We start from the raw sequence: 51,489 nt of genomic DNA on the forward strand, positions 1-51,489 counted from the left end.
ATTGGCTCTGATATTCAGTGACGCTGGGTATATAGGGTTATTTGCCGTAGTGGCGGTTATGGGGTTTCTTGCAGGAGCCATTTCCTGGCTTGTTCAGGTATCCAATGGCGGGAAAGCCACCCCTCTCATCTGGACGGTACCAATTTTCTTCGGGATAATTCTCTATTTTGGCCTGTTTGTGCCCAAGGGGAATATCACCGTTTATGACCCAACGCTCAATAGATTTCAGACTATTGGTGGAATCCCTGATGCGGTTGTCTTTACTGCTGGTGTACTGAACAAGATCGAAAGAGGGCTGGTTGAGATTATCGATACGGCCTCCGCTCCCGATTCAGAATACTCCAGAGGTGCCGGCGGCATAGGTTTCAAAACCCTGGAGTCGGTGAGAAACTCATACATTAAAGATAACCACCTCAGAACAAGTCTGATCCGCTACACCAAGGATTGTGTGACTTTTGAACTGATGCGGCCTGGAACAACCTTATCCCTTGATACTCTCCGTAATGACACCACTGATTTCTTGACTGAACTTGTCAAGGCTGTACATCCATCAATCTATACGGTTTATTATGATTCGACGGAACCGGCCGGTGTGACGAAAACCTGTACCGAAGCATGGAACCTTCTCCTGCCGATTTTTCAAAATCCCACTAATTATGCGGAAGCGCTCAGGAAGACCTGCGGCAAGGCGGCTTTTGATTCCAACAATGCTCTTGAATATGCTACCTGTACAGACCTCATAACCAGCACCTTGAGATTCACCACGGGAAATACTGTCGTACCGGAAAAGCTCATCCAACAACGACAAATCTCGGAAATTCTGTATACTTTCTACTATCAGGATGATGTGGAAACTGCCATGCTCATAGAGGCAAACCGGAAGATCACCTCGCAAGGTATTGGTGTTGGTATTGCCATGAACGAATGGATCCCGATTATCAAGGCGATCATGACTGCCATTGCCATTGGCATGATTCCGTTCCTGGCTTTATTTCTGCCGACCCCAGTCGTCGGCAAGGCCCTTTCAGCCATGTTCGGTTTTTTCTGTTTTCTGACCATCTGGGGCATAACAGATGCAGTGGTTCATACTGCGGCTATGGATTACGCACAATACGCCTTTGAAGAGATGCGCCAGTCGTCTTTAGGCGTTTACTCGATGGCTGCCTTTCCTTCATTATCTGAAAAGATGCTGAGCATGTTCGGCATTATCCGCTCGTCGGGGATCATGCTGGCAAGTCTCTTCACCATGATGCTGATTAAATTCGGTGGCCATGCCCTGGCAATGATGGCCGGCAGCTTGAGTGGTTCGGTAAGCAGTGCAGGTGGAGCAGCCGGAGCCTTGATGACGCCGGAAGGTGCCTCAGCAGCCATGAGTCAGCAGCTGAAAGCATCAGGAAATTTGGCAGGTATGCCGCAGCATAGGTTTGCCAACATGGCTTCGGCGGAGGCTTTCAATAGTGTCCATAGTCCGGTTGGTGGGTACAACTCCTCTATGAACGCCAGGAACGCTTTGGCAAAATCAGGGCAAATTCCACAAGGGACTTCGGATGCCGACTATGCAGAGATGAAGCATAGCTTTAACCAACAGGCAGGAACAGCAGCCGGTCAAGCATCGGTTTCTCTTGGCCCAGACGGACAAGCGACCCAGGGCAAAACGAATGCTGTCATGCCAAGTGGTTCTACAATGGCAGGGACAACCTTCGGGGCTGGTGGACCAGGTGTACAGAATCTCAACGGCGCATGGGGCAAAGGGAGTTTTGAGTCGGACGTTCATGGCGGCACCAATCTCACCTCTGCCAGTGTCAATGGGATGTCTCCCATGGCTCTTGCAGAACAGAATGCACATATCAATACCGAAAAGGCAGCTCATGCCCTTGGTACCAATGAGAGTTGGGACAAGATGAGGAGCCAGCTGCAAACTGATGGTCTTACCAGTGCCGAATCCCGTGCCTATGGTGATAAACTGAGTAATTCCGTAGCCTCTGGTTGGGACAGAGCTATGCAGGATAAATCCGGTTTCGTCCGTGGCCTGAGCAAAGAGCAACAGGAAAGCCTCTCTGGTGCTGCAGGCGCAAGTATAGCAGTGCAGGCATTTGGATTAGGGTTTAAAGGAGGGACAGAATATAAAATGACAGGAATCGGAAAGGATGGCACACAACTGTCTTTTATGATTGATGAGAGTACTGCGAAAAAATTCAATAGAACTCAAAGCCAAATCCATGAAAGAGCTATCGCCGAAACCTTTGGTGATAGCAAAGGGCTTCAATTTGCCACAAATTTAGCAAATAAGATTGGTGCGACCGAGGCAGCTTCATATATGCAAGAGGCCAGCAATATGACCCGTACCACGGAAACTACTGGGGCCGATGCTACAACCGCCTTTGTTGGTTGGTATGCAAATGATCGCTACGGTTCGAGTAGCCCTGAAAATATCGACAAAGCAGGTGCCGCCCTGAATCACATGGTTACAGGCGGAGCAGCCGGCATGCATCAATTACACCGCCATCAACAAAGATTTCTCAATAGTGGCAATTATACTTGGGGTGACGGCGCAGCTCAGGCGGATAGTGCCATCGATTCTAACAGAGCTGAGGTCGGCGGAGGAATGGCAAATGTCCAGGAGCAGGTCATGCCAGGCGCAGATTCAGCGATTGGCCGGACTGAAAATATTACTCCAGATGATTTTGGCGGCCATCCTGCTGATCACCATGCTTCTTTAGGCTCACCAGAAGTAAGAGGGCAAAAAACTCGCGAAGATGCGGATGCTATGAGAGACCAACATGAAAACAGAACACACAAATTTAATGATGAAACGGAAAAAGTAGTGGAGCCATTTATAGGAAATCGAATAGCAAGATCAATTCACAATGCAGATCAAAAAATCAAGATGCAACTGGCCGAAAGAAAAGCGGCAGGAAAACCACCTCTGGAAGGTGATTAATGACTAAAAATAACAGTCCGCTGCGAGTGGGAAGATGTCGTGGACCTTAAAAAAACAATGCAACATCTTTTGTTTATTTCATTGCTCAAGGCTGCGGCGTAATTCTGCTTTTTCACTGTCTGAGAGTTTGTTCCAAAATTCATCTCTCTCTCTGAATGATAGATCAACGAATGCTTGGGCTGCTGTAGGGGCAGGTTTTTTTATACTGCTTTTCACAGTATTTTGATTTTCTCCAGATAAAAAATTAATCGTCACATAAATAACGAAAAACACCACAACTGCTTTGAAAAAATAGGACATCCCGGTCAAAGCTGAGTTATACCTCCTCCTTTGAAACTCAACATAATTGGGTGCTTCGAACCAATTTTCTTCTGGCGGAAATATATCCTTGGTAATCGGCTCGACCAGTTTGTCAATCATATTAAAAAGACCCATGACTTATTCTCCTTACTTTGCTGAAAACAGACAAAGGAACCGACACCATTACAGCCAGGACAGAAAATCACCAATAAAATACTACAACTCCTTCTATGGTGAAATAAGTATGACAAAAAAAAGTATTTGTCAATACTGCTGAAATTCCATTGAAATAACCCAAAAACAGGCAAATAGATTCATCAAGATCATTATGGACTTGAACAGCATGCAACAAGAAAAAGCGGCCACTTCTGACGGGTTTTTTTGAAGTCGATTCTCAATGGCTGCTAATTTTCATTGAAAATTCAGCTCTTCCCTGCTCAAACCACGTTCGGTCGTTGGTCTCCGATGGTCGAAACACAATATAATGGGAGGAATTGCAGTTTCTGGTCAGATACTTTATTGCTTGTTCCGCTATAAAGTACCAATCCTTGCGGGCAATTCTGATATTTTTCAAGCATAAGATGCAGGCTTCGCAAACTCCCACTTGGTCCTGATTTAACCTCTATCGGGTATATCTTTCCTTGCCGAACAACGAGAAAATCTACTTCTGCACTACTGCCACGACTCTCCCGCGCCCAATAAAATAACTCTGAACTATGCCAGGCCAGGAGTTCCTGGGCAACAAATTGTTCCGCAAGTTTTCCACGGTACATCACCAGAAGGTTTTCCTGCTGCAATTCCAGTTCAACCGGCACCTGGCAGAGTCTCTGCATAAGACCTATGTCGAGCATGGATGCCTTGAATTTTTTGGGATTGGCTGTTGCGCCTAAAGGCAAACCACTTGGATCACAAGCCGGAATTTTATGAATGACCTTCGCCTTGGCCAGCAGATCAAACGCTTTGCGATTCATCTGGCTTGAATACCCTTCATTCAATCGAGTATATTTTAATTGCTCTCCAATGCTTTTGGCCACGCCCAAAAAAACTGCGTCTAGACAGATCGTATTGATATGGGGGGTGTATTTGGAAAAATCATCGCGATACGAGTCCAGAATTTCTGACTGGACTTGAAAGGTTTCAACCATGGAACCAGAGTCACGATAGGTCTTGACACACTCAGGCATGCCGCCGACAAAGAAATAGTTCCGCAATTCCTTGAGAATGATTTCCTGGATAGACCCGGCAACGTCATCCGGCTGATTGAGAGTATGTTCAGCCATCTGTTCTTTGCCCGTTGCCAGAAGATATTCGTAAAATGTCATCGGATGCATATGCAGATACTGGACGCGACCGACAGGAATGGATATTTGGCCGAAGGCAAACTCCAGCAATGAACCGGCGGCTATAACATGGAGTTCCGGCATCTCTTCATAAAAGTAGCGTAACGCCATTAATGCACGCGGACAAGCCTGAATCTCATCAAAGAAAAGAAGCGTCTGGCCGGCTATGATTCGACCAGTTGTCAACTCCAGATGGTTCAATATAAATCGAGGCTCAAGATTATCAGCGAAAAGAGGGTGAAGATCGCGACGTTTTTCCAGATCTATTTTGACAAAGCTCTTAAATTGTTTTGCCAGAACATTCTCAACAAGCCATGTTTTCCCAACCTGGCGCGCCCCACGAATGATAAGAGGCTTACGACGCGGCGAATCTTTCCAGCCTGCAATCTGTTTTTCAGCCAATCGTTGCATGCAATATTCTCTCTTATTTCAGATGTGTGAGTACAGAGTGTACAGCAAGCCACAACCGTATACTAATTCTGCGAATAATAAAAAGTCAATGGTAATTCGAATTTTTAAAAGTAATAAGTCAAGGTTTTTTTATTGTTGCTAGGTAACCACTATCAATTGTTCTGATTGCCAACACACCAAAATCATTGATGTTGGAAAGTCTCATTCAATGGGACTCCGTGACAGCACATTGCATTTAGCAATTGGTTCGTAACATCTACGCCTATGGGAGGTAGACTCCTTAATGGAGTTAGGATCTAGCGATGATCAAGAGGCGCAATCCGTTGACGCGAAGCGGATGGAAAAACGCATATCCTAAAAGGAAAGGTGATTTTCAAGATCTTATTGATTGGGCCGATTTGAGAAGTTGCTCAATCTCATTTGGTGAAAACTTATTATCAATAATAAAATGAATGAGATTCATAGCTTCAGGTTGGTCATGCAGGAAATCAACGATCTCCGGGTCGGTAGAGGACGACAATCGGAACAGAATATCTGGGTCAGCGGCTAACAATTTAGCAAGTACCTTAATAATTTCAGGGCGTGGCGGGCGTTCTTTGCCTCTCTCGATTCGGCTAAGGTAGGCTGGGGATATCCCAACCTTAACCGCAGTTTCGCGTAGCCCTAGATCTTGTGCGACTCTTAGTTCGCGTATAGTTTCACCAAAATTCTTCATCAACTTTATATAACTCACTGTTTAGTGTTACGCAACACAAAATTTACTTGGTAATATTTGCTGAAGTTTGGTATTTTCTAACGTCGCATTGCTCAGTGTTTGGAGAATTCCTTTTATTCAGGTGCTAAAACCTTTGGCGGACAACTGCCCATAAAGGAGAGGCGGCATGCAAAATGATGAAGTCTTAAAAATTAGAAATGTAGCTGCCTTGCTCAAAGTCGGTGAAAAAACGATCTACACAATGGCTCAGTCCGGTGAACTGCCTGCTTTCAAGGTGAGAGGGCAATGGCGATTCTCCCGCAAAGATATTGATATGTGGATCGAACAGCAGAAACACGCAACCAAGAATGTCAGCGAGTAAAGCCAGAGATGAGCTTTACCTCGGTGAATGGAGTTTTTTATGAGCAAACAAAAGGATTCTCCGGCCGAGAACACCATTCCGGCGGGATACACTCTCGATTACGTCTCCGGAAATCAAGTTAAGGAAACAAAGAAAGAGCTGGTTCGGCAACGGATTGTCCGTGCCCTGATCCACGAATATGGCTTTTCGCCCGAAGACATGGTGAACGATTTCGCAATTGGCGGGCGTAAGAAGGTGGATGTCGCAATCTTCCACCACGGTAAGGACCACACCCTCGAGAATCTTGGCCGGGCAGTACTCTGCCGCCCTGAACCAAATGTCGGCAAACACGCCGCACGTATCCGGGATTTCGAGCAGGCCTCCGACGACCTGGATGATTTGGAGAGTATCATGCGCGAGGTCGAGGCAATCCAGTATGGCCTCTGGACCAACGGTTTGGAATTCTTCTTCCTTGAAAAAGAGCAGAAGCGCTTTGAGACCAAGTGCAACCCTATCGGCGACTGGCCCATGGCCGAAGAATCCGTCGGCACCAAGGAGGTCATCTCCGACGCCCATACTCGTGTTGCTGACCAAGAGATGCTGAAGATCACCTTTCGCCGCTGCCACAACTACATCCATGGCAACGAGGGGATGCCCAAGGATGCTGCTTTCTGGCAATTCCTGTATCTTATCTTCTGTAAGATGCATGATGAAAACCTCCGGGCCAAGCAGCGCCAAGCCTGGAAATGCCGATTTTGGGCTGGCCCCAAGGAACAGTTTGAAATCGAGGGTCGCAAGGCGATCCGTAAACGCATTGAGGAACTCTTCGCCGAGGTCAAAAAACAGTTCAAGAACATCTTCCGGGGTAACGAAGAAATTTCGCTTTCGGACAGAGCTCTGGCCTTTATCGTTTCCGAACTGGCAAAGTATGACTTTACCCGTACGGATGTCGACGCCAAGGGAGTGGCTTACCAAGAATTGGTCGGCGTCAACCTGCGGGGCGACCGGGGCCAGTATTTTACACCGCGGGGCGTGGTGAAGTTGGTCGTAGAAATGCTTGCGCCCAAGGAAAATGAAACGCTCCTGGATCCAGCATGCGGGACCGGGGGCTTCCTCGTCGCCACCCTTGGTTACATGCTTAAGAAGTTCCGGGAAGAACAAGACACGCAGCCCGGGAACGAGAACACCAGCGAATTTCTGACCGTCCACGAGCGTCTGAAAGAATATGCGGCGACCAACACTTTCGGTGCTGATTTCGATCCGTTTCTTATTCGTGCCTCCCAGATGAACATGGTCCTTGCCGGTGATGGCCGCGGCCACATTTACAACATCAACTCCCTTGAATTCCCTCTTGGCCATCTCGACGATCTGCAAATAGCTAAAAAAGAAATTCCGCTGGGCTCAGTCGATATCATCGCAACCAATCCGCCGTTTGGTTCGGACATCCCGATCACCGATAAGCATATTCTCGAACAATACGAGCTGGCGCATGACTGGGAGCATGATGACGAGGGGGGATTTCGCAACAATGGACGATTGAAAGGCAGTGTATCCCCAGAAATTCTTTTTGTTGAACGCTGCATAAAATGGATCAAGCCTGGAACTGGACGTTTGGGTATTGTATTGCCAGACGGCCTACTGGGTAATCCCGCAGCCGAATACATCCGTTGGTGGATAATGCGAGAAACACAGGTGCTTGCCTCCATTGATTTACCGGTGGAAGCCTTTATTGCCGAGGCCAACGTCAACATCCTTACCAGCTTGCTCTTCCTGCGTCGCAAGAGCGATGAAGAAAAGAAGCGTGATGCCTTGGGTGGCATTGAGGAATACTCGGTTTTCATGGCCGTGGCCGACAAGGTTGGTATTGACCGCCGTGGCAACAAACTCTATAAGCGCACCCCGGACGGTGAGGAAATTGTCGAGCCGCGAACCTCCGTTGAACGTATCCGCATCGGTGGACATTTCGTGGAACGGACCCTGACCCGCAGCGAAAAAATCGAGGACAACGATCTGCCGGTCATCGCTGAGAAATACCGCGCATTTCTCAAGGAGCAGAACGGATGAGCGTACCGGTTTTGTATCACGAAGGAAGGTTTCCTCCCAAAGAACTTAATTGGGCGCGGCTCGTGCCGCTGATTGGACCGGCCAACGCGGCAGTGGCAAGGTATGATGGGATATTGGCCGCCATTCCCAATGTGAATGTGTTGTTAAGCCCGTTGACCACCCAAGAGGCCGTATTGTCATCACGTATTGAAGGTACCCAGGCCACCATGGGCGAGGTGCTGGAATACGAGGCCAAGGGTGAAACGGACGAACCTGCATCAGCGAAAGAGGCCGATATATGGGAGATACTCAATTATCGAAAGGCGATGCGGTATGCCACTGAACATCTGCAAACATTGCCTTTATGCCAACGCATCATTCTTGAGTGCCACAGAATTTTATTAAACAGCGTGCGTGGTCATGGCAAGGCTCCCGGTCAATACCGCAAAATTCCCAACTGGATTGGCCCAACGGGCTGTCCCATTGAAAAGGCCCGGTATGTTCCCCTCAGTGCAGATAAACTACCAGAGGCCATGTCTCACTGGGAGAAGTACCTTCATGAGGAAGCGCCGGATCGACTGGTGCAGTTAGCCTTGATTCATGCCGAATTCGAAGCGCTGCATCCTTTTCTGGATGGTAATGGGCGATTGGGCCGTATGTTGATTCCGCTCTACCTGAACCAGGCCGGGCTTATCAAACAACCGGTCTTCTATATCAGTGCCTACCTGGAAAGCCACCGGGATGAATACTATGAAAGACTTCTGGCTATCTCACGTGATGATGACTGGGACGGATGGTGTGCTTTTTTCCTGAATGTGATCCGCATCCAGGCGGAAGAGAATCTTGACAAGGCCCAGAAAATATTGGGACTTTATAATGATATGAAGCCGCATTTCACTGAATTGACACATTCCCAATATGCCATTCATGCTCTGGATTGGATATTTGAGAGACCCATTTTTAAAAGCTCGGATTTTGTTCGTTCCGCGAATATACCCAAACCCACCGCCCAACGAATACTGGCCGTTCTTAAAAATGAAGGCGTCCTCCAGGAACTCCAGTCCGGAAGCGGCAGACGCGCTGCCATCTTGACTTTTTCCAGACTTCTGAACATCGCCGAGGGATACCATGCGTTTTGATTATCATCAATGCACCACAAACTCTATTGTGTCTCGCAAAATAGAAAATATGACACACAATGCTGTTTGTGTCGATTCGGTGAGACACAATTTCTCAAGGAGCAAAACTGATGATTACTCGAATTGAAGCGATGCGATACCGATGTTTTGAGAATATCGGTGTTGATATCCCTAAATTTGGAATATTGGTTGGGGCAAATGGAGCCGGGAAGACGACCTTATTGGATATTCCACGACTCGTCGGTGATTGTCTCCTGCAAAGGGATATTACCCAGGTTTTTACGCAAAGGCAACACGGTCGTCCGGCTCGATGCTCTACACTCAAGGAACTTATTTTCTGCAACCAAGGCAATGAGTTTATTCTGACTTTGGAGACTGCTCTGCCGGAGCAGGTTGTTATAAACTTGCAAGATCGGCTTCCCAGCGTAAGGAAAAATACACCTGAAAACCAATGGCTGAAATACGCCAGGTACGAAATCCGTCTGGAAATTTTCAATGAGCGACAGTTGCAGGTGAAAAACGAATACCTGTTTTTGTTTTCAGAAAAGACTACTCCCGACCATGCTACCGGGCGCCTGCACGGCGAGGTCAACCCGCATCGGGACTGGCGCTTCGTCGTCAAGCGCGAGTATGGTGGCGAGGCGGAATTTCGCGTAGAAACCCAGAAGGGAGCAAAGTCACGATCATCTAAAATCGAAGCCTCCATGTTGGCACTGCCGCGGGTGCAGTTTGAGGCCAAAGAAGATTTCCCGGCAGCCACATGGCTCTATGATGTATTGACTCTGGGTTATCTCTTTTATCAGCCGGACCTCGAAGCATTGCAAGCAGCATCTCCCCCCGGATTGCCGGATACATTGATGGCGGATGCGGCCAACTTGCCACATTTGGCGCTGGCGCTTCAGCAGGATGAGTTTCGCTTTGGTCTGTGGCAGGATCATGTAAAAACAGCCTTGCCGCAGATTGAGGAAATTGCGGTAAAAGAGCGGGAAGAAGATCTCCACGCCTATTTTTCTATAACATATCAGGGAGGGTACACGGTAACCAGTTCCGGCCTTTCCGAAGGGACCCTAAAAATTCTGGCGTTAACAATCCTTCCTTATCTCAACAACCTTCCCGGCATCGTCTTTCTTGAAGAGCCGGAAAACGGCATTCATCCACGGGCGATTGAGGCGGTATTGCAGTCACTGTCTTCCGCCTATGACTCACAGCTTTTTTGCAGTTCCCATTCCCCGGTGGTGCTCGCTAATTCTGAACTCGACCAGATTCTTTGCGCGCGCCTCGAAGTAGGCGGCGCGGCAACGATCATTGCCGGCAACAGGCATCCCCAACTGAAAGATTGGAAAGGCCATGTTGACCTCGGGGCTCTCTTCGCCACGGGGGTGCTGGGATGAGAGACTGCATTTTCTTGCTCGCCGACAAAAATATGCAGGCGGCTTTCGAAGGCTTCCTCACACGGCCAGGGTTTTATCAGAGCATACGTTGCGGACAGTTTGATTTCGATCCCCGTCAAGATATCCGAGTTGCGGCCGGTGACAATGACCCAGGCCTCTTTACTCGTGGACACGAGTTGTTGAGCCCATTTCAATCTTCCCATCATCGGGCAATAGTCGTGCTGGATGCTGCCTGGGATGGCTCACCGGGGGCGAATGCGATAAAAGACCGCCTCACGGCACGGATCACCTCCACCGGCTGGCAAGAGGGAACCTTTCAGGTCATCGTCATCGACCCGGAACTGGAAAATTGGATTTGGCAGAAGAATGACCATGTAGCATGCGGACTTGGATACACCAATGTCGAGGCCTTGATGGCTGAGGCCGAAATGCAGCGAGCCTGGCCGAATGACGCTGCTAAACCAACACAACCCAAAGAGGCACTTGAGGCGATACTGCGTAGAAAGCGTATCCCGCGTTCCTCGGCGATCTATAAAAACATCACCTCGCAGGTTTCCATTAGGCATTGTCAGGATGGTGCATTCCAGGAATTATTGACGACACTGCAAACATGGTTTTCGCCGGAGGATGTGCAATGAGCATCGGTCATATTCATAACGAACTGTCGCTGGTGACAGAGAAATACAAGGAATTTCGTGCAACCGGCGAGGTGACATTTTGAGCAGAAAATTTCAATGTAAAGCGGTTCCAAGCACCTGGTTAGAAAAAAACGGTCGGAGACTAGACTGCGGTTCATATATGTCAGGAGGAATAGAAATACGAGAATTGCTTAGAAAGCTATCGGTGAGAAAAGACCGTCTTCAAGACTTAACTGAAGGGGGCATTTCTGGAATTATTAACGCAGGACGAATTACCCGCCTCTGGGTTAATGATTCTGAATTTGGTTTTCCTTTCTTGTCTAGCACGGACATTACTCAAACTGATCTAAGCAATCTCAGTTATATCGCCAAGTCAGTTGCGCGAAAAAACAGTCAACTCCTTATCAAGGATCGTTGGATCCTAATTACTCGCTCTGGAACTATTGGTCGTATGGCCTATGCTCGGGAGGACATGAACGGGATGGCTTGTACAGAAGATGTTTTGAGGGTCATTCCAGACGAGAATGCAGCTAAATCAGGCTATATCTATGCATACCTCAGTTCAAAATTCGGTCTGCCAATAGTTGTCTCCGGTACTTATGGATCAATTATCACTCATCTGGAACCGCGCCACATTGCCGACCTCCCGGTGCCTCGTCTTGGCGTGGTGGAAGATCAGGCACATGACCTGGCACAAGGGGCTGCAAGTAATCGTGTTTTGGCAACGAAGTTAATAGATGAAGCAATAAATGAAGTTTATTCAGCTCTTGGCATGATGGTTCAAGCGGAAGGAAAACAATCAAATACACCATCTTTAACCACCCAAACGTCCTCGTTGTTATTGAAAAGAATGGACGCATACTACTACAGCAACGAAAATTCTGAGGCTCGTCAGGCCTTTAATCGCGCTGGAGATTTGTTCGGGAATGAAAACTTAGGCGACATAGCTGACGTCTGGATTCCAAATATATTTAAGCGCCTTTACGCAGAAGATCCAAATTATGGATGTCCGTATTTCACGGGGAAAGAGATTTATGAACTGTTTCCATCAACGCACTTATTCTTAAAGCGTGAGGTAGCTCAGAACTACCGCTTAATATTGTCTGCGGGGATGATACTTGTTCAGGATTCTGGGCAAATTTCAGGCTTAATTGGTAGACCTGTTCAGGTAGGGAAGCATCTCGAAGGGGCTGCCTGTACTAACAACATGGTTCGAATCCAAACTCCTGATATATTGGATAACGGATATCTATTTGCGCTACTGTCGACTCACTACGGTATTCGTTTATTGAAACGAGAAGCCTCTGGATCGAGCATTCCCCATCTCGATGAGGGGAGGATAAAGCGACTCGCTATTCCATGGCCTGCCCAAAGTATTCGCTTGTCAATTGGCACTAAAGTAATTAAGGCTCTTCACCTTCGCGATGAAGCGGTTGATATGGAAAACAAAGCCCGTGCCCTCGTCGAACACGCCATTGAAGAGGGAGGCCGCTAATGGCGAAGGTCATACCCATCGGCCAACCCGTGAACGATTCGGAACGTCAGGCCATAGGTTTCCTTCGGGATCATCTTCCCGAGGGCTGGTTGATCTTCCATAACTTCGAGTTGCGTCAGGGTGAGGAAGTATTCGAGATCGATATCGCCCTCCTCGCGCCGCACGCGGTGTATCTGGTGGATGTGAAGGGCACACGTGGCAATATCGATGTGTATGGCTCCAAGTGGTATCCCGAGGGGCGGCAGCCGTTCCACTCCCCACTGGCCAAGCTGCGCAGCCACGCCAAGGCCATGGCCACCATCATCCGCGAGAGCAACACCGGCCTGATCGAGTTGCGCAAAGCCCATGTCCATGCCACGGTGCTGCTCACTGCCGACAATGCCACCATCATTGACCAAGCGGGCATTGACGGACCAGACGTGACTGATTTCAAACACTGCCTGAAATATTTCCGCGACCAAGGCCGCATCCCCGCCAACCGTCTTAATAACATCTCCCGCTTCCACACCCAGATCGCAAAAGCCATCACCGGCAATGCCAAGCCTAAGAGTGCGGCCTTGGTATTCCGAGACTGGCAGGTGGAAGAAAAGCTGGGCGGTACTGACCGCTATACCGAATACCGTGCCAAACACAATCTCTTGGGCAAGAGCGGTGGCCTGGCCCGTCTGCGGGTGTATCAGGCCGATCCTTATCAAGATGAAGCGGTTCGCAAGGAAGAGTTTAAAAAAATCAGCAACGCCTACCGTGCCGTGGCACACATGCCGGCCCACGCCAATGTACTGGCGGTGAAGGACCTTTTCGTCAATGACGACGAAGATAAGGTGGTGTTAGTCACTGAGGACCTACCCGGTCAGGCCCTGCGGTTGCACATCAACAAGGTATCTCTGGCACTCACCTTTGATCAAAAGCTGCAGGTGATGCGGGACGTGCTTTCGGCCCTGGATCATGCCCACCGTCACGAGGTGATACATCGTAACCTGACCCCGGACGCCATCTTGGTGACCAAGGGCGGCCAGGCGCGTGTTACCGGTTTCGACTTTGCCCGGGTGGGCAAGAACCGCAGCAAAGAAAGTACCATCGCCGGACAAATCTTGGAGGATATCGATACAACCTATCGGGCTCCAGAGCTGGTAAAGTCAGAAAAGGAATCAATTCCGCAAGAAGCGAGTATTGCTTCAGATTTGTATTCGCTTGGCCTCATTCTTTACGAGCTGCTGACCGGTGAACGGGCCTTTGAAAACGTCGATCAGATGATAGAGGCCGACGGCAGGTTTCCGATGAAACCATCGGAGCACAAGCCGGATTTACCCAGGGGAATCGATGAATGGTTGCAAAAATTTTGCGAGTTCGATCCGGAAGATCGCCACATCAGCGCGGCCATAGCCCGCAAGGCCCTGGACAACGTTATACTGCCTGAAGCTAAGAATGGGTCCGCTCCGGATGTCAGTGGCCAGGCCGATGTATTGCCACAGCCTCCCGACAACCTGACCGACCTGCCACAGGACTTCATTCTGGCGGATCGTTTCCGCATCCAGAAGAAGCTGGGCAGTGGCGGGTTCGCGGTTACCTATAAAGTTTTTGATGCATTTGATGATAGAACATATGTGCTCAAGCTGGTTGTCAGAGACCGCAGAAGTACCTTTGATCGCTTCATCAGGGAGTATAAATTACTCAAGAACACACCCAAGCATCCCAACGTTGTCGATACTGTCTATGCATATCGATTAGCCGATATAAAGCAAACGCCGTTCATCGTCTTTGAATACGTTGATGGGCTCGATGTTTCGGATCTCATCGATAATGAAGCTCTTTCTTTGGAAGATTCGGTTTGTATCGTCCGCGAGACAGCCGAGGGGCTTGTTCATCTGCATACGCACGGAGTTTACCATCAAGACGTAAAGCCTTCCAACCTGCTCTGGACCGACAAGGGTGTTCGCATAATCGACTTTAACGTCGCGGTCACTGAGCACGATGATGTTCAGGGTAGTGGTGGTACACGCCGTTATCTACCGCCGGATTACGATTATTCAAGCGAGCCGGATGCTTCGGATCGGATGGATCGTGACCTCTATGCCCTGGGTATTTCCTTTTACGAATGCCTCACCGGCAAATACCCGTTTGACGAGCCGACGCCGCCCATCAAAACCCAGCCAAAGGACCCCAAGCAATTCAAAGGATGTGCCGAACTGAGCACCTCGTTAGTCAACGTGCTGGTGAAGATGATTGCCCCTGAGCGTAAGGATCGCTTTGCCTCGGTGGCGGAATTCCTGAAAGCCCTGGCCGAGGTGAAGCGTTTCCGCTCGGTGCTTACTACCGGTGAAATTGGAACCGGTCCCAAGGTAGTGGCCAAGCTGGGCTTCGAGCCGACCAAACCGAATACCAATCCTTTTGTGACACACCTGTTGACCCTTTACAGCCAGAGCCAGGTGTCGAATGCGGGGACCCGTGGTCTGGACGAGATTGGTAAAGCCACCTATGTGCCGACTTATCTGGACAAGAGGCTCCAACCTGCTTTGTTCAAAGGCGAGTTCCGCCTGGTGATCATCAGCGGCAACGCCGGTGACGGCAAGACGGCTTTCATCCAGCAGTTCGAGGCCTTTGCCGAGACCAAGGGCGCACAGATGCAGCGCAGTGCAAATGGTGCCGTCTTTCAACTCAAGGACCACACATACCAGAGCAACTATGACGGCAGCCAGGATGAAGGCGACGAGGGTAACGACGCTGTGTTGCAGAAGTTCTTCGGCCCCTTCGCGGGTAAAGACACCTCTGCCTTTCCTGCGAACCAGACCCGCCTGATTGCCATTAACGAGGGCCGTTTGGTCGATTTCTTCCTGGAGCACGAGGAAGAGTTCCCACTACTTTCAAAACAGATTCAGCAAGGGCTGGCGGGCAGCGCCCCCGAGAATGGCGTAGTGGTGATTAATCTCAATCTGCGCTCGGTGGTTGCTCCACCAGAGGAAGACCAGACCTCGATTTTGGAGAGTTTGATTCCCCTCATGTGCCAACAGGTATACTGGCAGGCCTGCGAGAAATGCGACCTTAAAGGCAAGTGCTACGCCTACCACAACGCCAGGACTTTCCAGGATCCTGTTGCCGGACCGAAGGTGATAGAGCGCCTGAAGTTGCTTTACACCATTACCCATCTGCGGGGGCGGTTGCATATCACCATGCGCGATCTGCGCTCGGCCCTGGCTTTCATGCTGGTCGGGACCCGCGACTGTGATGGTATTCACCAGCTCTATCAAAACGGTGGTGAAGAAAACCAGAACCGGATTCTGGATGGTTTTTATTTCAACTCCTGGCTGGGTGGCAGTGAAGACTCAAATGACCGCCTTATTTCACTCCTCAGAGAGATTGATGTGGCCGAGGTCAGTAATCCGGATTTGGACCGTGAATTGGGTTTCCTGGATCCGAAATCCAAGGCCATGAGCCGGTTTTCATTTGCCGAACGGGCAAGATACGATGACGATCTTGCCCTGGCACTGTTCCGCAACCTGCCACGAGATTATTCATCGAAGAACCGTGCTCGGTTGATCAGCAAGCACCGAAATTACCTTTCCCACATGCGCCGCCGCCATTTTTTTGAGCGCCGCGATATTGGCTGGAAGGAGATGCTGCCCTACGGGAGCATCGATCATTTCCTTACCGCCATTGAAAACGCTGGTGTGAAAAACGAGAAGGAGATTACAACAGTCCTGCAGGCAATCAACCGAGGGGAAGGTCTGAGCGATCCGGCACGTCTGGGCAATCAGTTGGCGCTGCGGGTGCGCCGGGTAGATAAAGGCACTATCCAGAGTTACCGGTTGTTCGATGGAAAGCATTTCACGCTCCGTACCGAGCAGGAAACAGCGGCCCATCCCTTTCTGGAATGTTTGTCTCAAGCGCTCGTTCTCCTGTATGACTCCAGTGATGGCTACAAGGCGAGCCTGCGGATCAATCTCGATATTTACGAGATGCTGATGCGGTTGAACAACGGATATCGGCCAAGCATTGAGGAAGAAGAGGGTTTCTGCCTCAGTCTGGCTGTTTTTAAAAATGTTCTTTCGGCTGCCCCATACCAGGAGGTACTTCTAACCGAAAGCGGGTATCGTTTTTATCAGATTGATCGAATGGATAATGGTGTTCTGCAACTCACTGTTTCGGAAAAAGGAGCTGCATACCATGTCAATTAAAGGGAGAGACAAAGAGTTCAGGATTCCAAAAGTCAGTTACTTGGATTTTAAACACACGGAGATGGATCGTGTCTTAACGATGCTGTTTCCCCGCCTGAAATATGATGGTTATGGAAGTCGGCGCCCTCCGCGAGGTAAAGACCTTTCGATTGATGAATTTTTAGAGGATTTTCTCGACCATCCGGAGTGGTTTTCCGGATTTGGGCAACATCCTGATATCATTCGTAAGTGGATCGAAACCGATCTCATGGATCTGGTAAACCGCGGCAAGGCCAATCAGGCCGTTGCGGCACCGCGACCGTTGCACGGCAACACATACAAATTCCGCAATGCCAAGCACACTCGCGACTATGGCGCGGCTGAACATATTTATTGGATGCTGTTCTACGCCCGCAAGGGTAAGGGGCAAGCAAAGGGGCAAGCAGTCCGCGATGCATTGAGGCGATTCTTTTTCCCCGGCATTGACCCAGTCACTGACCGCTACGATCCCAACACCTCCGTGGACGTGGAGACCCAGGCAATCTTGCGGTTGGATCACCAGGTTACACAGGACATGAAGGACTCCAAGGAGCCTGCTCGGTTCCATCCGCTATGTATCGGCCAGGCCGATATTATGGCCGACGATGTTCTGCGCCTGCTGGCCTATGAGCCTTATATCCCTCGCTCGGTGCTGGTTGATTATCTGAAGACGCTGTTGGCCTTCCACCTGGCGTTGTATCACCTTAAATTGCTGCAGATACTGCCTAAGCTGGTCAAGCAGCGCTCCGGCAATGACCTCTGCGATATCAAGGAATGTCCTATCAACCCCGGGCTCGACAATGCGCTTGAGGGATGTCCTTTTCGGAACTCGCTGGTTGTGGACATGGGTGATGTGAATAATCCCCATATGGCCGAGTTGGCACGAAAATCCACTGACCGCCTGTACCGTCACATACCCGCTTTTGTGCAGGCAAACTTTGTCGTGAAAAAACTCGATGAGATGGCGGAATACCTGTGCAAGAAAACCGGCAAGCTTGCGCCCCCAGCCAGCGGGGTGTTCTCGGTCGGCGATCTGGTTTCGCTGTTGAAACCGGAACACGATGCTGATCGACAAGCCTACTTCAAATTTCGCCTGGCCAGCCTGATTGAAGAATCGACGGCGGGCAATGAGGATGTGGATCCGGAAATCCGGGGAGTGACCTCGATGGGATTGGAAGAGTTCGAATCGTTCATCGAGATACTGATGGCTTACCGGGGTAAGTATCACCGTCAGTACATCACCGAATGTTTGGATTCCCTTCTCCTTAAAAATAAAGAGAACGGCTTGTTAGCGCAGCCGCGCGCCAAAGGCAGCCCGCGCCGTTTTGTCCTGGGCAGCAAACTACTCGAAGTGCTCTTACAGGTGGCTGTCCTCACCCAGACCGGTGGGCGTTTTGTAACCCGTGAAGTCAGGATTGAAGAGCTGTTGGCCTTCTTGAGAAATCGCTATGGCCTTCACATCGATCGCCTCCCAGAGGGCAGCCAATTTAATAGCAGCATCCTTGACAAACGGGCGCTTCGCCTGAACCTTGAGGCGTTTAAGCGCCGTCTGCGTGAAATTGGCTACTATGAGGATCTGTCCGACGCCTACGTGACCCAAAAGGTATCGCCGCGCTATGCGATTGAGATATGTAATGGAAAAGATAAAAACGGGAGGCACGCATGAGTAACGCGTTCACCAAGCTATCCCAAGACAAACTGAACGCGGCAGTTGCTGATTTACTCTGCCCACGCATCGAAGTGATTCTCTGTGATCGCGGCCCGGGCCACTGTATGCGGGTCACCGACCTCGATGATGAGGTTATGGTATCGGTTTGTAAAGAGCTTCGACGAACCCGTCCTGATGGCAACATCTTTATCCTGGGCAGCCACGACCAGGAAGGTCTGCCTTATAGGATAACATCCACCAAACTGGTCGAACTACGAAACCCAGATGCGAATGGTAAGCTGCGCCAACCGCTGTTGGTCTTTATCCCTACTTCACTGCGCACCAGCGCCGAAGATTCGTTTGGCGTGGCCACCTTTGAAGAGATTGCCTTCACTGGGATCTATGAAGATCTGATCGTTTCCCTCATTGATCGACTGCCTGCCACTTTGATTGGTCATATTCGTAACCTTTTCGGAATCCTAGCAGAAGAGAAATGGCTATTTGCTGATGATGTTGCCCGTGTGCGATATCTGCTGACTGCACTTTCGAATGGCATTGATGGCGAGACCCTGGGAGCCAGTCTGTATGAGTTGATACTGATCCCGGATTTCAAACTCTTTGCTGACCCCGGAATAGTTAATGGGAAGATCATGCGAAACCTGAATAGCGTCCGTAACCTTATGATTTCGCACAAATCAGTCCGCGGACGAATCGCCGAACTTTGCCTGAATGACAAGGCTATCGAATTCTGCCTATGCGCTTTTTTTGAGAAATATGATGTTCAGGAGCCAGAGGTTTGGACACCGGCCATCGCTATAGAGAAGAGTTGGTGGACTATCTCTTTTGATAAGTGGAAATTTCAGGAAGAGCTTTCTTTGGATAAAGTCCTGTTGACTGTAATGGAAACCGATCTGCCCATGGTGCTGGAGGATGAAACCGACAACCAGCTGACTCGACTCATGGGGCAGCAGGTACTGGTGCCCAACGACCGTCGGAAGATGAACGTAGTCTTTGCAGTCAATCCACATCCGAACAAGGTCAGCGGCCTTGACCATTTTACGGTGCAGATCATTTCGCAGAATGACGGACCTGTTGGCAAGTCCAAGAAGGTCAAACCCTGGGCACTTAACCGCCTGCAATGCACAACCAACCTCGCCAAGCTCAACAAATTCGAATTTGAGGAAGGGTGGCATTTTATAAGGGTTCTTCCCTGGACGGCTGACGGAGATCCAATACCCCTAGAATCAGATTCCGGGTCGGAAACGGCCAAGCACACCTATGAGAGCGAGCCGTTCTATGTTCTTCCAGGTGGGAATCTAGAGGAAGATCCACCGCAGCGGGCAATACCGATAGAGCAAAGTCTCGAACATGCCTTTTTTCGGTTGCAGCTCACGGCGCTCGGTGATGAACGGGATCCTGCGGATGTTGCTGTGACCGGTGTCTCGTGGGCCGAAGGTGGGCGTTCGAAAAAGGCATCTCGCCAGGAAATCCTATTGGCAAAGTTCGGACGAGAAGGCGCAGTTCAGATTCCACTGTCGCGAATGCTGAAAACCATCGAACAACGAATACTGGCCGAACCAAAACATCTCTCGGGATGGCGGATGCAAATCAACTTGGATACGGCAGAACTCCCTTCAGAGACTGGCCTGGTTCTTCCGTCATCGGCGGCTATGGCGTCTTTCCTTGCTACTCGCGAAGAATTATTTGCTATTGTTCGCAAGGATACCGCTGAACTGATCATGCAGGGACTCTCCTTTCGGGATGCCCAGAAGCAATGTCTGGCTTACGCAGAGGCCTATCTTGATCTGGTTCGTAACCTCATGCGGCATGCCGAAACGACGACGGGAGCTGAGCGGCAACAGCATTTACAAGCCCTGCGTAATGTTCTGGCCATCGATTCCATTCATGTTGTTTTGACCGATTTCCGTGGAAGGCATCGCGAGGCAGTACTGGTTTCGCCAACGCATCCCCTCCGTGCATTGTGGCTGGCAAGTTGGGTGGAACTTGGTAAGGACTGGATCGAAAAGATTAAGTCTGGTGGAAAAGATCATATTTCCCATGTCCGGTCGGCGCTTTTAGACGGATTGGTGCCCTCAGCTTATCCGGTAGCCATTCCCGTCGAAGATGGTCGCATTTTTACTCCTGTCGATAACCTGAATCCATTTTGGGCGCTTTACGCTCCCACCACGGAAGAGAATTCTCGAGGCCTGATGGCTGAGATCTGCTCCGCGCTCGGCTTGACCGAGCCCTCCGCTGCAGGCTTGGACATTTCCGGCAAGGTGATCGCAGACAAAATCGAGCGTTACCTATCTCAGCATCCTTACGTCCGCGAATTGTCCTTGAACATCTTTAACCCTGGGGCTGGTGCCGTGATCGCAGATGCTTTGCTAGCCTTACAGCAGAAGCATGAGCACGCTGACTTGCGCTATGACATTCGCCTGTTCTCTTCGGATCCGGACTCCCCTGTTTTGGGGGAATCTTTAGAGTTGATGGTTCGCCGGGGAGGAACAATTAATGAGGCTGCAGATGCCTTTGCGATCTCTACCGGCAGCCATCTCTTTTCAAAGTTGAATCTGGCTAAACATGCGCTGTCAGAGTTTCATACCAACGCCAAGGAGTATCCGGCGCACATCAGTGTTCTGCTGGATGTTTTCCCAGCGGCGGAGCTATCCATCACAGAGAAACCTCTGGGGATTACTCCTCTGCATGGGTTGGTACAAAATTTTGATACTGAGTTTATAGATGATGAATCAGGAACGTACTGGAACAAGTGCCCGGTTGTGGGTCATTCTTTGAATTCGGATTCCCAACCTGCCTGCTTTGATCTTCTTTCTTCTATAAGCCGTCACCTGTGCTTTGCGATATCTTCGGTGGCCACATCGGGATCTAGCTTCAAGGCCGTGCCGATTGTGACACTTGGACTGGACGTCGCTCAACGTGAATTGATCTATGAGGTCCACCAGGTCAGCGATTGGGTGTTCACCATTGACAGGAATATGGGGATTGAGTTTTTCGATCATGGCGGGAGGAAGAACAGGCCAGATTATCTGATTGATTATGTTCCAGGCGCCAGCTCACAGGCCACCCACAATCTGATTATATCTTCGAGGTCAAGTGACGAGCTCAAGGCCATGTTAAAGCCAGTCCTTTTACGTCATGGGTTGTCAGCGGACGGCAATCAGTCCGTACAAATACTAGCCCATCTGCGTTCTCTTTCCGGCCAACTTGCTCTGAAACTGATTTCCGCTTCTACACAGCAAGATGAGGCTCTTGGTTTGGCTTTGGCCAGATTGTACCTTGAATACCAGGGTGCTTTGAATAATCAGATTATTGTTCCCTTAGATGCCCATACAGATCTTTACCGGTCCAGCGGAGGTGCTGAAGAGCTGAGTGACGCCGTCAGCCTTCAACGCACTGATCTAGCACTGTTCGATCTCGACTTGGCTGAAAGAACCGTCACCTGCAATCTGGTAGAGGTCAAATGTTATCAGCAAAATATGACTTTCGCTGATTTCAATAGGCTCAAGCAAGATATCTCTGCTCAGATCAATCAAAGTGAGCGAATTCTCCAGCGGCACTTTGACCCCGCACTCAAAAAACCGGATCGGCCGGACAGACAGCTCAAGAGTCGTGATTTTTCCCAAATTCTTCGTTTTTACCTTGAGCGATCTCTGCGTTATGGAATTTTTGATGTATTGGCTGCGCAAGAAGCGCGAGGCCTATTGGAGTCTATCGAGAAAGGCTATTCACTTCAGTTTAGGCGTTGCGCTCTGATCTTTGATTTTTATAAGAACGGTACTGAGGCCCCTGATAACGAGGTTGGCATTGAATTCCACCGCATCGGCAAGGATCTCATTCATGCTTTGTTGGATAATTGCCGCAGACCCGTTTCTGCTGAGAATGAAGAAGAGCCGGCGGCCCATTCACTTAGTGAGCAGTTCATTCCGAGTGTTCCCAAGCTCGAAAAAGCAGGTTTTCTCGCACCCAAGCGGGATAGGTCTACGTCCTGGACCGTGGATGGTCTGTGGGATGATCGGATAGAAGATATAAAGAAAGTTGCTGAAGCCAAAGCTACAGAAGAAATGCCACCAATGGCTGATAACTTTAAATATGATGAGCAGGTCGAGTCGGATACTGCTGCGCAGAAGGCGAAGGTTGAGGCTCATCCAGCGGAAGATAAAGGAGAGGATCAGCAAATTGCAGTTGTAGGATCAGAGACACTGACTGTGATCGAAGATAAAAAACCTAAAGAGACCGTGACGACACAGGTCTCAGGCGGCAATGTCAGCTACGACATCATGCTTGGCGTTAATGGCGATTCGCCACAGTACGGTTTAATTGGAGAAGCATCCGGCAGAAAGATTGCCCTGGACCTCAACCATACCCACACCATCAGCCTTTTTGGTGTTCAAGGGGGTGGCAAAAGCTACACACTGGGTACAGTGATTGAGATGTCTTCGATGCTGATTGAGCATATCAATGTACTTCCAAGCCCGTTGGCCACCGTGATTTTCCACTATAGTCCGACTCAGGACTATGCGCCTGAGTTTACATCAATGATTCTGCCGAACACGGTCGATGAAGAGATTCGCATTCTGCGTGAGCGATACAAAGCAAATCCGGTAGCGTTGAAAGATGTGATGATACTAACTCCCTCCAACAAAGTTTCCGAGAGAAGAGCCGAATACCCTGACATAGAAGTCCAGTCCATTGCCTTCTCAGCGTCTGAACTGAAAGCCGCCCACTGGAAATTCCTGATGGGAGCGATCGGCAGCCAGAGCATGTATATGCGGCAGATCAATCTCATCATGCGAGGCCTTAGAGACAATCTGACGCTAGATGCCATTCGTGACGGGATCACAAATTCCGGTCTATCTGATCACCTGAAGGATCTGGCCCAGACACGCCTGCTTTTCGCGAGCGAATATGTTGATGACAGCCAGCATCTTCAAGATTTGATTCGCCCGGGACGGTTGATCATCGTCGATTTGCGAGATGAATTTATTGAAAAAGACGAGGCCCTCGGACTGTTTGTGGTGATGTTGCAAATCTTTTCCGAGGCAACCTACCTCGGTAAGGCATTCAACAAGCTGGTAGTGTTTGACGAGGCACACAAATATATTGAGAACGATGACCTTGTGTCCGGCCTGGTAGAGGTTGTTCGCGAGATGCGACACAAAGGGACCAGCATTATGGTAGCCTCCCAAGATCCGCCGTCAGTTCCGGTGTCATTGATCGAACTGTCATCACAGATCATAATGCACAAATTCAACTCCCCGGCATGGCTTAAGCATATTCAAAAAGCCAATGCCGCTCTCGGAGACTTGACTTCGGAGAAAATGAATCATCTTGGCACAGGCGAAGCTTATGTCTGGTCGAGCAAGGCCTCGGACGATTCTTTCACACGGGGGGCTGTAAAGATCAAGTGCCGTCCTCGTATTACTCAACATGGCGGTAGCACTAAAACTGCTGTGAAATAATAATCATGGGCTTATGAAAACGTAGCTGAGTCAACAAATCAAAATTACTCTTCAATTATTGAAGAGTATCCGTTTTCTAGAAATTGTTCGGCGTTACTAATGAATGAGGTTGTCCTTAATAGCTCTATTCAGGCATCCCCTTATGGTTCCAAAGGAATAACCATCGCAAATACTCCCTCGCTGTATCTCATCGACCTGATAACTATTGGGATATCGCTTAATTTTTTACCATCACTAGACTCCCACCAAGAAAGATTCTCTTGCGCTTCTGCAAAGTCTTCATACCCATCATACATTGTGCGTATGACAGAAGATTCTGGAACTCGCATATTTTTATGGATTCTAAATGATGCTCCTAAGGCTGCTCGATTCAAAAAAATTTCAGTTGCCCTCAATGAAGCTGTCGGTCCAGTCGTGAAACTAAATAATTGCTGGGACAATTTTGCTTGTTCGCTTTTTTTTAAGCCTAATTTGCAATAAGCCAGAATGCAGGGTTCCGGCCAGGCATTAACGAAACCGATCAACGCGGCTTTGATACTTGATTCCGGACAAAGCTCAGCGCGCATCACATCAATTCTTTCAAAAGTTAATTCACGATTATGTGCATTTTTTTGAATAAATGGTGGATAAAAACCGAATCGGCCCGCTATCTTATCGACCATGGCTTCTTCTGGGTCTATCTTCGAAGGCTCCAAATTTGTTCGCATGAACTTCAGTCTTTGCTGGTCCGTTAATACGAGCAAATGGGCAATCTCATGCCACTTGGTAAAATAAACCCGAAACCCTTTATTTCCCCTGCAATCAATGACTGACGCAAATTGACGTTCCCAAGGTTCACAGTTTGTACGCTTGAACGTGATCCCTAAAACATCGTCATTTAATTCTGTTTCGAGATTGGCAAATATTTTTTCTCCCCTGCTGACAAAGAGTGACTTTATATTTTCCAGATCTGCATCATTGCGAATCTCGAAAAATTCAGTATTCATTTTAGCAGCTACGGTAGCAAGTAGTCCCTGCAGGGTGTTGCAATCAGGAAATTCTGTGAGAATTTTTTTAATCCTTTTCTCACAGAATTTTAGAATATCTTCCACAGGATTGTTGACTTTTTTTATGCCAAGATCCTTTGCTAGGAGTCTGTCGGATTTCGAACCTACCCCTAAGGGCCAAATCTAACAGAGTTATTTAATATTTTACTTAATTGTCAATAATTGTGGCACGTACGGCCTTTAGCCGCCAACTCGAGTTGAAATTTGCTCAAGTTGATTCGTTTTTTGACATATTTTTAGCCATTCAATGCAAATATTCGCTTCAGATTCCATGCTATGGACACAAGTGTCCATTCGCCGGAAACTGACTCCAGGCCCCGCAAGAAAAATTGTCGGAAGCCCAAGACATTTTTTATAATACCGAAGACCGGCTCAACAGTGCTTTTTCGTTGCGCATAAACCTTGCGGCCCTCAAGAGTCTTGAGTTTTTGCCTCATCTGGTCAATCGGCGCGGCATTATCGGTTAGAGGCGGAGGGTCGATGAATCGCTCAACAAGAGGTTTGTTATGCTGGTCTCGATTTGGTGGAATATATGTGTCAATTCCGGCCTGTTCACAAGATGCCACGTTAACCTCGCTATAGTAACCGGCATCAGCCAGAATGGTGTCAACCTTGCCCAATTCCTCAGGCAATTCGTTCAGAGATGCAAGGGTTGGGGTAATTTCTTGCTTGTCGTTTGCAGCCTGGCTGATGTGAGATTCGACAATAATCATCGTTGCATTGTCAACGGTGGCCTGGGCATTAAAAGCCTGAACAAATCCCTTGTCAGAGGACGGCATGATGCGTGATTCTTCGTCAGTCAGATTGACTTGGTCTCTTTTGCGAGGACCCGGCGTAGGTGGTTTTGGCTCAGGACCGCGAGGTTTCTTGCCGGACGCTTCAGCTTTGGCACGACGGGAAGCTGCTTTTTCTTCGTATTCCTTTTGTTCCTGCGCGAATCTTTGCGCCGCACGTTCTTCCATTTTGGCCTTTGCCTCGTCTATGGCTGCCAACCGGTCTTCACGACGACCAAGTTCATCCGGAATATTCATTTCTTCAGGTATTTCATCGGCATCGGCCTGTTCGGCAAGCCGATTGAGTTCCTCCACCTCGTCTTTGAATTGCTGTTCCAGTTTACAGGCATGTTCCCAGCTTAAGGCATGGTGTTTGGAAGCGTTGGCCTTTATCTTGGTGCCATCAAGACTGACTTTGCCCAACTTTAACAGACCCATTTCGTGGGCAATCATCAGGATCTGGACAAAAAGCGGCTTCAGTTGTTCAAGAAATCGCTTACGAAAAGAGGCGATGGTGTCGTGGTCAGGGTGGGTGTTGGCGGAAATAAAACGAAAGGCAACGGAATCGTAGGTGGCTTTCTCGATCTTTCGGCTGGAGAAAACCCCGGTGGCATAACCGTAAAAAAGTAAAGATAATAGAATTTCAGGATGGTATGCTTTGAATCCTTTACCGGCGTATGTTTCTGTGAGAGGCCGCAGATTGAGTTTGGAGACGATATCGACAACAAACTGGGCCAGATGCTTTTCCGGTAGCCAGTCTTGGATAGATGACGGGAAAAGATACCGCTGCTCTCTACTGGTGGGAATGAATTTCTGATGCATATTTCTCTCGCTATGTAATTTGTTAAAATTACACAAAAACTAACCAAAAATTTGGAAAATTGTCAATCTTTATACTGTAAAATCAAATCGATACGATATTTTTTCGTTTTTTGGCTTTTGTTGCATGAGTCTAAATCCGACAGACTCCTAGTCTCCAAATTACCGGCGAATTATTGAGTTTTGATGTGGCCATTAACCAAATACTCTCTTAATTGTTTCGAAAAGTTTTTTCCACTCTTCCACTGAAAGTTCCTTCTTCATACTTGTACTTCTTCGAGCAACAATTGAGCGTTGCGCTGCCAAGACGTCTAATATTTCAGCATATGATACTCCACAGTCTTCAGCTGCCTTAGATAGTTCCGGGGGAATGGTGATGGGATAATTTTGAGTTGGTTCTATCGACTCCCCTTTCATCAAGTAATCGATTGAGGCCCCTAAGACATTGGCAACTTCTAAAAGTTTTTGGGAACTAATATTCCTTTTACCGTTTTCAACGTCACTTAAAAAACCTTTGCTAATATTAGCCTTTTGGCAAAGCAGGTCTTGAGTCAATCCGCATTTTTCCCTGATTTGTTTTATTCTGTCTCCGACGGTAGCCAACGAACACCTCCAAATTTTAGTAGTTGATCTACGATACAACAACATATTCACCTATGCAATAACATTTTCCATTGACATCAATCTTAATGTTCGCTATATAGTAACATAGTATCGTTTAGCGAATTTCTAATAAAACTTTTCTTTTTCGGAGAACAAAAGATGGCAAAGAACCCACCCACCGGAGACGGACACAGACATGGCGCTGTTAAGAATCGAACCCAAGTGCACAACCCTCAAAATGACCGTTGGACTAAAAGAGATTCCGATACCGGTCAATTTATCGATCAAAAAAGCGACAACAAGCCTTTTAAAGGTGTAACAAAAGAAAAATATGTAACGGCCAGCAGATAGCTGATATCAAAATCTATTATTTAGGAGTTGAATAATGAGTCATCATGATCAAGAAAAGGGACCACCAGGTCAGAACAAAACGTACTCGATCATCTTCAATGATGTGTCCGCGAGAAAGTTAATCAGCACAATGAAGGAGGAGTAAACAATGTCTAAAAAATACAAATTTAAAATCGAGAACATCAATTATGAATGGCCGAATCAGTTTATCACTGGAAGTGAAGTACGGGGAGTAGGAGCGGGAATACCCGAAAGCATGGACCTATTTATAAAAGTATCGGGAAAATCGGGTAAGCTTGTAGAAAAAGATGAAAAAATTGACTTGGGTCAGCCCGGCATTGAAAAATTCTATACTCAGGAATCCAGCTCGGATGCTGGAAGTAGCTAATGGCTCTGCTTACCGACGAGGATTACGATATCCTCAAGGAGGTTGGACTGGAGTTTGAAGAAGACCCAAGCCAACGGTTTCTAACAATAAGAAATTTTCCACTTTCTCCCGGCTTGTATAGTCACGAGGGCCAGACGCTTGATCAGGTTGAAGTTTTATGGATCGTTCCGGCTGATTATAACACAAGCGGCGGTGATATGTTTTGGGTTCATCCTGCATTAGCTCGGACTGATGGGAAAACCATTCCTTGCGCTGCTGTCTTAGGAGGTGGTGACCCACGCCATTACAACGGCAAGGAATATTGCCGATGGTCGCGTCATTGGAAACCAACAAGCTGGCGACCTAAAATCGATAACATCCAAAAGGTTCTTGATCGTATTGAATGGGCCTTGAAAAGACCGGACACAAACAAATGACAGGACATCGTATCACTTTGCTGGGTAGTCATGACCGCGAACTACGAGATTGGCTTTATGGTGATCCAAATAGCCATGAGCGAGGTGCAATTGTATTATTCCGTCGTCTGGCTAGAAAAGTTGATGGGCAACAGCCATCCGACCGCTACCTTGTCGTTGAAATAATCAAAATGTCCGGAGATTGGATATTAGAAAGTTCTTCTACACACATTAAGATTAATCTACGGAAGTTTCCGGAATTATACTTTCGATGCGAGACCGAAGGCCTCGAACTTGGCTTCGCGCACAGCCATCCACACAAGCATGTCGATTTCTCTGCCCAAGATACTGAAAATGAAAAAAATATCTTACATGGTCTTGCCGGATGCAATACCGACCATTCCTTTTTGGTTACGATGTTGCTGGCTGATAACAAATGGCATGCGAGAATCCGTCAAGGAATTGACCCCAACAAGATATTGAAAGTTCGTCATATTTGCGTTGTCAGTGATAAGATGGAAATTCATGGTATTTCAATCCCGCATGAATCAGTTGAAAGCCTAAAACGCCAGGAAACGGCGTTTGGCAAACCATTTAATGCTAAACTTCAATCATTGCGTGCGGTTGTAGTGGGTGTAGGCGGGACCGGATCCCCGCTTGCGACACTATTAGCTCGCGCCGGTGTCGGAGAATTGATACTCATTGATGGTGATTTTCTCGAAGAGACCAATATGAACCGGGTGCGTGGGTATTGCTCCAAGGATATAAACAAAAACAAGGCTCAGTCCTTGGCAAATTATATCTCAAGCATCAGACCGGATATTTCTGTTTCGGCCTTCGCTACCTTTTTAAATGAATCTGATGAAGCTATCGATGCACTTTCAAGTGCAGATGTAATCTTTGGTTGCACCGATGATCAAGCGGGCAGGAATATCATGAACCAAGCAATGTACTATCATGCCCAGGTCTTTATCGATGTCGGCTTAACAGGTAAAATCGATTTTGATTCTGACGGGGATCCTTATCTAAGAGATCATCGGGGGCGCATTAGTTGCATACTGCCTGAATACGGTTCATGTCTCCGCTGTCAGCGAGTTGTTACAGAACAAAAACTGAAATATGAACAAGCCATCAAGGACAATCCTAGTCTGGCAAAACTTGACGCTATCACACTCGAACGAGACTATTATTTAATAGGTGGAGGTGAACAAGCCCCTGGAGTGGGACCTTTTACAAGTGCTACGGCAGATATCGCGGTTGCAACATTCATGAATCTTGTCAAGCCTTACAGAAACCTTCCGACTGATTTGCAGCAGGACAACATATGGGTTGATTTTGTGCACATGAGTTTTCACAGCAATGCCCCTGCAGATAACCCGGATTGTATCTATTGTCGCAACCGAATGCTATTATTGAGGAAGGAAGGAAAATATAGATTAGAAATGCCTTCACTGGGAGAAATTTGCGCGGATGATTAAATGGCTTCAAGATTTTTTTGAAAATATCTGCAGAAAAAAACCATCCCGAGAAAAGTCCGGCGATCCAAAACATGAAAGTGAACAACCAGTACCGACGGTTCACTACAATTCAATAATAATTGTTGATAAGACACCGGGGAATGATGCTGTTAGAAAAAATGACTTTATAATAGTCATTTATCAAAATAAACCTCTCTGGACCCTATTCCAATGTCCTTGCGGATGTCGAAAAGTTATTTCATTGTCTCTTCAAAGTGTCCATAAGCCCCATTGGACAGTAAGAAAAAACACATCTGGAAGACCGACGCTACATCCATCAGTTTGGCAAAACCAAGACTGCTGTAGTCACTTCTGGATCAAAGATGGAAGAGTCTATTGGTGCAATAATACGGGGATTGAGCCATGGGTGGCTAAACCTCAACACTATTCAAAAAGATCGCGTCCTGACCAATATGTGTAAAACAGACCAGACTCATAGGGAATATAGCGTGGTTCCGGACTGATTTTAGCAATACGTTTCCAAGTATTTTTATATATGATAACGGACGTTATCATATATAAAAATACTCACCAAGAGGGAGTGTAAGCCCAAATCATAGAAATATGCGTCAAACGATCGAGAAGAGCCGCCGTCATCACCGGATCGCCGAACATCTGTGTCGGTAAAAGCAAGATTCGTGGTAATAATCACCGACCCCTTCTCCTGATTTTCAGTGAATAGGGAAACACCTTACCAATTAACTCACGAATATCAAATATGATTCCTCCTTTTTACCTTCGCGAAGCGACAAAATAGTGGCAACCGACCACACCACTGACCAATCCGGCCCGTACCCCTTGGAGCGGTACATTGCACCCGGTCGCGCTACCCATAGGACTTCGAGTGTAAGGGTGGGCGGGCATCTATAAGCGGCTTCGTTTTAGTGCTGCCGGGTGGTGCGGTGGTGGCGGTGGAGCACCGTTAGACAGCACTGAAACGGAGCCGCTTCCTCCCGCGGCCCCGTGAAAAACGCCCAAGATGTCAATAAATCTTCCGTGATCATGTAGGCAATTCGATAATGACCATAGAGGAGAATGCGGAAATCTCCTATAGAGTTGGACAGCGGTCGGAGTCCATTTAGATATCGTCTATACATTTGTATAGCACAGTACACATACAAATCTATATCGTTTCCCGTAACGCTTTCAACAGCCTTTCTCCCGTTGTACTCGTCCCAAACATTATCAAGGCACGAATTGCAGCAGTTTCACTGATGTGCCGGTGACTCTCTTTGTTCATCGTCGCGGTAATCTCTTTAAGCCTGGCAATATCATCGTCATACAGTCGGTATGCCTTCAACGATGGTTTTTTTCTTGATGGCACCAAATCGAGACGATCTTCCGAATCAGTTTTTGACTCAACTGTTTGAGCCAGCTTGGATTGTCCGGTAATTTTTTTAGTTGCCATAACTGAGAATTTCCTCGGTAAGTTCTTTGAAATCTTCGGCACCGTAAGATCTTGGGTCGAAAACCATCACAGGTTCGTTGCTCATTTGCGCTTGGTTAATGGCTTCATTTCTGCGGATGACGGTTTTTAACAGATTTTCTTTATACGGTTCCAACTGTTCTTCGACAAATACATTGGAGAGCTTGTTGCGGGAGTCACGAGCATTTCTCAAAATCATATATTTAAAGTCACTGGATTCTTTCACATCCTCGATCGACCGAAAAAGATCGGCAATACCATCCAGGGAATACCGTCCGTAAATAGTCGGGATCAAAATCATGTCGGAGGTATAGATTGCATTGATCGTGAGGACGTTAACTGTTGGTGGACAGTCGATGATGATGAAATCGAAATCCTTTTCGATTTTTTTCAAATGATTATGGAGAAGCTTTTCCCGGTGGATTTTCGTTGTGATCTGCTCGGCAGTTATGGCCAGATGGATATTGGAAGGAATAAGAAAAAGATTTTCGACTGGCTCTTCATTATCACCGAGCACCGCTTGACGAATAACATTGTCAATTTTAAACGATTTGCTCGACAGCAGTTCATTGACTGTTTGATTTCTGGGAATGTCCGTGCAGAAGATAACAGAGCTGTGTGCCTGGGGATCCATATCGATGAGAAGCGTCTTCTTTCCCGACATCGCCAGACAATAGGCCATGTTTGTGGAAATCGTTGATTTCCCAGCACCGCCTTTCTGGTTGAGTATTATTATTTTCATCGTGTTTTCCTGTAGTAAAGATCAACTTGTATATATTATTTGTAATCAATTTATATATCTTAATATATAACTAAATATACAACTAAATAGTTATAAAATATATTAAAAAAATATCCATACATTTGTATAGCACAAAAGATATAATAAACATCCAAAAAAAAGCCGTCCCCCGAAGGAGACGGCTGTGGTTACATTGTTATGCGGCAATCGACATGGATTTCAATTCCGCCATCTTTTCAGTCAATACCCAAAGAGCCTGGTTCAGCTTGATATTGCGATCAAGGGCTTTTACCGCTCTGGTCGTGACTTTTCGAGGGCCATCTTCTCCATGGATTTTGCCTTTAACTCCGCCTTTGATGATATTCTCCTGGACCTTATTGAATGTTGTCCACAGACTATTGCTGCCATCGGCAGAGCGGCGCTGTGTCAACAACTGTTCCGGAGATATAGGCGCGTTATCCATATCCTCATATACCAGCCGGTGAGCTGCTGCAGCGTAGGCGATCCGCTCGTCGTAGCCCAGCTGGATGCCTTTCAAATAATCCATCTGGTCGTTGATGACAGTTGCAGCAGCGGTGATCTTATCAGCTGATGCAACGAAATCATTTTGGTTAAATCCGACATGCCGATGGGTGAAGTTGGCAAAATCCGAGGCGATCATCAAACCGTTACCACAGACCAATCGCCAAATTGAACCAATCAGCTTGAAGGAACTGCCCAGGTCGTGAGAATTATAGAGAACCAGATCAACTCGCTCATCTTTTATATTCATTTGCAAGTTTTCATTCCGGGTGAAACGAATGCAATGCTTCTGAAATCCTTGCCTGTCCTGGATACGGGTGCGGCTCTGTTCCGCCTTGATCGGAAACCAGCCGGCATCACGCAGCAGGTCAACCGCATCCAAGGTGGGAACGAAGGTGTAACGGCTGGATACTTTATCTACAGGCTCGGTTGCACCAGCAGCAGAAGCGTGTTGAACGATCAGGTCATTGGTCATGAAAGTAGGTGCGGTCATGGTCGTGTCTCCTTTGAGATTATAAAAAAAAGAGGGACAAGACCCCCGTCAGGGAGGTTTTGTCCCTGATAGGTTGACTGCTTATTGAGTGTGGCTTGGTTTTACACAGTTTTATCTGTTTTCATAATCTACCTCTTTAGACCAAGAGGTGCGGAAGGCTTGCCGTTTATAGACTGGTGCAGACTGACATTATTGCCATCAGTCATACCTTGCTGGTAGGCATTGCCATCAACACGACTGGCTCTTGATGTTGTTGTTTTTAAACGTGGAAAAAGCCGACTAACCCGCTGGTCAACTGCTTTATCTTTAATCACCATCAATGCGGTACCGGTCATCCCGAAGGCATTACGATCATCAGTCGGGGCAGTGTTCTCCTTCAGACGTTCCAGTCGTTGGACGATCGTATTAATCATTCCCAGGCGATAGCTGTTATGCAGGGATTTGCCGTGGGTTCTGGTAAAACCCTTTGCACTGTTGACATAAGCCTGGCTCATTCGCTTGATGGTAGTGCGCAGTCTTTCAAACAGATCAGTGATAATGATCAAATCTGTCTGGCCGGCCACAAAAGTAAAACTCCAACCGTTGCTGTTTCTGGTACGGATTGCCCGGCCATTAAAGGTTTTGGCAATGAAGTTTCCCAGGGAGGCTTCCCATGTCTGGCAAGTCCTGGTCAGTCCACATACCTCGGCGGAACCAACATGAGCGCCACTGCCGTCAAGAGCTACATCAGCAACGGACAGATTATGTTCACGCATCAGATCCTCGGCCTTCTTCATGGCAAGGGCAGATTCGTTTTCGTTATCACTTGCAGACAGAGCAAGTAGTTTCTGGAGTTTATTGATTATTTTCTGATCTATCATGATCGTGTTTCCTTGTGAGATTGAAAATCAACAGGCAAGACTTCCCCCACGGGGTCGTTTTGCCCCCTGGATTGACATGGGTTGGTATTGCTTGATATTGGGTTGACATCGCTAGCGCGGATTTACCCTAAAACTGAATACCCAAATCCGCCAAGGATGTTATCTCGTCCCCGACGATTATATGGTCCAGCACTCTAACATCGATAATCTGCAGGATATTTTTCAATTTTCGCGTCAACTCAATATCTGGTTGCGATGGATCAGCGTTACCTGAAGGGTGGTTGTGAGCGAGGATAACCTTTGCCGCATTGAGCCGCAGGCTTTCCTTAACCACTGCACGAGGGTAAACTGTTGTCGCATCAATAGTCCCCTGGAACATTTCTTTCCACGCCAGAATGCAGTTTTTGGTGTCCAGAAATAGACAACAAAAGACCTCATGTTGGTAGGAAAATATTTTTGAGGCTATTGCTTCCTTTGCGGTCTGAGAACTGCCGATAAATTCAGCCCCTCTTTTCAGTGTGGAGCGAGTACGGCTGCGGGCCTCTTTAATAATATCGCGGGTTGTCGCGGTGACGTACTGTCCTTGTTCGTCTTGGATGAATAATTTCATGATCTATCTCCTCCTATGAATTAAAGAGGGATAAGACTTTGCCGACGACAGAGGTGTTATTTTGCTCCTGGTGGTTTGATTACCACGGATTTCTGCCATAGAAAGCTTCATTTGCAGGCGTTCTATTTCATTTGCAGCCAGAAAAAGCAGGATGCAATGCCCGAGGTTGTTTTTGTCGGTTCTTTTTGCGGTATCCCGCATGTTTCTTACTAAATTGACAATCATGGTCTTGTCTCCTTGGCGTGAATAAAAAAAGGGGACAAGACTTCCCCGTCAGGGAGGTTTTGTCCCTTGATGGGTGGATTGGTGTATGCTTGGCTAATCTTGATCTTGACGATCTACCTGTGTGTCGGTCTGTTCAGTATGGTCGGTCGGGTCAGAGATGGTCTCAAAGAGATAGACCGGCTGATGATGTTTCCATATCTCTCGTAACAGAGCGACGGGATCATTACCTTTTACTATTCTCTGCAACCTTTCGATCTCGGTTGCTGCCTGTCTGAGCATTTCCCTCAAAGACCAAGGGCAAGTACCTCCATTGTCAGCAGTGTCCGCATATGCGCGTAACTGCGCAGGCAATTCAATCCTGATCGGCTTTTCCGTAACATCGACTTCTAATGGCGCAGCCATCATTTCGATTTCTGACGTATGCATAAGTTTTCCTCCATAGTAAAAAGGAACAAAACTTCTCCCATAAAAGGGGTTTGTCTTGTCCCTTGATGGGTTGGGTAAATGAGTCGGGTAAATGGGTTATGCCGCTTTGCGTATCTCAGCCAGGACAAAATGCCTGCATTGTTCAGGCCTATAAATACGAATCGGCTTGTCGTTGATTGCACCGCAACCTTGTCGGTCGTACCAACCTATCTTTCTGCCGGACCAGAAAACAAATCCGTCTTTCAGATCGAAGCGGTTGTTGTCGACATAAGCGATGGCTCCGGCCTTCTTGACATACACAGTCCCGCGAACAACATACTTTTCTGTGATCGTCGCTGTACTGCCGGCAGCTGTACTCATGGTGGTTGTGGTGGTAATGGTGACATCCTGGTCATCGTCCATGGACAGATTACTCAGCAACTCACGCTGCCGGTATCTGGTCCATGCTTCACTCATATCCTTGACCGCAACCTTGCCGGTCAAAGCCTTGGCCAGTTCATACATCATGCTGTTCTCTGATTCAGACAATGCGGCCAGCCCTTTATCTGATAACTCGCCCTCTACGGCGAGCGATGTTTCCATCTTTTGCGCCATGAGCGACAGAGCTTTTTCCTGCATGGTCTTTGAATAGGCCATGAAAAATACCCGTACCGGCAGGTCTTGCCCGATACGCCATGACCTTCGGCTGGCTTGTCTGAGCGTGAAGACTGAATAGCCGCATTGAAAAAAGATGATTGTTGGAAACTCCAGGAGATCAAGCCCGGTTTTCACTAGGTTGGGATTGCTGATAAGGCAATCGTACCATCCCGTCTGAACCTGCTTTTTGAGCCAATCCTCTCGATTCTCCGGTTTGACACTTTGACTGCGAAGGACCAGAGGTTTGATGTCATTCTTCTGAAGTTTTTCCTCTAAGACAGGAATCAAATCCCGGGTGCCGGTATGTTCGAGAAAGATCGCTACCTTTCTCCCTTGTTTCTTTTCAGCCGCTATAATCTCCAGCAACTTTTCTTCTTTGGGCAACAGGTCAATTTTCAGGCCGGGTGCAGAGGCAACGACTGTCTCACTTCCAGCAATCTCCAAGGTGATTATTTCCTCATTCCGGCATCCATCGGGATACGCCAGCAAGGATTGAATCATTTTGCCCATAAGCCGCATATCGCCACGCGCTAATGCCGCACTGGTGGCACCTATGAGATCATGGGAGAGTTGGGCATATTCCGGTTGTTGTTGGTCGGGTTCCAATGCTACCGGAACGATGATTTCTTCGTATTCCGGCAATGCATCATTGACATCGGCCAGACGAACAAAGGTCGAATGCTCAAGCAGCAGATCAGGCAGTAACAGGGGTGATATTCCCGGAGCTTCCTTGACCCTTGACTTTCCGAGCTTTCGGCCGATACTGGCAACATTGAGACTTGCATTGACATCCTTACTGTCATAAGTGCGTTGCACAACGCCGTAGCGTTCCGCAAAATGCATTGACCTGCCATACTCAAAGCCACCTGCTTTCATCTGACGAGGGAACATCCGCCAGAGCAGATAAAAAAGATTCGAAGAATATCCGCCCATCAAAGTACCGCTAAGTGCCAGCACCTTCTTTGAGCGAGCGATAAGACAGGACATTGCTTGACCCTGGGCAGTACCGCCACCCTTGAGTTCATGCACCTCGTCGAGTATCAGGAGATCGAAAAAGTTCCTGGTGGGAAAATACCGCTTGATAAACTCGGCCTTGGCATAGCGGCGGGCTTTCGTTCCATCCGCCATCCACATCGGGGCCTTGCAATGTTCGCACGGTATACATTTGTTGTTCTCGTTGTCGGTTGTTATCTGCCCACCGCATTCAGGACAACATTGCCTGCCAAGAATCGCGATCCGCTGGGGAACACGCTGGAAATGCAATTTAGCCCGTTCTTTGCCCATTACCCAAATCTCCATGCCAACAGGTTTTGTTGACGTGAGCTTACCTGCGATGAGCAGATCGAGGCTTTTCCCGTTGAGGTTGATGCAGTTGCATCCGGGGATGGTATCTTGTGCTTCCCGTATCCATTTCTTGACCAGGTGGCCGGGACATTGAATAAGGATGCGTTTATGTGTTTTAGGAATCAGATGGGCAACGGCTAAACTTACAAAAGTTTTTCCCGTCCCCATCTCACCAACCAGGAAGGCTGCCTTGTGATCTTCCTTGAAAAAAGACCTGGCTACCGGCAAGATGCCTTTTCTGGTTTGTGACTCGAACGGTGTGCGCAGTAATTGCTGTAACTTTTCTCTGGCCTGTGCATCCCAATCATCTTCTGCTTTCAGTGAATAAACAGGATTCATGTTCTGCATGACTTGATCCTTGAGCATATCGCCCCATTCATCAAGAAACTCGGCCAGTTTGACGGTTTTTTGTCCGTCAACGACTGGTTCGACAATATCGGTGATAGCTGCCATATTTCTCCTTTTTAATGCTTGGACAGAGGAGAATATGGCCCCTTGGGGGGAAATATTCTCCCCCTGTCTGGGTTAGGTTGTCGGATTCGTTGGTTCCTTCCAGCTACTGTATCTCTCCGGTCTTGATTGCTTCCAGCACACGCGATTCTAAGGTCTCATCGCCTGGGATAGTTACAAGATACGCTTCCTGGAAAGCCTCGTCGCCGAAGCTAAAAAGTTTTTCAGGGCATATCATTTTCTCCCAGAGCCACTCTTGCCATTGTGGTTTGAGCGGAATGGTGGTTGCTTTATCAATACGACGGAAGGCTCGTTCCTGCACGGTAGGCAGATCAGGGCCAAAGACAGTTGCGTGAAGAGAAGACTCGTTGAATCCTGTTGCAACCAGCACTTTGTTCACTACCTCACCGATCTTGCGGGTGCGGCAGGTACGGATTGAGCCGGAAAAAAGAAGGTCTGCTGACTCGTCATTATTGTCGGACACCCGGCAAACAGCATCGCCGCTATAAATGAGCGCGGACATGGCCTTTATATGGGAAGGCGAACCGATAAGGCTCAACAGACAGCCTTGGTATCCCTGGTCTGACCTTCTTACAATCAGGGCGTTGGCATAACAGACGAATCCAACACATTTAATGATGAGGTATGGTGTTGTCATGTGATTTCTCCCGTAAGGTTTTGATGATGGTTGAATGAGGATTACTGCACGGTAATCAATTCGGCAGTTTGCATGTCAATGACTTTGACGGTCGGGATGTATTGGTCTTTGGTGGTGATCGAACCGCCGCCGGTGTCGTTTTCATGAACCTGGACAATCGTCTCGATTTTTTTGATAACACCTTTGATAACCAACTGCCGGCCATCTTTTTCCATGGCTCCGTTCATATAGCCTCCTGCCAGCATAAGGGCCAGATGGCCGTTTGCAAGGGAGGTCAATGGACGGATCATATTGTTTTTGCGAGGGATAAGTTCTTGCAAAACATCTTGCAGAATCCCGGCCTTGTTGATCACCGGAATTGCTTCGAGTGGATCGAGGCGATCTATTCGGAAGTTGACCGGTTTGTCAGCTTTCGGAATAACGATTGGGGCCATGGTTTCCAGGGGCCATATGTCGCTTTGAAATTCCTCCGGTGTCATGGCGGCCATTTCTTCCAGATGTTGCTGGGTTGCTTTGGCTTTTTCCTCTGTTACCGCTATTTTCTTCTCGCCAAAGACAACGCACTGTTTGAAAGTGTGAAAATCTTCGTCTGGAAACCCCACTACCTGCAGCTTGAAATTCCGGGCCAGTGTCCTGGCGCAATGCTTCAGCACATAATAGGGGATAACAAAAACGACAATGCCGCCAATCTGCAATGTCCGGATATAAAAGCGTAAAAACTGATGTTCCAGTCTTCTCGCCAATGTATCGTCTGCATTGAGTGCGGTATCGTAGGGAGGGTTGAGATAGAGCAAGCCGAAGGATTGAGTGGATATCTTTGCCTCGGTAAGTGCATCACCCCATACTGCCTTGAAAAGCTGTGATTTAGCTTTCGTGGCTCGCTGGTGGTCAAGCTCGACGCCATAAGTTATGGTGTCGGGGCTTGCCAGTCGGGACAGCGTGTTTCCGTACCCGCAGCAAGGGTCTAATGCTCGTGCGTCTTTTTCAAAAGAAATTTTTGTTTTCAGCAGGGATACGACACTATCCGGTGTGGGATAGAATCCTGCTTTTGCTTGAGATGCGAGTCGTGCCATGTCTTGTTTCCTTCTCAGTTGAAAATAAAAGGGCGAGACACTCCCGACAGGGGATGTTTTGCCCCTGGTGGGTGTACTGGTTGTTTTCAGGAGTAAAATACTAACCCCCGCAAAGCACGGGTGTAAGTTCCTTCACGAAATTCTTTCCCAAGAAGCAAGAAAAGAATTTCTAAGTCACTAAAATGGAACTTCCGTGTCCGGCGCTGGTGGGGTATCGACATTATTTCCCTGAGAAGCCGAAGACGAGGCAGTTTCCTTTTTTTCGTTTTTACCACCAAGCATTTCCATGCTCTTGGCTATAATCTCAGTGGTGTAACGGATAATACCGTTCTCTTCCCACTTTCTGGTTTGTATCTTGCCTTCAATATAGACTTTCGAGCCTTTCTTGAGGTGATCTCCGCAAATTTCGGCCAATCCTTTCCAGGCGACAATTCTGTGCCAGTCGGTATGCTCCTGTTGTACTCCGTCCGCATCTTTCCACTTTTCAGTAGTAGCGACAGAAAAAGTTGCCACGGCAGCACCTTTCTGGGTGTAACGAATTTCCGGGTCATTGCCTAAGTTGCCGATTACCATTGCTTTGTTCATGTTGTTCTCCTTTATGGGTGGTTGGTTTATGCCGCTTTTTGGTTTCTTGGGATTGTCATTTTAGCGGTTTTAATATCCAGGAATGAATACGAGCTTGATTCTTGAAATTCTTCCATCGTATGGCCCATCTCCGCTAAAAATGCCGTTAAGCGTCCGGTATCGGTATGTTGCCGTGAGCGAACTGCTTTAGAAAGGATGGTGTTGTTGACTTTGATGGCATGTCCGGCCTGACTCACTATTGACAGTAAATTGGCCTTCATGGGTTCAATCTGTTTGTCCAATGCCTTGCCCTGTTCCAGCAAATATCGTAATTTGGTGACACAGTCTTCCAGATCTGGAACCTCTTTGGCGGCAAATCTGGGACAGGTGGTCAAGTTAGTACAATATCCGCACAGCGGGCTGGGTTCGGTTGGTGGATTTTTCGGGTGGCCGAGTATCATGAACTGATAATCCGTCCAGATGGATGCCGCCCTGTCTTTCAATCCTTGGTACAAAATCTCGTCTGGCGCATAACCGTTGAAAAAACCAATATCACCGCTTCCTAAATCAATGGCCAGAACCGCACCTTTGATCTGGTAATCAGGAAATTGTTCTTTTAACGCGCCCATCTGCATGTAAAGTTGCGATTCCCAGGAGCTATACGGCCCGTCAGGGATACCACTAACCGATTTGACTTCGAGTACGGCTTTTAGTTTCGGTGCATTGAACACAAAATCAATGTGGCACCTGATGGGAGTATTCCCGCCGGCAATAGCCTCAACCTGTCGGTCGAAATTAGTATAACCGGCAGCGGTCATCGCGTTTGCGACAATATCTTCGGCCATGTGTCCTCTTTGGAAACGGAGCAAGGTGGCCAGGTCATGTTCAGCGGGATGTAAGCGGTCGAGAATTACTTTTCGCGGGCAGTATCCAATATCAGATGCGCCAAGGTAGCTGTTTCGGTCACCCAGAGTGGTCAGGGTGTGCTGGTTGGCAAATTTTTGTAATCCGCTAAGCAGTGTGTTTTTGATATCCATGATGTTTCTCCAGAAAAATGAAAAAATTTGCGGGAGAACACACGGATTTCCCTTGAGGGAAAAGTGTTGCTCCCTCGTTGGGTGGTTAAAACGATGTAAACAGGCTATGTTAGAGTCAGTCCTAATGGGTTTAAAGATTAATGGGTTGTTAGATCTTTGTACCAGTTTTTCTGCTCCTTATTCCATTTGAATCCTACCGCTTTTAATAACTCCTTCTTATCAAAGACTTTGCCCATTGCTATGACAATACTGTCATGATGTTGATAGGTGATACCGTCAATCTTGGGCAGGGAAGCAGAAATAGCAGGTTCTGATGGTGGAGCCGGTTGAGACTGGTTAGTTGATGGTAGTGTTGGTTGCGTCATTTCAGGTTTTGGTGGAAGGGTTGGTCGAGATTGCGGGGTGTGTTTCGGTAAAGATTGTCTCGAGGGACCTTGCGGACTGCGTGAATTGTAAACAGTCTCAAGTAAGCCTCGATAGGAATCTTGTCCGATAGAGCAAAGGGAGAGACATTTCTGCAGTGCATCGGTGATTGCTCCTTTCTGAGCATCGCCTACATTGCCTTTCACTATGTTCATTTGCCCTTTGTGTGACCCCTTGCAAAACCATTCGTCGGCATCGGTTTTCAAAAATAGCTTTACCTCCGCGACAGCCTGATTTTCAAAAATCTCTTCCTTAATCAGTTCATAACGCCAGTTTTCCGGTTTTATGATTTGATTTACTGCGTCAAAGACATATTGCGGTCGATATCCATAGCGAATTTGACCACCAAAGTCGATTTTCTGTACAGCAGCACGACCAAAACTCCTGATCAATTCGTTGATTTCGTGAATCTTTTCTGTGAGTGTTGACATGGTTGTTCTCCTTTCATCTTGAAGATATCTTGAAGATTATGGGAGAAGGCAACTATGCCCATGGAGGGAGAGTTGTTTTTCTCCCGTTGATGGGGTGGGGGTGTTGTTCTATTGCTGTGTGCTATGGAGAATCATCGACAAAAGAAATCAAAGGGATTCATCCACAAAAAAGAGGTTCGCAAATGCGATTAAACTTTTCCTGTTTTTCTGAATGGGATTTGTCCGGACGGATTTGTCTTGTCGATGGAAAAAAAGGGGGGCCATATGCAAATCATCCCAAAAAGAGGTTCACAAATGTGATTAAACTTTTCTTGCAGATTTCATATGGCGGGTACAAAAATCACTGGGTCATTCATCGAAATATACCATGAAGCCGCAGTTATTTTCCCGGAAGGGATTACTTAATTAAATTAAGTGGAGGTATATGTTCCAAATAAATATCCTTTTTTGCAAGAAATCAAGAAAATAATTTTTCGCGGTAAATTCTGGAGGAGATTTCACTTTTTCCACATAAAAAGCAGCAAAAAATGAAAATAATTCCTCAAAAAAGCATACATGGCCGGAAAGAGATAGTAGGAGGGGAAAATAACATCCGGCAAATATGCAGACCCAATATAACGAAATCATCAATTCCTTCGTCGATAAATATGGCCTCAGCCGAGGTCAGGTTGTCGCCGAGATCGAGAAGACCTTTTCGACTATGCTGTCTCGCTGGTATGGGGCAGGGACTGTTGTCCTGTTTGGTGATGGCTATCTGCAGGCGCTACACTATGCCAAGCAGTCAGGTATTCCTGTGCAAAATCAGCTTGATTTTCTGTCCATGCGGGGATGGAATACTCTCCAGAGGGCACTGGATCGGAATTTTACCAGAATTGCCTGCCTGCATGAAGTGACTCGCTATAAACAATTGGAACATGAGCTGCGCTGGGGGGATATCATCCGTAAAAACAGTGATGGTTTCCTGGTGGAGATTGAGATTGAAAAAGGCCTGGCAATCATAGCCGAGTGTCCGATGAATCGTGTCGGGGTGCATGAACAACATACATTGGCGGTTGGCCAAAGACGGGCATTTCATCTGCGACGGGTTGAGTCTGTAAAAATGGGGGGGAGCACACGGGTCAAGGTAATCGTTGATCGTGTATCAAAGAATCTGGTGACCGCTTTGTTAAGAGAACAGCTTGGCACTTCCACAAAGATAACGCTGTATTGCGCCAAACGGTATGTCGGCCATAAGAGTTTTGTTCAAGCCGGCCGATTTTTACCAAAACAGGTAATCTTGACCGTATCAAGGGAATTGCGGGAGCATATTCAGGTTACGGTAGGAAAGATCGCAGTGGGTAAAAAATCTTGATCTGGAGACAACAGTCCAAAAAACCAAATGCTCCGCCATATACCCAAATAGGCGACGGCTTTCATCTGGATCATCCAGACAAGATACTACCACTTGGCTTCCCTGATGATGACCGTAAAGGACATTTCTGGTGCTTCGGGACAACCAGGGTGGGGAAGACCCGCACCATGGAAGGAATCATCGAGCAGGATATTCGCAAGGGGTATTCAGTGGTCGTCATCGATCCCAAGGGTGACAACGAACTTTTCTCGAAAATTGTCCAGGTGGCGTTCGATACTCGCAGACAGGAGGATTTGATACTGCTTACCCCTGTCTTTCCCCAATACAGTGCGGTTTTTAATCCGCTGTCGCATTATTATATGGTCGAGGAAATAGTGGCCCATATTACCGCCGGTGTCGCGGTAGGCAGGGAGCCTTATTTCTTCTCCGTTGCCTACGAAATCAGCCTGGTGGTGGTCCAGGCCCTTATCTTGCTGGCTGAAGCGAATAATAGAAAACCGGATTTCAATCTCAACGATGTCAAAAACAATATCAGTCATGCGGATCTGGAGAAGCTCAAAGAAAAAATCGAAGGTATTAACTCCCCACAGGCCCGACAGCTTGCCCTGAATTTACGAAGGATCATCGCCTCGACCGCCGACTACCATTCCAAGGTTGCCTCCTCGCTGCGGGTGGCACTGACGGAATTAACCAGCGGCAATGTCGGACAGATTCTCGGCCAGGCCAACGAAAACCGTTTCATCAGACGCCTGGAGCAAGATAAAGGCGTTATTCTTATTGTCCAGCTTGGCTCCTTGCTCACCAAACGGGCGGCTTATACCGCCGGGAAGGTTATTGCCTCGAACATCCAGGCGTTTGTCGGTCGCAGGTTCTCCAGTGATAAAAAGATATTTCCGTCTCTGGCCCTGCATATCGACGAGGCCCAATCCGTTCTCTATGACGGGATTGAAGAGCTCTTTGCCAAGGCCGGCGGTGCAGGTGTCTATATCCACGGTTATTGCCAGTCGGTGAGTCAACTCTATGCCGAGATTGGCCAGGATCGAGCCAATACCATTCTGGATAACTGCAATACCAAATTGTTTATGCGGGTGCCGGATGCCAAGACTGCCACCTATATCTCGGATCATCTTGGTGAAAAACGGGTCTTCAGCCCGGTTATCTCCGTGGGTGGCGGGCTGGCCATCCGGGAGACCGAGGATGTACGGGTTAAGCACACCGAAGTGTTGAACCTGGCTCCCCGGCAGTTCTTCATGACGACTTATTCGGGAATTTATCGGGGAATCACAGCGGATGTTCCCACGGCTGACCTCAAGGTGATCTTTCCCGAAATCAGACCACAGTGGGACGATTATCAAGAAGATCTGTCAGGCGAAGAGGGGAGGGGGGTGGGATGACTGCCACAGAGATCAACACCATCCTTGGCCTGGGAATAACGTTTTTTGCCGGCACAATATGGCTGCTTCTTGGTAGGTCAGAGAAAAAACCTGCTGTAGCCAAAAAGGAAGTGTTGTTACAAGACTTATCTCAGCTGTGGATTAAAAACGGTGAGGTCGATATCGCTGATCTGGCGCCACTCTGGCGGGATGATCCGGTAGTGGAGGCAATCGAAGAGGTGTGTATCGAATTCCAGAATGCACGGATACAGGAGTTCTACAAAAAGCATATTCTGCAATTACACCGTGCCGCACAGCAACAGGCGGTTTGCCGTGATCTTTTGTCTTTATTGGACACGGAAGGTCACTGTTCATCCGTCGTCAATGTCAGTCGTGATGTGGAAGCCACCTGGGATTCCAACACCTACACCCTGCTTGGTCAAACAAGCCTGCTTGATCATTCCCTGAATGTGGCTGAACAGGTGGTCCAGCTGCTGCGGGAAACTGATACCGCTTATCTTATGCCGGATACCATCATTGCCGCCTTGTCCCATGATCTGGGGAAACTGCCATCCATCCGGGGGCATTTGTACAGTTTGGGCGAACATCCCTTAGCCGCCGGCCGGATTCTGGTCGGTCTTCAATCGTTTAATGAACTTCACCAAAAAGAGGCAATCCTTCAGGCCGTAAAATTTCACCACAAACAGCCACAAGATTTGCTGGGCAAGACTTTGAAACGGGCGGATCAACTTGCCCGGCAACAAGAGTTGGAGCAGGCGCAGGAGCGACTCCAGCCATTAGAGAAACCTCCTGGGTGGCACAACGAAGCACAGGCGCAAGAGGGTATATTTGAAGAAAAACCAGAGACAAAAAAGAAGATGCCGCCCCCAAGGCTCATCAACCTGTCCTGGCTGAACACCCATGAATTCCTGCAAGACATGCGGCCTTACATCAATAAATTGGAGGGGCGGAGGTTCCGGGCATTTTCCATGCCGAATGGTGTTGTCTACTTTATGCCAAAGATACTGGAACTGATTGCCAAGAAACAGGCGGAAAAAGCGGGGCAACTGGACGTAGTCTCCATGGATGATAAAGCAATGCGCGAGGTATTGTTGTCTATCGTCCATCAGCTCCGGCAGGAGAATGTCATTGAGGGTGGCCTGTTGCAAGACCAATATTTTGGAGCATATTTCACTGTAACCATGAAATCAGGCACAACCAAGAACGGCTACTACACGCCTTGTCATGCCGAGGCCTTTGGTTCTATTGCCGCTATGGAAGATGCTAAATCCGGTATCCTCCTCGACCTGGTATCTGTAGCAGCGGTGCACGGAGATAAACAGGCATGAGTAACAGCATAAACAGCAGTGGCTTTAGCGGCTATAAGGGCGGCAATCCCGGCAGTAGTAACAGCGGCGGCGGTGGTAGCAGGGGCGGTTCATATAGCCCGAATGCTACATTTATCAATACAGACAATCGTCAATATGCAAAGCCAAGGAGTATCATTAATGTCATCTCGGATATTCAGCATTATTGCATGGCTGAAAAATTGGGTAATGCCTTACCTGCGGAGTATTTGACACTGGAAAACTCTCTGGGTTTTTTCGGTGTCGGGGCGAAAAGTGGTCTGACGGAAGGGCTTTTCTTGCTCTTGCTTTTGCCGGCGGTTGAATTTTATCTACTGCCTTTTGTCCTCAAATCACCAAGTTTGTTTGTAAAAATCATGTTCGGCTCTTTTCCTTTTCTGCCGGTCATCGCCAACACTCTACTCTGCGCCTATATCAGCCAATACTTTGTCGGTATAGTTACCCGCAAGGCCATCAATGCTTTCTTCACCGGCAGGATGCTCGTACTGGTCGCTAAAAGTTTCATGATCTATGTTTTCTACACCTTGCTTATCGGATTGAGCACCCCGGAAAGGGTCTGGCAAGTGGCTCAATATTCCAGCAAAAATGCCGAGGCAATCTATTATGGCTATATGACCATGCTTCCCAATATCATGCCGATAGCCACTCGTTGTTCTCTGTTTGTCCTGATAGCCGCCATTCTGCCTTACGGGACTGTCTTTATAATGGATATGTGGCGGAGAAGTAAAATCAAACGCAACCATGCCAGGATTACTGGTAAATCTTAAAAAGTTATCAATCAAAGCTATTAATCTATAGGGAGAGGAAATTGGAGAAAGAAATGAAGGAAACATCGAATGAAAAAAGGAGATTTACCAAGGAAGAGATTCTGGAGAAAAAAATCTCCATGGTCAAGGAGCGTGGCTCAAGAGTCATGAAAATCAACTCACCGATGGGCAGCATCATGTTCAATGTTCTGCGGCAATTCGATCAGGCGTATGCTCATTTCAAGGGGCAGTTGGGAGAACCAGGGGGGATTTCCCATGAAAAAGGAGCTGAACTTATGGATGAAGCGCGAAAGATAACCGTGGCCTTCTCTGAGTTCACCGGACAGTTGAGCAAGCAGGTCAGGTTCAAGTATTTTGTGCCTCAAGAGCTACAGGAGATGCGGCAAGTTACAAACAGAAAGAAAGATGAGCTTTCAACGAAGTGACTGTGAGAGAGAGGAGGCTGGGTTTATGATGGTTGCCCGTCTCTCATCCTGACCCGTGCCACCCCGAACGTATATTTAGGAGCTATTGTCGATTTTCAATCAGGATTTCCCGGGATCTGACAATCGGGGCAATCGTTAGTTTCAATGCACAACACGGCCTTCATCACCATCGACGCTCATATCCCAGATAAGACTGCGTATTCCATTGATTCCGGCCACTCATTCCAGTCGAAGGCGGCCACCGATTCCACGTGATCCCGGCCACCGATTCCAGATGATCGCGGCCAGATAATCGGAGCGAAGCGACGCTGTTATTTGTCCTTTACCTTGTAGTTGCTGTTCACGTCAAGTTTGCGTTCTTTTTTCTCATAGAATCTCCATCAAGTTTTATTTTATGTGCGCTGTGCACCAGCCTGTCGAGAATGGCATCGGCAAGAGTCGGGTCGCCGATCTGTTCATGCCAGTGGTCGATGGGCAACTGACTGGTGACGAGCGTTGATTTCAAGCCATGGCGATCCTCGAGTATCTCGAGTAAATCATGTCGTTGATCTCGACAGAGTTGCTCCAGACCGTAGTCATCGAGCACCAACAGATCAGCTTTGGCAAATGAAGCCAGCAGCTTCAGATATCGGCCATCACCTTTTGACAGGGCCAGGTCCTCAAAGAGCTTAGAGATTCTCAGGTAGAGGGTGCTATAGCCTTCCCGGCATGCTTTTTGGGCAAAGGCGCAGGCGAGGTAGGTTTTACCAACCCCGGTGGGTCCGGTGATTATCAGATTGTTGTGCTCTTTGATCCACTCGCAGCCCGCCAGTCGCATAACCAGGGATTTATCCAGGCCCCGGGGATGGCGGAAGTTGATGTCTTCTATACAGCCATCCTGGCGTAATCTGGCCTTGCGTAATCGTGTATTCATTCTCCTTGTCTGTCTGACAGCCATCTCCCTGTCGAGCAGGATGCCCAGCCGTTCTTCAAAACCCAGGTCATCCAGGGAGTTCATCTGCATCTGCTCATCGAGTGCAGCCGCCATGCCGGTGAAGCGTAAGGTTGTCAGTTTCTCAAGAGTTGGGTGAAGCAGCATTATTCTCTCCTTTAATGGACTGTTGAGTCGTAGTAGTCAGCGCCGCGGATATTGCTGTGCTGCAAGGGTTTGCTGTTATTTTCTTTGTCTCTCAGAGGCTTTTATCCAGACCGTTTTTGAGTATCGATTCTATACTCCTGTAGGAGAGTGCATTGATGTGCAGAGCGCGGTCGCAGGCTGCTTCGAGTCTTTGTTCGCCATAGGATTTACCTAATCGCAGAATCCCCAACAAAGTCCTGTAGGCCTGCTGTGGATGTGCCCTTTGGACCAGGAGTGTTTCTGTGAGCACCCTTGTTTGCGGGCCGATTTTAGCCGCCCATCTGGTAAATCTCTCGGGAGTCCATTCTGAGTACTTCTGATGCTTCGGCGGCATATGCTCTCTAATCGTTGTGTGGCGGCCCCGGGACTGGTTGCGGAGATGGCTTGCTACCCGCTGATTTCGGTATAGACATTCCACCGAGGTCTTGGTGTAACGGACCTCCAGTTGTTTCTTTACCAGGGTGTATGGGACAGAATAATAGTGGCCTTCCACCTCCACATGATAATCGAGGTGGACGGTGACCTTTTTCCAGTAGGCCATTTCGTAGGGCGCTACAGGAAGCGGCTGTAGTGCGGGTTTGTCCATTTCAACAAAACGACTCTGTCTGCTTCCGGGAAGCTTTTTGAAAGGCTTGTTGTTGAGGATGTCCAACAGCCCTTTTATGGCCTTGTTGAGTTCTACAAGGCTGAAGAAGGTATGCTTGCGAAGTCGTGCCAGGATCCAACGTTCTACCAGCAGGACACCCGCTTCAGCTTTGGCCTTATCCCGTGGTTTTCTGACCCGGGCAGGAATGATCACTGTCTGATAATGGTTGGCCAGGGCGTGGTATGTCGGGTTGATATCCGGTTCGTAGCGACAGACTCTGCTGACACCGCTCTTTAAATTATCAGGAACCACTGCCGCCGTAACACCTCCATAGAAGGAAAACGCACGGACATGAGAACCTATCCAGTCTTCAATCTGTTGGCTCATCGTAGCTTCGGCGTAGGTGTAATTACTGGCCCCCAGGACAGCGACAAAGATTTGCGCTTTATGTATTTCACCGGTTTCCCTGTCAATCACATCGACCGCTTGTCCGGCGTAGTCAACAAACATTTTCTCACCCGCCCGGTGCTCATGGCGCATGACTACATCCAGCCTGGCGGCCCAGTCCCGATAATTATGGCAGTACCAGCTGTATTGGTAGCCGTCTGGATGTCTTTCTTTATATTCCTGCCACAACAGGTTTAATGTGACATGTGTGCGCGACTGTAATTCTTTATGAACTTCATGAAAATCAGGTAATAACCCTGAGCTGTTTCGCGGTGTCGGAGGCGGAAAAAGCAACTGCTCAAGAGCGGTGTCGCTCAGCCCTTCCGGAAGTGGCCAGGTGAAGCCTCCATTTCTTACCCGCTGGATATAATCGCTGACAGTGCTGCTGCCTATTCCGCAGCTCAATCCGATCTCGCGGTTGCTCCGGTTCAACTCGTATTTGAGGCGCAATACCTCTCGTATCTTTCGCATAGATAACCTCTTGCCTGGCATGAATCCCTCCTTGATAAAATCATCAGAAAAAGAGATTTTCTACCATTTGGTTTTATGCGTCGCTACTCTCCAAAACTGGTGGCCGGAATCATCTGGAAACCACATGGCCGGGATCGAATGGAATCACTGGCCGGAATGAAATGGAATCAGTGGCCGGGATCAAATGGAATGGGTGACCGGAATGGAGTGGAATCACTGGCCGGGATCATCTGGAATACTCATAAGACCATGCCAGCCGTCAATAATGCCATCATCGCCGCATATCGGGCAAATCCAGTAAATCCGGTCATCCTCAGTAAATTGGACATTCAACCTGCCAGTACATGATTTGCGGTTTGGGCGTCGCCAGCATTTTGGCGGATCCCCGCTCACAAGATCACGGTCTCGTGCAGTGGCATAGGTGATAATCTCGGCCAGTTTCGAGACCTTTAATCTTAACTGAGGTGCACCTGGCCCTGTTTGTTCATCATTGAGCCAGTGTCGAATATCAATAACCACACATAAGTATCGCCGTTAATAATTTCTTCTGATTACATATGAAACTCAGCCAAATATCAGCTGACTTTTTCTATCTGAAAAAACTCAGCAAAATAAGCACATTACTGGTGACTGTTGAGTTGATCAAATAAAATGGAGCCAAGCAAGGCGTCACCTTTGGAAATTGGCCCGAATAACCAGCACATAACTAACTGATTTATGGTTATTATTTTCTCAGACACCAAGATGACATAAACGTGGCTGAGTTTCATACGTAATCAGATAATTTTTTGTCCAGGCCTCAATAAGGTCAAAGGAATTCCATAGGATCATCCATAACATACTTCAAAGCCTTATCAACCTGAAAGTCGGATAAAGCGTACACTATTTGGTATCCACTCCCAAGTACTTCAAGAGCAACCTATCTCTGGCCACTGATTCGGTGGACCATCGATAGCTGGCCATGACAGTCTGTACCTTTGTGGTTTCAATGCAGTCGAACCAATCCAGGATCTGAGCGAGAGAGCGTTGCGCAAGCCAGTTTTCCAGTTTTTTTTCGAGCTTGATGAGTGATTCGTTTTTTCCGGGTTCTCTCTTTCCGAGCTTGGCTTGCACTTGCTTTATTTTTTTCGTCAGGAAACAGTGATAGCCCAGCGAGATAAATTGTGCAAATTGTCTTCCACGCAGATTGTCCGGGTACCATGTGCGCGGCCTGGCACCGTCGAGCCTCCCTTTTTGCACGGCAAAGAGTTCTTCGATTTTTTCGCGCAGCCGATAATTTTCAAGTGCTGTAAATGTGTCCATGGCCTGATTGCTGACAAGGGCGAAATAGCCAAAGTACTTCTTTGCTTCGGTAATGGCTTTGTCGTTGAATCCCACCTTCATCTGCCCCCCACGCCCCTTTCTGGAACAGGTCAGGTACTTGTCTGTTTTCTTTTGCGCTGATTCCGTGAACTCGGTTTTTCCTCCTTCTATTTGCGTTTTCAGTTCAAGCAGGTCCTTGCGGAAAGCGAGTTCTTTCTTGGCTTCATTGTCGGGTGAATAGTAAACATGCACATACAGACGGCGCGAGATCGTTTCTTTTTCACCGGCGATCTTGCCGTTGCGTGATCGCTGGCGTACTCGGGTGAACTGGTGCATTCTGGGCGAAGTTGCTCCGCAGATTGACGGGTCGAACGGACACGTGCTGGACATACCCGCCAGT

42 protein-coding genes and 1 pseudogene are annotated in these 51,489 nt (G+C 48.0%); 21 read left to right on the forward strand and 22 right to left on the reverse strand.

The features are described from left to right. Nucleotide 1 precedes the first annotated feature (1 nt). Nucleotides 2-2,941, forward strand: coding sequence for a conjugal transfer protein TraG N-terminal domain-containing protein (locus ACYQ8U_RS18715; RefSeq protein ID WP_459947087.1), 2,940 nt, complete (start codon nt 2-4; stop codon nt 2,939-2,941). A 78-nt stretch (nt 2,942-3,019) separates the two neighbouring features. On the opposite strand, the gene ACYQ8U_RS18720 is transcribed toward ACYQ8U_RS18715, so the two are convergent. From ACYQ8U_RS18720 to ACYQ8U_RS18730, 3 genes are all read right to left on the reverse strand, one after another. Then, the gene (locus tag ACYQ8U_RS18720; RefSeq protein ID WP_459947088.1) at nt 3,020-3,376 is read right to left on the reverse strand and encodes a hypothetical protein; all 357 of its coding nucleotides are present in this window, start codon (nt 3,374-3,376) and stop codon (nt 3,020-3,022) included. A gap of 302 nt (nt 3,377-3,678) precedes the next feature. Further along, nucleotides 3,679-4,992 (reverse strand): ATP-binding protein, encoded by a 1,314-nt coding sequence (locus ACYQ8U_RS18725; RefSeq protein ID WP_459947089.1) that lies wholly within the window; start codon nt 4,990-4,992, stop codon nt 3,679-3,681. A 373-nt stretch (nt 4,993-5,365) separates the two neighbouring features. Then, entirely contained in the window at nt 5,366-5,707 is a 342-nt protein-coding gene (locus ACYQ8U_RS18730) for a helix-turn-helix domain-containing protein (protein WP_459947090.1), read from the reverse strand. Between the two features lie 166 nt (nt 5,708-5,873). On the opposite strand from ACYQ8U_RS18730, the gene mads1 reads away from it, so the two are divergent. From mads1 to mads8, 9 genes are all read left to right on the forward strand, one after another. Beyond that, nucleotides 5,874-6,068, forward strand: a complete 195-nt coding sequence (gene mads1 / locus ACYQ8U_RS18735; protein ID WP_136870404.1) for a methylation-associated defense system helix-turn-helix domain-containing protein MAD1 — start codon at nt 5,874-5,876, stop codon at nt 6,066-6,068. Between the two features lie 39 nt (nt 6,069-6,107). Then, nucleotides 6,108-8,111 carry a methylation-associated defense system DNA methyltransferase MAD2 gene (mads2, locus tag ACYQ8U_RS18740; protein WP_459947091.1) on the forward strand — a complete coding sequence of 668 codons (2,004 nt, stop codon included), beginning with the start codon at nt 6,108-6,110 and terminating at the stop codon, nt 8,109-8,111. Continuing rightward, nucleotides 8,108-9,229 carry a Fic family protein gene (locus ACYQ8U_RS18745; protein WP_459947092.1) on the forward strand — a complete coding sequence of 374 codons (1,122 nt, stop codon included), beginning with the start codon at nt 8,108-8,110 and terminating at the stop codon, nt 9,227-9,229. The genes mads2 and ACYQ8U_RS18745 overlap by 4 nt, the downstream gene beginning before the upstream one ends. A 110-nt stretch (nt 9,230-9,339) precedes the next feature. Then, nucleotides 9,340-10,620 (forward strand): methylation-associated defense system AAA family ATPase MAD3, encoded by a 1,281-nt coding sequence (gene mads3 / locus ACYQ8U_RS18750; protein WP_459947093.1) that lies wholly within the window; start codon nt 9,340-9,342, stop codon nt 10,618-10,620. Further along, nucleotides 10,617-11,258, forward strand: coding sequence for a methylation-associated defense system protein MAD4 (mads4, locus tag ACYQ8U_RS18755; protein ID WP_459947094.1), 642 nt, complete (start codon nt 10,617-10,619; stop codon nt 11,256-11,258). Before mads3 ends, mads4 begins: the two co-directional genes overlap by 4 nt. Nucleotides 11,259-11,337: 79 nt before the next feature. Then, on the forward strand, nt 11,338-12,753 hold the full coding sequence (mads5, locus tag ACYQ8U_RS18760; protein ID WP_459947095.1) for a methylation-associated defense system restriction endonuclease subunit S MAD5: 1,416 nt from the start codon (nt 11,338-11,340) through the stop codon (nt 12,751-12,753). Next, nucleotides 12,753-16,925: a methylation-associated defense system protein kinase MAD6 gene (mads6, locus tag ACYQ8U_RS18765; protein ID WP_459947096.1), complete on the forward strand. Its 4,173-nt coding sequence runs from the start codon at nt 12,753-12,755 to the stop codon at nt 16,923-16,925. The genes mads5 and mads6 overlap by 1 nt, the downstream gene beginning before the upstream one ends. Continuing rightward, entirely contained in the window at nt 16,915-18,609 is a 1,695-nt protein-coding gene (gene mads7, locus ACYQ8U_RS18770; RefSeq protein WP_459947097.1) for a methylation-associated defense system protein MAD7, read from the forward strand. Before mads6 ends, mads7 begins: the two co-directional genes overlap by 11 nt. Further along, nucleotides 18,606-24,071 (forward strand): methylation-associated defense system ATP-binding protein MAD8, encoded by a 5,466-nt coding sequence (gene mads8, locus ACYQ8U_RS18775; protein ID WP_459947098.1) that lies wholly within the window; start codon nt 18,606-18,608, stop codon nt 24,069-24,071. Before mads7 ends, mads8 begins: the two co-directional genes overlap by 4 nt. A gap of 140 nt (nt 24,072-24,211) precedes the next feature. On the opposite strand, the gene ACYQ8U_RS18780 is transcribed toward mads8, so the two are convergent. From ACYQ8U_RS18780 to ACYQ8U_RS18790, 3 genes are all read right to left on the reverse strand, one after another. Next, entirely contained in the window at nt 24,212-25,162 is a 951-nt protein-coding gene (locus tag ACYQ8U_RS18780) for a hypothetical protein (protein ID WP_459947099.1), read from the reverse strand. 191 nt (nt 25,163-25,353) lie between these two features. Continuing rightward, a complete protein-coding gene (locus tag ACYQ8U_RS18785; RefSeq protein ID WP_459947100.1) occupies nt 25,354-26,712 on the reverse strand; it encodes an IS1182 family transposase in 1,359 nt (452 codons plus the stop codon). A gap of 192 nt (nt 26,713-26,904) precedes the next feature. Beyond that, nucleotides 26,905-27,312, reverse strand: coding sequence for a helix-turn-helix domain-containing protein (locus tag ACYQ8U_RS18790; protein ID WP_459947101.1), 408 nt, complete (start codon nt 27,310-27,312; stop codon nt 26,905-26,907). 159 nt (nt 27,313-27,471) lie between these two features. Between ACYQ8U_RS18790 and ACYQ8U_RS18795 the strand changes: the two genes are divergently transcribed. From ACYQ8U_RS18795 to ACYQ8U_RS18815, 5 genes are all read left to right on the forward strand, one after another. After that, nucleotides 27,472-27,663: a hypothetical protein gene (locus tag ACYQ8U_RS18795; RefSeq protein ID WP_459947102.1), complete on the forward strand. Its 192-nt coding sequence runs from the start codon at nt 27,472-27,474 to the stop codon at nt 27,661-27,663. A gap of 148 nt (nt 27,664-27,811) precedes the next feature. Further along, nucleotides 27,812-28,051, forward strand: a complete 240-nt coding sequence (locus ACYQ8U_RS18800) for a multiubiquitin domain-containing protein (RefSeq protein ID WP_459947103.1) — start codon at nt 27,812-27,814, stop codon at nt 28,049-28,051. Continuing rightward, nucleotides 28,051-28,467 carry an E2/UBC family protein gene (locus tag ACYQ8U_RS18805; RefSeq protein ID WP_459947104.1) on the forward strand — a complete coding sequence of 139 codons (417 nt, stop codon included), beginning with the start codon at nt 28,051-28,053 and terminating at the stop codon, nt 28,465-28,467. The genes ACYQ8U_RS18800 and ACYQ8U_RS18805 overlap by 1 nt, the downstream gene beginning before the upstream one ends. Then, nucleotides 28,464-29,924 carry a HesA/MoeB/ThiF family protein gene (locus ACYQ8U_RS18810; protein ID WP_459947105.1) on the forward strand — a complete coding sequence of 487 codons (1,461 nt, stop codon included), beginning with the start codon at nt 28,464-28,466 and terminating at the stop codon, nt 29,922-29,924. Before ACYQ8U_RS18805 ends, ACYQ8U_RS18810 begins: the two co-directional genes overlap by 4 nt. Continuing rightward, nucleotides 29,917-30,384 carry a ubiquitination-like system serine protease family protein gene (locus tag ACYQ8U_RS18815; RefSeq protein WP_459947106.1) on the forward strand — a complete coding sequence of 156 codons (468 nt, stop codon included), beginning with the start codon at nt 29,917-29,919 and terminating at the stop codon, nt 30,382-30,384. The genes ACYQ8U_RS18810 and ACYQ8U_RS18815 overlap by 8 nt, the downstream gene beginning before the upstream one ends. A 702-nt stretch (nt 30,385-31,086) precedes the next feature. Here the strand turns inward: ACYQ8U_RS18815 and ACYQ8U_RS18820 are convergent. The 13 genes from ACYQ8U_RS18820 to ACYQ8U_RS18880 all read right to left on the reverse strand — a co-directional run bounded on the left by ACYQ8U_RS18820 (nt 31,087) and on the right by ACYQ8U_RS18880 (nt 41,883). Next, nucleotides 31,087-31,371, reverse strand: coding sequence for a hypothetical protein (locus tag ACYQ8U_RS18820; RefSeq protein ID WP_459947107.1), 285 nt, complete (start codon nt 31,369-31,371; stop codon nt 31,087-31,089). Further along, nucleotides 31,361-32,131 (reverse strand): ParA family protein, encoded by a 771-nt coding sequence (locus ACYQ8U_RS18825; RefSeq protein WP_459947108.1) that lies wholly within the window; start codon nt 32,129-32,131, stop codon nt 31,361-31,363. Before ACYQ8U_RS18825 ends, ACYQ8U_RS18820 begins: the two co-directional genes overlap by 11 nt. Before the next feature lie 196 nt (nt 32,132-32,327). Continuing rightward, nucleotides 32,328-33,128 carry a DUF932 domain-containing protein gene (locus tag ACYQ8U_RS18830; protein ID WP_459947109.1) on the reverse strand — a complete coding sequence of 267 codons (801 nt, stop codon included), beginning with the start codon at nt 33,126-33,128 and terminating at the stop codon, nt 32,328-32,330. A gap of 146 nt (nt 33,129-33,274) precedes the next feature. Then, nucleotides 33,275-34,006: a DUF2786 domain-containing protein gene (locus tag ACYQ8U_RS18835; RefSeq protein WP_459947110.1), complete on the reverse strand. Its 732-nt coding sequence runs from the start codon at nt 34,004-34,006 to the stop codon at nt 33,275-33,277. Nucleotides 34,007-34,133: 127 nt separating this feature from the next. Continuing rightward, nucleotides 34,134-34,616, reverse strand: a complete 483-nt coding sequence (locus ACYQ8U_RS18840) for a JAB domain-containing protein (protein ID WP_459947111.1) — start codon at nt 34,614-34,616, stop codon at nt 34,134-34,136. 3 nt (nt 34,617-34,619) lie between these two features. Then, complete coding sequence (locus ACYQ8U_RS18845; RefSeq protein ID WP_459947112.1) at nt 34,620-34,841, reverse strand: hypothetical protein; 222 nt, start codon at nt 34,839-34,841, stop codon at nt 34,620-34,622. Nucleotides 34,842-34,934: 93 nt separating this feature from the next. Further along, complete coding sequence (locus ACYQ8U_RS18850) at nt 34,935-35,267, reverse strand: hypothetical protein (protein ID WP_459947113.1); 333 nt, start codon at nt 35,265-35,267, stop codon at nt 34,935-34,937. Nucleotides 35,268-35,363: 96 nt separating this feature from the next. Beyond that, entirely contained in the window at nt 35,364-37,700 is a 2,337-nt protein-coding gene (locus ACYQ8U_RS18855; RefSeq protein ID WP_459947114.1) for a helicase-related protein, read from the reverse strand. 103 nt (nt 37,701-37,803) lie between these two features. Further along, entirely contained in the window at nt 37,804-38,355 is a 552-nt protein-coding gene (locus ACYQ8U_RS18860) for a hypothetical protein (protein ID WP_459947115.1), read from the reverse strand. A gap of 41 nt (nt 38,356-38,396) precedes the next feature. Beyond that, complete coding sequence (locus ACYQ8U_RS18865; protein ID WP_459947116.1) at nt 38,397-39,428, reverse strand: DUF6094 domain-containing protein; 1,032 nt, start codon at nt 39,426-39,428, stop codon at nt 38,397-38,399. Between the two features lie 177 nt (nt 39,429-39,605). After that, the gene (locus ACYQ8U_RS18870) at nt 39,606-40,013 is read right to left on the reverse strand and encodes a single-stranded DNA-binding protein (RefSeq protein ID WP_459947117.1); all 408 of its coding nucleotides are present in this window, start codon (nt 40,011-40,013) and stop codon (nt 39,606-39,608) included. A 26-nt stretch (nt 40,014-40,039) separates the two neighbouring features. Beyond that, nucleotides 40,040-41,029, reverse strand: a complete 990-nt coding sequence (locus ACYQ8U_RS18875) for a hypothetical protein (protein ID WP_459947118.1) — start codon at nt 41,027-41,029, stop codon at nt 40,040-40,042. 137 nt (nt 41,030-41,166) lie between these two features. Next, nucleotides 41,167-41,883, reverse strand: coding sequence for a hypothetical protein (locus ACYQ8U_RS18880; RefSeq protein ID WP_459947119.1), 717 nt, complete (start codon nt 41,881-41,883; stop codon nt 41,167-41,169). Between the two features lie 601 nt (nt 41,884-42,484). Here ACYQ8U_RS18880 and ACYQ8U_RS18885 point away from each other — a divergent pair. The 5 genes from ACYQ8U_RS18885 to ACYQ8U_RS18905 are packed head-to-tail and all read left to right on the forward strand — an operon-like array spanning nt 42,485 to nt 47,166. Next, nucleotides 42,485-43,234, forward strand: a complete 750-nt coding sequence (locus ACYQ8U_RS18885) for a hypothetical protein (protein ID WP_459947120.1) — start codon at nt 42,485-42,487, stop codon at nt 43,232-43,234. Next, nucleotides 43,231-44,628, forward strand: a complete 1,398-nt coding sequence (locus ACYQ8U_RS18890) for a type IV secretory system conjugative DNA transfer family protein (protein WP_459947121.1) — start codon at nt 43,231-43,233, stop codon at nt 44,626-44,628. Before ACYQ8U_RS18885 ends, ACYQ8U_RS18890 begins: the two co-directional genes overlap by 4 nt. Beyond that, complete coding sequence (locus ACYQ8U_RS18895; RefSeq protein WP_459947122.1) at nt 44,625-45,956, forward strand: HD domain-containing protein; 1,332 nt, start codon at nt 44,625-44,627, stop codon at nt 45,954-45,956. Before ACYQ8U_RS18890 ends, ACYQ8U_RS18895 begins: the two co-directional genes overlap by 4 nt. Then, nucleotides 45,953-46,741 carry a hypothetical protein gene (locus ACYQ8U_RS18900; protein WP_459947123.1) on the forward strand — a complete coding sequence of 263 codons (789 nt, stop codon included), beginning with the start codon at nt 45,953-45,955 and terminating at the stop codon, nt 46,739-46,741. The genes ACYQ8U_RS18895 and ACYQ8U_RS18900 overlap by 4 nt, the downstream gene beginning before the upstream one ends. 53 nt (nt 46,742-46,794) lie before the next feature. Continuing rightward, the gene (locus tag ACYQ8U_RS18905; protein WP_459947124.1) at nt 46,795-47,166 is read left to right on the forward strand and encodes a recombinase; all 372 of its coding nucleotides are present in this window, start codon (nt 46,795-46,797) and stop codon (nt 47,164-47,166) included. Nucleotides 47,167-47,506: 340 nt separating this feature from the next. On the opposite strand, the gene istB is transcribed toward ACYQ8U_RS18905, so the two are convergent. Together istB and istA are read right to left on the reverse strand one after the other, a co-directional pair. Further along, nucleotides 47,507-48,244, reverse strand: coding sequence for an IS21-like element helper ATPase IstB (gene istB, locus ACYQ8U_RS18910; RefSeq protein WP_459947125.1), 738 nt, complete (start codon nt 48,242-48,244; stop codon nt 47,507-47,509). A gap of 11 nt (nt 48,245-48,255) precedes the next feature. Next, nucleotides 48,256-49,808 (reverse strand): annotated as a pseudogene (gene istA, locus ACYQ8U_RS18915) (IS21 family transposase). A 117-nt stretch (nt 49,809-49,925) separates the two neighbouring features. Between istA and ACYQ8U_RS18920 the strand changes: the two are divergent. Continuing rightward, nucleotides 49,926-50,135 (forward strand): hypothetical protein, encoded by a 210-nt coding sequence (locus tag ACYQ8U_RS18920; protein WP_459947126.1) that lies wholly within the window; start codon nt 49,926-49,928, stop codon nt 50,133-50,135. Nucleotides 50,136-50,669: 534 nt separating this feature from the next. On the opposite strand, the gene ACYQ8U_RS18925 is transcribed toward ACYQ8U_RS18920, so the two are convergent. Further along, nucleotides 50,670-51,489 (reverse strand): IS1634 family transposase (locus ACYQ8U_RS18925; RefSeq protein WP_459947127.1); only part of this gene is annotated, 820 nt, incomplete at its 5' end.

The sequence above is a fragment of the Desulfocastanea catecholica genome (genome assembly GCF_054657295.1).

Excerpts from the sequence above, each read along its gene's own strand:
- ACYQ8U_RS18720 (WP_459947088.1), bottom strand. The coding sequence starts at position 3,376 with ATGGGTCTTTTTAATATGATTGACAAACTGGTCGAGCCGATTACCAAG.
- ACYQ8U_RS18725 (WP_459947089.1), bottom strand. The coding sequence starts at position 4,992 with ATGCAACGATTGGCTGAAAAACAGATTGCAGGCTGGAAAGATTCGCCG.
- ACYQ8U_RS18730 (WP_459947090.1), bottom strand. The coding sequence starts at position 5,707 with ATGAAGAATTTTGGTGAAACTATACGCGAACTAAGAGTCGCACAAGAT.
- mads1 (WP_136870404.1), top strand. The coding sequence starts at position 5,874 with ATGCAAAATGATGAAGTCTTAAAAATTAGAAATGTAGCTGCCTTGCTC.
- mads2 (WP_459947091.1), top strand. The coding sequence starts at position 6,108 with ATGAGCAAACAAAAGGATTCTCCGGCCGAGAACACCATTCCGGCGGGA.
- ACYQ8U_RS18745 (WP_459947092.1), top strand. The coding sequence starts at position 8,108 with ATGAGCGTACCGGTTTTGTATCACGAAGGAAGGTTTCCTCCCAAAGAA.
- mads3 (WP_459947093.1), top strand. The coding sequence starts at position 9,340 with ATGATTACTCGAATTGAAGCGATGCGATACCGATGTTTTGAGAATATC.
- mads4 (WP_459947094.1), top strand. The coding sequence starts at position 10,617 with ATGAGAGACTGCATTTTCTTGCTCGCCGACAAAAATATGCAGGCGGCT.
- mads6 (WP_459947096.1), top strand. The coding sequence starts at position 12,753 with ATGGCGAAGGTCATACCCATCGGCCAACCCGTGAACGATTCGGAACGT.
- mads7 (WP_459947097.1), top strand. The coding sequence starts at position 16,915 with ATGTCAATTAAAGGGAGAGACAAAGAGTTCAGGATTCCAAAAGTCAGT.
- mads8 (WP_459947098.1), top strand. The coding sequence starts at position 18,606 with ATGAGTAACGCGTTCACCAAGCTATCCCAAGACAAACTGAACGCGGCA.
- ACYQ8U_RS18785 (WP_459947100.1), bottom strand. The coding sequence starts at position 26,712 with ATGCATCAGAAATTCATTCCCACCAGTAGAGAGCAGCGGTATCTTTTC.
- ACYQ8U_RS18795 (WP_459947102.1), top strand. The coding sequence starts at position 27,472 with ATGGCAAAGAACCCACCCACCGGAGACGGACACAGACATGGCGCTGTT.
- ACYQ8U_RS18800 (WP_459947103.1), top strand. The coding sequence starts at position 27,812 with ATGTCTAAAAAATACAAATTTAAAATCGAGAACATCAATTATGAATGG.
- ACYQ8U_RS18805 (WP_459947104.1), top strand. The coding sequence starts at position 28,051 with ATGGCTCTGCTTACCGACGAGGATTACGATATCCTCAAGGAGGTTGGA.
- ACYQ8U_RS18810 (WP_459947105.1), top strand. The coding sequence starts at position 28,464 with ATGACAGGACATCGTATCACTTTGCTGGGTAGTCATGACCGCGAACTA.
- ACYQ8U_RS18815 (WP_459947106.1), top strand. The coding sequence starts at position 29,917 with ATGATTAAATGGCTTCAAGATTTTTTTGAAAATATCTGCAGAAAAAAA.
- ACYQ8U_RS18820 (WP_459947107.1), bottom strand. The coding sequence starts at position 31,371 with ATGGCAACTAAAAAAATTACCGGACAATCCAAGCTGGCTCAAACAGTT.
- ACYQ8U_RS18825 (WP_459947108.1), bottom strand. The coding sequence starts at position 32,131 with ATGAAAATAATAATACTCAACCAGAAAGGCGGTGCTGGGAAATCAACG.
- ACYQ8U_RS18830 (WP_459947109.1), bottom strand. The coding sequence starts at position 33,128 with ATGACCAATGACCTGATCGTTCAACACGCTTCTGCTGCTGGTGCAACC.
- ACYQ8U_RS18835 (WP_459947110.1), bottom strand. The coding sequence starts at position 34,006 with ATGATAGATCAGAAAATAATCAATAAACTCCAGAAACTACTTGCTCTG.
- ACYQ8U_RS18840 (WP_459947111.1), bottom strand. The coding sequence starts at position 34,616 with ATGAAATTATTCATCCAAGACGAACAAGGACAGTACGTCACCGCGACA.
- ACYQ8U_RS18845 (WP_459947112.1), bottom strand. The coding sequence starts at position 34,841 with ATGATTGTCAATTTAGTAAGAAACATGCGGGATACCGCAAAAAGAACC.
- ACYQ8U_RS18850 (WP_459947113.1), bottom strand. The coding sequence starts at position 35,267 with ATGCATACGTCAGAAATCGAAATGATGGCTGCGCCATTAGAAGTCGAT.
- ACYQ8U_RS18855 (WP_459947114.1), bottom strand. The coding sequence starts at position 37,700 with ATGGCAGCTATCACCGATATTGTCGAACCAGTCGTTGACGGACAAAAA.
- ACYQ8U_RS18860 (WP_459947115.1), bottom strand. The coding sequence starts at position 38,355 with ATGACAACACCATACCTCATCATTAAATGTGTTGGATTCGTCTGTTAT.
- ACYQ8U_RS18865 (WP_459947116.1), bottom strand. The coding sequence starts at position 39,428 with ATGGCACGACTCGCATCTCAAGCAAAAGCAGGATTCTATCCCACACCG.
- ACYQ8U_RS18870 (WP_459947117.1), bottom strand. The coding sequence starts at position 40,013 with ATGAACAAAGCAATGGTAATCGGCAACTTAGGCAATGACCCGGAAATT.
- ACYQ8U_RS18875 (WP_459947118.1), bottom strand. The coding sequence starts at position 41,029 with ATGGATATCAAAAACACACTGCTTAGCGGATTACAAAAATTTGCCAAC.
- ACYQ8U_RS18880 (WP_459947119.1), bottom strand. The coding sequence starts at position 41,883 with ATGTCAACACTCACAGAAAAGATTCACGAAATCAACGAATTGATCAGG.
- ACYQ8U_RS18885 (WP_459947120.1), top strand. The coding sequence starts at position 42,485 with ATGCAGACCCAATATAACGAAATCATCAATTCCTTCGTCGATAAATAT.
- ACYQ8U_RS18895 (WP_459947122.1), top strand. The coding sequence starts at position 44,625 with ATGACTGCCACAGAGATCAACACCATCCTTGGCCTGGGAATAACGTTT.
- ACYQ8U_RS18900 (WP_459947123.1), top strand. The coding sequence starts at position 45,953 with ATGAGTAACAGCATAAACAGCAGTGGCTTTAGCGGCTATAAGGGCGGC.
- ACYQ8U_RS18905 (WP_459947124.1), top strand. The coding sequence starts at position 46,795 with ATGAAGGAAACATCGAATGAAAAAAGGAGATTTACCAAGGAAGAGATT.
- istB (WP_459947125.1), bottom strand. The coding sequence starts at position 48,244 with ATGCTGCTTCACCCAACTCTTGAGAAACTGACAACCTTACGCTTCACC.
- ACYQ8U_RS18920 (WP_459947126.1), top strand. The coding sequence starts at position 49,926 with ATGGAATCACTGGCCGGAATGAAATGGAATCAGTGGCCGGGATCAAAT.